The following is a 56,189-nucleotide window of genomic DNA, read 5'->3' as shown; positions in this document are numbered from 1 at the left end:
CCCAAGCTCGAACAGCGCATTGACATCGCCCGCTTCGGCATCGCGAAGCCGGCTCATCATCAGAAATTCCGCACCCTTTTGACCGATTGCCATTGCTCTTGTTTCCCCTGTCTCGTTGCAGGCAAGGTCCCCCGAGCGGCCTATCAAATGGTTAACGGCGTAATTACCGTCCTACCTGTTGCTCCAAAGTGACAGGGATATTGTCGATCAGGCGGACGCCGCCGATGCTGGCGGCGGCGATCAGGCGCATCGGTTCGCGCGGCTTTTCAAGCGGTTCGAGGCTGCGCGAATCGACCAAAGCGAGATAGTCCACTGTGGAGAAACCTCCGGACAACAATGCCGCTTTGGCGCGCTCCAGTGCCGGTCCGACCGCCCCGCCGGCGCCGATTTCCTTACCGGCGGCGTGCAATGCAGTGGGCAGGGCCACTGCTTTCGAGCGTTTCTCCGGCGACAGCAACGCATTGCGCGAGGACATGGCGAGACCGTCCGCTTCGCGCACCGTCGGGTGGCCGAGAATCTCGACGCCGATTCCGAGATCGGCCTCGACCCGGCGGATCACCGCCAGTTGCTGCCAGTCCTTTTCGCCGAAGAGGGCGTGGGTCGGCCGCACCGCCAGCAACAGCTTTGCCACCACTGTCGCCACGCCGTCGAAATGGCCCGGTCGATGCTCTCCCTCCCACCGTTCGCTCACCCCGCGCACCGAGATGTTGGTGGCGAAGCCGTCGGGATAGAGCTGGGCGGGCGTCGGCAGCCAGACTAGGTCGCAGCCAGCGGCTTCCAGCCTGGCGAGGTCCGCTTCTTCGGTCCGCGGGTAGCGGGCAAGGTCCTTGGGGTCGTTGAATTGCAGCGGATTGACGAAGATGGTCGCGGCGACCCTGGTGGCGACCGCCTTCGCCTCGGCGACCAGCGCGAGATGCCCGTCGTGCAGCGCGCCCATGGTCGGCACCAGCGCCAGCGTGTCCCCGCTGCCACGAAGCTGCGCCAGCGCCGGCTTGAGCGCATCGAGCGCACGGATGATTTGCACCGCCGAATCCCCCGGTTTACTTGGGTTGCAACAAGACGCGCCTCTGGCGCTACGCGGGGAAGAAACCAAGTGACGAGCCCACATTTCATCGTCTTCGCCAACGAAAAGGGCGGCACCGGCAAATCGACCACGGCGGTTCATACCGCCGTCGCGCTTGCCGCGGCCGGTCACCGGGTCGCGACGCTCGACCTCGACCAGCGGCAGCGGACGACCACCCGGTATCTCGAGAATCGCGCGGCGACCGTGCGGCGGCTCGGGGTCGAATTGCCGCAGCCGGTCTTTCGGGTGCTGGAGGATCAGACCGAAGAAGCGCTCGACGCCGCCATCGCCGACCTCGGGGCTGAGGCCGACGTCCTGGTGATCGATACGCCCGGCCGCGACGACAATGTCGCCCGCGCCGCGATCCTCAAGGCCGACACTTTGGTCACCCCGATGAACGACAGTTTCGTCGATCTCGACCTCATCGGGCAGGTCAATCCCGACACCTTCAAGGTGACCAAGCCCAGCTTCTATGCCGAGCTGATCTGGAACAGCCGCACCGCGCGGGCCAAGACCGCTGGCAAGAGCGTCGATTGGGTGGTGCTCCGCAACCGCCTGCAGCACATCGGCAGCCACAACCAGCAGCGCGTCGGCGCGGCGATGGACGAGCTGGCCCGCCGGGTCGGCTTTCGCGTCATTCCGGGCCTTTCGGAACGCGTCATTTACCGCGAACTCTTCCCCAAGGGCCTGACCTTGCTTGACCTCAAGCAGATAGGCGACGCCGGTATCGCCCATATCGCCGCGCGGCAGGAGCTGCGCGAAATGGTTGCTGGTCTCGGCCTGCCGGGCGCGGAAGCCGCCAAAGCAGCCTGATCTTTCGCGCGGACACCGCAACCTTCCTCACCACTCCTCGTTCGGGGGCGCAATGACCCACACTTTCGATCCCACCATTCTCCGCGAATATGACATCCGCGGCATCGTCGGCCGCACCCTCCACGAGGAGGACGCCTATGCGCTCGGCCGCACCTTCGCGGCGCAGGGCCAGGAGATGGGAGCGAAAACGCTCGCCGTCGGCCGCGACGGGCGCGAGCATTCGCCGCGGCTCGAAGAAGCACTGATCCGCGGGCTGACCGAAGGTGGGATGGACGTGGTCCGCGTCGGCCAGGGTCCCTCGCCGATGCTCTATTGGGCGGTGTCGGAGCTCGACGTCGACGGCGGCATCCAGATCACGGGCAGCCATAATCCGGCCGACTATAACGGCTTCAAGATGCTGCTTCCGGGCGGCAGCGTGTTCGGCGCCGCGATCAAGGCGCTGGGCGAACGCGCCGCCGAGGGCCGGTGGACGCAGGGCCAGGGCAAGGTCACCGACGAGGACGTGATGGACCGCTACGTCCACCGCTTGGTCGAGGACTTCAAGGGCGGCGACTATCGCATCGGCTGGGACGCCGGGAACGGCGCTGCGGGCCCGGCCCTCGAAAAGCTGATCAAGTTGCTGCCGGGCGAGCATCATACCCTGTTCACCGATGTCGACGGCCGCTTCCCCAACCACCATCCCGATCCGACGGTTGAGAAGAACCTGGAGCATCTGAAGGCGCTGGTCCGCGACAAGGGCCTCGACTTCGGCATCGCCTTCGACGGCGACGGCGACCGCATCGGCGCGGTCGATGGCGAAGGCCGGGTCATCTGGGGTGACCAGCTTCTCATGATCCTTGCCGGGCCGGTGCTCGACGAGCAGCCGGGCGCGACCATCATTGCCGACGTCAAGGCGAGCCAGACCCTGTTCGACCGGATCGGAGAGATGGGCGGCCAGCCGTTGATGTGGAAGACCGGCCACAGCCTGATCAAATCGAAGATGAAGGAAACCGGCGCGCCCCTGGCGGGCGAGATGAGCGGCCACATCTTCTTCAAGCACCGCTGGTATGGCTTCGACGACGCGCTCTACGCCTCGGTCCGCCTGATCGAGGCGGTCGCGGCGAGCGGCAAGAGTCTGACCCAGCTACGCACCGAAATGCCGACTTCGGTGTCGACGCCCGAGCTTCGCTTCCCGGTCGATGAAAGCCGCAAGTTCGCGGTGATCGAGGAAGTGCGCGATCGCCTGTCCTCCGATGGCGCCAGCGTCGATGCGACCGATGGTGTGCGGGTGAAGACCGCCGAGGGCTGGTGGCTGTTGCGGGCTTCCAATACGCAGGACGTGCTGGTCGCCCGTGCCGAAGCGACCGATCAGCGTGGTCTCGACCTGCTGGTGGCGGAGATCGATCAGCAGCTCGCGCTGTCCGAGATCGAGCGCACCGAAGGCGATCATTGACGCATCGGCGCTGTGGTATTTCCGTCACGTAAGCCAAGGAACGTCGGTTAACCGGTAACGGCGGGCTTCTCCCGCTGTCGCAAATCTGTCTCATTGCTGCACAGCAACAGGGGGGAGATTTGTCATGCGCCGTCACGTTTTGCTTCGCGCGGGAACCGCGTCGCTGGGATTGCTGGCCGCGTTGGTCGCGGCACCGGCAGGCGCCCAGACCGCCGCGCCGTCCGAGCCGGTGCAGACCCAGGCCGACGGCTCGCCGGTCGAAAACGCGCAGGACATCGTGGTCACCGGCTCGCGCATCCGCCGCAATCCGCTCGACCTCGATTCGCCGGTCACCTTTGTCGATGAAAGGACATCGCCCGGACCGGCCTGACGTCGATCAACGACGTTCTCCAGCGCCTGCCGAGTTCGGGCGGCGGTCTCAGCTCCAAGTTCAACAATTCGGGCAACCTCGGCAATCCGCCGGACGGCGGCGGCGTCGGTGCGGGCGCGGCGGAAATCGACCTGCGCTACCTCGGCTCACGCCGCGTGCTCGTGCTCGTCGACGGCCTGCGCTACGTCAATGGCGCCTCGGCCAGCGGCGTGCCCGGATCCACCGACCTGAATTCGATTCCCTCGAGCTCGATCGCCCGGGTCGAAGTGCTGCAGGACGGCGCCTCGGCGATCTACGGGTCGGACGCCATTGCCGGCGTGGTGAACATCATCACCAAATCGAGCCAGCAGGGCTTCAACGCCTCCGCGCAGGTCGGCGGTTATGCCGAGGAAGGCGACGGCCTCACCCAGGATTATCAGCTGAGCTGGGGTAACGGATCGACCTCGCCGCTCCGGATCGTGGTCGGCGCGAATTACACCAAGCAGGACGCGGTGTTCGCCGGCGATCGCGCCCTGTCCGCCTTCCCCGAACCCTATGACAATGCCTGCCGGGCGACCTGCTCGAGCTTCACGCCCAACGGGCGCTACACCGGCTCGATCTTCGTCGGTGGCAACGCCACGCTGATCGCGCCCGTGCTTGGTCGGACCGCGACCCCGGCCGACTTCCGCGCGTTCGTCAGCCCGGCCGACCGGTTCAACTTCCAGCCGTTCAACTATCTTCAGGTCCCGCTCGAGCGCTATGGCGCCTTCGCCAACATCGGCGCCGAGATCGCGCCCGACATCAACCTGTCGGTGCGTGGCACCTGGAACCGGCGCGAATCGAAGAATCAGGCCGCGCCGCTGCCGTTCGGCTTCGGCCCGACCTCGGGCCTGACGCCGACGCTGAGCAATCTCATCATCAGCCGGACCAATCCGTTCAATCCGTTCGGGGTCGACCTAGGCGGCGCGAACAACAATGTGTCGGCGGTCTTCCGCCGCTTCATCGAAGGCGGGCCGCGCCGGTTCAGCCAGCAGGTCGATACGGCCTATGGCGTCGCGACCCTCGACGGCAAGATCGGGTCCAATTGGTTCTGGGACGTCAACGTGTCCTACGGCCGGAACGAGGCCGAACAGACCATGCTCGGCAACATCGATTCCTCGAAGCTGGCGCGGGCTGTCGGGCCGATCGCCCAGTGCACCGCGCCTTGCGTGCCGTTCAACTTCTTCGGCGGGGCGGGTTCGATCACGCAGGCGATGCTGGACTATGTGACTTTCGAACAGAACGACAGCAGCCGGCAGACCCAGTTCAACACCACCGCCAACCTGTCGGGTTCGATGTTGCAGCTTCCGGGCGGGCCGCTCGGCCTCGCGCTCGGGCTCGAATATCGCAAGCTCACGGGGCGGTTCGATCCCGATCCGATCGTGGCGGCCGGCTTCAGCTCGGACATTCCGGCCCAGCCGACCCGCGGCGGCTACAACGTCCGCGAAGCCTTTGCCGAGCTGAATGCGCCGCTGCTGAGCGGCATCACCGGCATCGAACTGCTCGAACTGAACGGCGCGGTGCGCTTGTCCGATTATTCGACTTCGGGGTCCAACACGACCTTCAAGGCCGGGATCAACTGGAAGCCGTTCCGCGATCTGCGCCTGCGCGGCAGCTGGGCGCAGGGCTTTCGCGCGCCGCAGATCGGCGAATTGTTCGGCAGCCAGTCGCGCTTCGACGAGGTACTGGACGATCCCTGCTCGTCGCACGCCAGCAATGCCTCGCCGCGGCGCTTCGCCAACGATGCCACGATCCGCGCCGCCTGCATCGCGGCGGGCGTGCCCGCCAACGGCAGCTACCAGCAGGCGAACGCGCAGATCTCCGTGACCACCGGCGGCAACCAGGCGCTGCGTCCGGAAGAATCGGAAAGCCTCGTCTACGGTTTCGTCTACAGCCCCGCCTTTTCGCGCGGGCTGTCGATCGAGGCCAATTATTACAAGATCAAGGTGGATGGCGCGATCCAGGCGGTGCCGCGGTCAACCACCCTGCTCAATTGCCTGCTGACCGGCGATCCGGCTGTCTGCGGCCTGATCACCCGGGTCAACGGCCAGCTGACCGAGGTCGAGGGTCTCCTGCAGAACATCGCGGCGATCAAGACCAGCGGGCTCGACGTCAACATCTCGCATCGCGGGATCGACACCCGGGCCGGTCGCTTTGCGGCCAGCTGGAATGCGACGTTCCTCAGCAAGTATGACGTGTTCGTTCCCGGGCCGAGCGGCACGCAGCTGCTTCGCCGGGCTGGGCAGCAGGTCGGTTCGCCGGCGCAGGGCTTCCCCAAGGTCAAGTCGATCGCGGTGCTGGACTGGGATCTGGCGAATGTCGGCGCGTCGCTGACCGGCCGCTACGTCAGCAAGCTGCGCGAGCCGACGGGCATTCTGAAGTCGGTTTTCTATACCGATGTGCAGCTTCGCCTGAACGATCTCGATCTGCTTCGTGGGCTTGGCCTGGCGGTCGGCGTCAACAACCTCTTCAACGTCAAGACGCCGGGCTGCGTCAGCTGCGAAAGCAACAACTTCAGCCAGGCGATCCACGACATTCCCGGCCGTTATCTCTACGCCCGGGCGAGCTTCAGGATGTAACGCCCAAAGCGTCGAACGAAGGGGGCGCGTCCGGTTCAACCGGGCGCGCCTCTTTTTTAAGCAAAGGCGCGGGTGTTGCCGACGCCGTCGAACAGGGTGAGGTTCAAGGGATCCTTCGAGCCGTCGGGCATTTCCATCCCGGGCGACCCGCGCGGCATGCCGGGCGCGGCGATGCCTAGCACGCCCTTGGGCCGCCTGGCGAGCAGGCTGCGGATCGCGGCGGCAGGGACATGGCCTTCGACCACCAGTCCGCCGACCACGGTCGTATGGCAGCTTTGCAGGGCAGCGAGGACCTTCAGCCGGCTCTTCACCGTGGCCATGTCCCCCGTCTCGCGCATGGTCACCGCGAAGCCTGCCTTGCGCATCGCCTCCACCCACTTGGTGCAGCAGCCGCAGCCGGGATCGCGCCAGGTTATCATCGCGGGCGCGGCGGCGAGGGCGGGAACGGCGATGAGCGCCAGGCCGGTACCGGCAAGCCCGAGCATCTGACGGCGACTGAGCGTGGAGTGGATTTCGGTCATCGCGCTATCATGATCGAGGTCACCTCGACTGTCGATGAACGGCTCAGCCGTCGTCCTCATCGTCGTCATAGCCGACCATGTTCAACTCGCGCGCCTTGATCTGGCGGGTCATGCACCAGTGCATCAGCGCGTCTTCGCGGCCGTGGGTGATCCACACTTCCTTGGGTGCGATCTCGAGGATGGTGTCGGTGAGTTCACCCCAGTCGGCATGATCGGAGATGATCAGCGGCAGTTCGACATTCTTCTGCCGCGCGCGCTGACGGATGCGCATCCACCCGCTCGCCGCCGCGGTGATCGGATCGGGCAGCCGCCGGCTCCACCGGTCGTTGAGCGCGCCGGGCGGACACAGGACGAGATGCCCCATCATTTCCTTCTTGTCGGTGCCCGCGACCAGCCGCAGCTCGCCAAGGTCGATCCCCTGCTCGGCATACAGCGTGCACAGCCGCTCCAGTGCGCCGTGGAGATAGATCGGCTGGTGATGCCCGCGACGCCGCGCTTCGGCGATCACGCGCTGCGCCTTGCCCAGCGCATAGGCGCCGACCAGCACGCAGCGGTCGGGATTGTCGGCGAGCCGGGTCAGCAAGCGGTCGATCTCGCCGCCCGTTTCGGGATGGTGGAACACCGGCAGGCCGAAGGTCGCCTCGGTGATGAAGATGTCGCATTTGACCGGCAGGAACGGTTCGCAGGTCGGGTCGGGGCGGCGCTTGTAGTCGCCCGACACGACCACCCGTTCGCCCTTCCAGTCGAGGATGATCTGCGCCGACCCCAGCACATGGCCGGCGGGCACGAAGCTCACCTCCACCTCGCCGACCGTGACGCTCTGGCCGTAAGCGACTTCGCAGCCGTTCTGGTCGCCGTAGCGCACCCCCATGATCGCCAGCGTTTCGGGCGTCGCCCACACCGTGCCGTGCCCGCCGCGGGCGTGATCGGCGTGTCCGTGAGTGACCAGGGCGCGGGCTTGGGGCTGCGACGGATCGACCCACGCATCGGCGGGCCGCACGTATATCCCCGTCGGATGGGGCTCGATCCAGGAACCTAGGCGCGGCACGGCTCTTATACGGAGAGACAGGCGGACGGTTCCGCAAGCATAATAATAAGAGGAAGCCGATATGGGCGAAGGCAGCGACGTGAATTACTGGAGCATCGTGACGATCATCGGGCCGATCCTGCTGGTGGTGGTGATGGCCTGGGCGTTCCTCAAGAACAAGAAAAGCAAGGTCGATCCCGAAGTGACCGAGCGCGCCACCCGCGAAAATTATGCCGCCGAACAGCGCGAGCATGAGCGCGATGGCAACAGCGGCCTCTGACCGGGGCTGATCTCCCCCCGCAGGTTGCCGGCTGGTTCGAAGCCCGCGGCTGGCAACCGCGGCGGCATCAGCTGGAGATGCTGGAGCGGGCGCGGGCGGGTCGTCATGCGCTGCTGGTGGCCGCGACCGGCGCGGGCAAGACGCTGGCGGGATTCCTGCCGACCATCTGCGAGCTGGCCGAGACCCCGGCCGAGGGGCTCCACACGCTCTACATCTCGCCGCTGAAAGCGCTGGCGGTCGACGTTCAGCGCAATCTCCTCGATCCGATCGGGGAGATGGACCTGCCGATCCGGGTCGAGACGCGCACCGGCGACACGCCGTCGGACCGCAAGGCCCGCCAGCGCTCCAAACCGCCGCAGGTTCTGCTGACCACGCCCGAAAGCCTGTCGCTGCTGCTGTCCTATCCCGACAGCTTCACGATGTTCGCGGGCCTCAGGACCATCGTCCTCGACGAGATCCACGCCTTCGCCCGCGACAAGCGCGGCGACCTGCTCGCCTTGGCGCTGGCTCGGCTGCAGCGGATCGCGCCGGACCTGCGCCGCGTCGGCCTTTCCGCCACCGTCGCCGACCCCGACGCCTATCGCAGCTGGCTCGCGCCCGACGCCGACATGGACGAGGTCGACGTGGTGCTCGGGGCCGAAGGCGCCGACCCGGTGCTCGACATCCTGCTGCCCGAGAATCGCGTGCCCTGGTCGGGCCATTCGGGCCGCTACGCTGCCAAACAGGTCATGGCGGAGATCGAGAAGCACAAGACGACGCTTGTCTTCTGCAACACCCGGGGCCTGTGCGAACTTATTTTCCAGGACCTGTGGAAGGTGAACGAGGCGGGCCTGCCAATCGGGGTCCACCACGGTAGCCTCGCACTCGAAGCGCGGCGCAAGGTCGAAGCGGCGATGGCGGCGGGCAAGCTTCGGGCTTTGGTCTGCACTTCCAGCCTCGACCTCGGCATCGACTGGGGCGACGTCGATCTCGTCATTCAGATGGGCGCTCCCAAGGGCAGCTCGCGCCTGCTGCAGCGGATCGGCCGCGCCAATCACCGGCTGGACGAGCCGAGCCACGGCACCATCGTCCCCGGCAATCGCTTCGAATATCTCGAAGCCCGCGCCGCGCTTGATGCGGTGGAAGCGGGCGAGCTCGATCCCGAGATCTTCCGCCCCGGCACCCTCGACACGCTGGCCCAGCACATCCTCGCCTGCGCCTGCGCCGCGCCGTTCGAGGAAGCCGAACTGCTGGCCGAGCTCCGCTCCGCCGCGCCTTATGCGGGCCTCACTGACGAGATTTTCCGCATCGTCCTCAACTATATCGCCACCGGCGGCTACGCGCTGCGCGCTTACGACAAGTTCCGGCGGCTGGTGGAGGAGCCGGCAGGGTCGGGGCATTGGCGGATCACCAAGCCGACCGTGGCGGTGCAGCATCGTCTCAACGCCGGGATCATCGTCGACAATCCGATGCTCGACGTCCGCTTCAAGAACGGGCGGATGCTGGGCCGGGTCGAGGAAGGCTTTGCCTCGACCCTGACGGTCGGCGACCACGTGTTCTTCGCCGGCCTCAGCCTAGAAGTGCTGCAGTTCAAGGACAGCGATATCCTGGTGCAGGCCTCGACCAGGGAAGCGCGGCTGGTCACCTATGGCGGCCAGCGGATGAGCATGACCACCCATCTGGCCGACCGGGTCAAGGTGATGCTGTCCGACCCCTCCGACTGGCACCGCTTCCCGCCCGACGTCAGCGAATGGCTCGAAGTCCAGCAGCGCCGCTCGCGCCTGCCGCAGCCCGACGAATTGCTGGTCGAGACCTTCCCCCACGAAGGCCGCCATTACATGCTGATGTACAGCTTCGAAGGCTGGAACGCGCACCAGAGCCTCGGCATGCTGGTGACCAAGCGGATGGAGAAGATGGGGCTGAAGCCCTTGGGCTTCGTCGCCAACGATTATGCGTTGTCGGTCTATGGGCTCGAACCCATCACCGACCCCGCGCCGCTGCTGTCCCCCGACATCCTCGAAGGTGAGTTCGTCGAATGGGTCGAGCAATCGATGCTGCTGAAGCGCGCCTTTCGCGAGGTGGCGGTCATCGGGGGCCTGGTCGAGCGGCAGCACCCCGGCAAGCGCAAGACCGGCAAGCAAGTCAGCTTCTCGACCGACCTTATCTACGACGTGCTGCGCAAATATGAGCCCGAGCATCTGTTGATGCGCGCCGCGTGGGACGATGCGCGTGCGCGGATGACCGAGCTTGGCCGTCTCGCCCGGCTGGTCGAGCGGGCGGCGGCGCAGATGGTGCATGTCGATTTGCCGCGTGTGACGCCGATGGCGGTGCCGTTGATGGTGGTGATCGGCCGCGAAGCCCTGCCGAGCGGGGCGAGTGCCGACGAAGCGTTGCTGGTGGAAGCCGAAAGCGCGCTGGCCGAGCTGGCGATGCGGGAGGACTGAGGCGCCTCGATCTGCTACGCTGCGGTCATGCGCATCCTGCCTGTCCTGTTCCTCGCCCCCGCCCTTTCGGCCTGCAGCGTCGCCAGCACCGCGGTCGATGTCGTCACCTTGCCGGTGAAGGTCGTCTCCTCCGGCGTGGACGCCGTGACCACCAGCCAGTCGGAGGCCGACGAGAAGCGCGGCCGGGCGATCCGCAAGGAAGAAGAACGCCTCGGCCGCGAACGACGCGCGCTGGAAGATCGCTGCCGGAAGGGCCGCGCCCGGCCCGAAGACATCTGCCCGCAATGACGTCGTCCCGGCGAAGGCCGGGACCTCAGGCGGCGATTGCGCGATGCCGCCCGAGATCCCGGCCTGCGCCGGGATGACTGATCACTTCCGCCCGAGCTTCGCCACTTCGTAGAGATAATCGACGAACAGCATCGTCGCCTCGTCGATCCCCGCCACCTTGGGGTTGGCCGAGCGGATGACGAACCATTCGTTGGGCGCGTGGGCACCATTGCCGCGGCCGATGCCGAATTGGCCGGTCGGGAGATTAAGCGGCGCGCCGTTAAACACGACGCCCGGCCAGCTTCCGGCGTTGCGCGGACTCAGCGTGTACGGGATTGCCGCGCGATCAAGGACCTTCTTCTGGGCCTGAATGAACGGGCTGTTCTCGTCGGTCTGGTTGGGACCGTAGCCGCCGCTCACCACCACCTTCACATCGTCGAACCCGCGCTTCGCCAGGTGCGCCTTAAGCTTGGTCTCAACCTCCTGCCGGGTCATGTCGGGGACTAGCCGGAACTCGAGCTTGGCTTCGGCCCGGCCCGGCAGCACGGTCTTGCCCCCGACCCCGGTGTAGCCGCTGACCAGCCCCTGGATGTTGACCGTCGGCTGGCTGAGGAACCGTTCGGAACTGGTCTGGAAATCCTCGTTCCCGATCCACTTGCCTACGCCCAGAGATTTCTTCACGTCGGCCTCGTTCGTCACCGCCACCCGCTGCGCGATCAGCTCCTTCTGGCGGGCGGTGAGCGGCTTCACATTGTCCATGAAGCCGTCGATCGCGGGGGTGTGGCCATCGTCGGCGACCAGTGTGTCGAGCGCTTTCACCAGCCGCCACGCCGGGCTTTCGATCCGCGCGTGATTGCTCGAATGGACGTCGTTCTTGGGATATTTGTCGCTGGTCTCGCCGCCGACGATCAGCTGGAATTCGACCGCCCCCTTCGCGCCGAGCGTGATGCCCGCTTGTCCGGTCTGGTCCTGACCGGCGGCCGGGATGAACACGCCGACCGTTTTCTTGAGCGCGGCGGCGACTTGCGGATCGGCGACGATGGTCGGGAAATTGGGCGAAGCGATCTCCTCCTCACCCTCGGCCACCAGCACCAGATTGACCGGCAGCTTGCGCCCGCTCGCCTTGAAGGCATGCAGCGCGGCGAGGAAGGCCATTTCCGGACCCTTCTGGTTGACCGCGCCGCGGCCCATGATGACCTGGCCCTCGCCCGGGCGATCGACCAACCGCCCTTCAAGTGGCGGGCTCGACCATTCGGCGGGGTCGAACTGCTTGACGTCATACATGAAATAGATGCCGAGCGTGACCGGCGCGCCCGCGTCCAGCGTCGCGAACACACCCGGCACGCCGCCCGACTGCACCACCCGCGCCTGCTGGAAACCGGCGTCGAGCGCGAGGCGGCGCATATAGTCGGCGCCCTGTTCGACGTTACGCTTTTCCGCCGCGATGGTCGGCAGCGCGATCCAGTCCTGCAATGCCTTCACCGTCGTGTCGTGGCGGCTGGCGACCACCTTGGCGAGATCGGCCCGGCCCGGCGTCTGCGCGGCCAGCGGGGCGGTCAGCGCCGTTCCGAGGACCAGGCTCATCAAGAACAGGCGCATCGCAAAATCTCCCCCATCATGGTGTTCGCGCGGAGACTGGCGCGGACCGCCCCGCTCGTCCAGAGCATTGTCGATGCGCTACTTCCTCGACTGCGAATTCGACGGCTTCGGCGGTCCGCTGCTCAGCCTTGCTCTCGTGCCCGATGACGGCAGCGAGGAATTTTACGCGATCCTCAAGCATGAGCGCCCCTGCATCGATTGGGTCGAGCGGCACGTCGTCCCTTATCTCGGCACCGTGCCCCAGCACCTCCGCGCCGAGCCGCAACCCGCCGCCGACGTGGCGCGCGAGCTGTCGCGCTGGCTAACTCCGTTCGAGGAGGTCGAGATCGTCGCCGACTGGCCCGACGACATCGCTTATTTCTGCAAGGCGCTACTGACCGGGAACGGGCAGATGGTGACGGTGCCCGCGCTGACCTTTCGGCTGATGAACCTTGCCGGCTTTTCCACCGCCCGCAACAGCGCGGTGCCGCACAATGCGCTGCACGACGCCCGGGCGCTGCGCGATCATGTGGTGAACCGCGGCTACTAAGCCGTTGCCACGGAATCGAAAGTCGGGCTAAGCGGCGCCGCGATGGTTCCCCTTTCGTTCGCCGGACATGATTTTCTCGCCGATCCGCAGGGTGCGCTGTGGTGGCCAGCGCGGCGTGCGTTGCTGGTCGCCGACCTCCATCTCGAAAAAGCGAGCTGGTATGCCAAACTCGGCCAGTTCCTGCCTCCTTACGACAGCCAGGCGACGCTGGCCGCGCTGACCGAAGTGGTCGATCGAACCGGGGCGACGAGCCTTTACTGCCTTGGCGACAGTTTCCACGACAAGTTCGGCTGCGACCGCCTGCCCGAAGCCGCGCGGGCGATGCTGCTGGCGCTGACCGCCCGGCTCGACTGGACCTGGATCCTCGGCAACCACGATCCCGGCTTTGCCGATCATTGCGGCGGGACGCTGCGGGAAGAGGTCGAGGTCGATGGCCTGATGCTTCGCCACGAAGCCGACGTCCGCGATCCCCGGCCCGAACTGTCGGGCCATTATCACCCCAAGCTGCGCCTTCAGGTGCGGGGCCGCCGGGTCAGCCGCCGCTGTTTCGTCGCCAGCGGGGCGAAGCTGATTCTGCCCGCGTTCGGCGCGCTGACCGGCGGGCTGGATGCGAGCCACAAGGAGATTTTGCGCAAGGTCGGCACCCCCGCGACCGCGCTGATCCCGATCAAGGACCGGCTGCTGAGCTTCCCGCTCGCCGCTTAATCGACCAGCCGCGCCGGCACGAGGCCGCGCAGCATGTTGCCGACCAGGAACCCGCCTTCGAGGTCTTCGCGGCGCAAGTCGCCCTCGACCGCCTTGCCTTCGGCGACCAGCTTGGACCGCAGGATCCCCGGAATCAGGCCCCGCGACAGCGGCGGCGTCACCAGCATTCCATCCTCGCACTCCTTGAACAGCGAGGTGAAACTGCCTTCGGTCAGCCAGCCGTCGGTGTCAGCAAAGATGACCTCGTCGGCACCGCTCGCGATCCGCGCCTCGTCGTAGAAACCGCGGTCGGTGGTCTTGTAGCGCAGCCGATAGTCGTCGCTCGGCACCGGCAGCGGCACGATCCTGGCAGTGAGCGGCTCGGTCCGGGCGGCCGGCAAGGGCCGCACTTCGACCGCCATGGTGCCGGTCGGCGACAGCAGCAGCCGGGCCGTCGCGGGCGTCCGGCGGGCAAAGGTCGCGGCCTGCAATTCGTTGCGGGCGGCGTGGCGATTGAAGCGGAAGTCGAGCGCTTCGGCCGAAGCCGTCAACCGGCTTAGATGGCGGTCGAGTTCGATCACGCCGTCGCTGGGATCGAACCGCATGGTTTCGATCAGGTCGATCGCCGGTCGGTCACGCGTCAAAAAGGCCCCCTTGGACATGCATTCGGCCCATTCATCGGCCGCAACGGAGTCGACTACAAGCCCGGAACCGAGGCCAAGGGTCGCCGTGGCGCGATCAGCGGCCATCTCCAGCGTCCGGATCAGCACGTTGAAGGCCGCATCGCCGCCCGGCTCGATCCACCCGGCCGACCCGCAATAGGCCCCTCGCGGATGGGGCTCGAGCGCGCGCAGGGCCTTCATCGCGGCGACCTTGGGTGCGCCGGTGACCGAACCGCAGGGAAAGATGGTGCGCAGCACGTCGACCGCATCGAGCCCGGGCCGGAGCGTCGCGGTCACCCGGCTCACCATCTGGGTTACGGTCGGATAACGCTCGATGGCGAACAATTCGGGCACCGCAACACTGCCCGGCTCCGCCACCCGTGCGAGGTCGTTGCGGAGGAGATCGACGATCATGAGATTCTCGGCGCGGCTCTTGGCATCCTCCGTGAGCACTGCGTCGGGCGCATCGGGGGCGGCGGTGCCTTTCATCGGCCTGGCTTCGATCACACCGTCGCGGAGGGTAAAGAATTGTTCCGGACTTGAGCTCAGCAGCCAGCCGCCGGGATGACGGATCAGTGCCCCCCATCCGGCCTGCGAGGCTTTCCGGAACCGCGCATACAACGCCGCCGGATCGCCTTTCACCGCCACATCGCAAGGAAAGGTGAGATTGACCTGATAATGCTCGCCGGCGCGAAGCTGCTCGTGGACTAAAGCGACCGCCGCCAGATAATCCTTTTCCGCCACGCGCGGGTGAGGCTGCCCGTTCCACGCGCCATCCGGATCGGGCAGCACGGAGGCCGCGTCCACCTCCTCGAAGCCCTCGAACAAACCGAACCACAAAAGCAGCCCCTCGCCCTGCCGCGCCGCGTCCGACAGCGCGGGATCGAGCGCGTAACCGGCCTCGTAGGCGAGAAAGCCGGCGGCATGCGCGCCGCCCCGCACCGCCGCCTGCAACGCCTCGAGCGCGGGCAGCACATTCTCTAGCCGTTCGGCACGTACTTCGCCGATCGGCCGCCGATACAGCCGCGCCGGTCCGCCCTGCCGGGCATTGTCGAACAGGAGAAAGGGCGCATCCACGGCTTAAGCGTTTGCAAGCGGCGCGCCGGTTCGTAAAGTCGCGCCCATGCACAAGCTCTTCCTGCTCGCCGCCGCGAGCCTGCTCCCGGTGTCCGCCATGGCCCAGACCACCCCGATCGATCCCAAGGTCAGTCAGCGGATCGATCGAATCCTCAAGCGGACGCCGCTGATCGACGGGCACAACGACCTGCCGTGGGCGCTGCGCGGCGATTTCGGCAGCAAGGTCGAGGGCCTGGCCAGCGGCACCGACAGCTGGAAGCCGCCGCTGATGACCGACATGGCCCGGCTTCGTGCCGGCCGGGTCGGCGGGCAATTCTGGTCGGTCTATATCGACGGCACCACGCTCGGTGACGAAGCGATCCGGGTCACGCTGGAGCAGATCGACACCGCGCACCGGATCATCGACGCCTATCCCGAAACCTTGCGCTTCGCCCGCTCGGCCGACGAAATGGAAGCTGCGCACAAGGCGGGGCGGATAGGTTCGATGCTAGGGATCGAGGGCGGGCGGCAGATCGGCGGCTCGATGGCCGCGCTGCGCCGCTTCTACGATCTTGGCGCCCGCTACATGACGCTGACCCACAACCAGACCACCGAATGGGCCGATGCCGGGACCGATCAGCCCAAATATGACGGCCTGTCGCCGTTCGGGGTCGAGGTGGTGAAGGAAATGAACCGGCTCGGCATGCTAGTGGATTTGAGCCACGTCGCCCCCGCGACGATGCGAGATGCGATTGCGGCGTCCAAGGCGCCGGTGATCTTCTCCCACTCCAGCGCGGCAGGCATCAATCCGCACCCGCGCAACGTGCCCGACGATGTGCTGCGCATGATGCCGGCCAACGGCGGCGTGGTGATGGTGACCTGGGTCCCGAGCTTCCTTAGCGCCGCACAATGGAAATGGGACGGCGAACAGGCCGCGCAGGAGGCCCGACTCAAGACCTACAATCGCGCAGACGCCGCAGCGGTGACCAAAGGCATGGAAGCTTGGGTCGCCGCCAACCCGCGTCCGGTGGTCGGCATCAAGGACGTCGCCGATCACATCGACTATGTCGCGCGCGTTGCCGGGCACGATCATGTCGGCATCGGCGGCGATCTCGACGGCATTCCGCGCACGCCGGTCGGACTCGAAGGCGTCGAAGCCTATCCGCGCCTGTTCGCCGAACTGATCCGCCGCGGGTGGAGCGACGCCAATCTCGCCAAGCTCGCGGGCGGCAACGTGCTGCGAGCGCTGCGCGGGGCGGAAGCGACCGCGCGGTCGATGAAAGATGTGCCCCCATCGATGGCGACGCTGACGCCCGCCAAGCCTGCCAACTAGGAGCTCGACACCCATGCCGATCCGCATCTCGCTGGCCCTTGCCGCCCTGCTCGCCACCACGGCCAACGCCCAAACCAGCGCGCCCAAGCCCGCCGCGCTGACCGTGCAGGCCGTGCCGCCGGTCCCGGCCGAGCTTGCCGCCAGGACCCGCCCCTACATGGAACTGCGCAGCGCCTCCTTCGCCGGCTGGAACGCGCGCGACCGCTCGATGCTGATCCGCACCCGCTTCGGCAACGTGCCCCAGCTCCACCGCGTCGCGGCACCGATGATGGATCGCCAGCAGATCACCTTCGAGCCCGAGCCGGTGGGCGGCAGCTGGGCCCCATCGGGCGACGTGCTGGTCACGCAGATGGACCGGGGCGGCGCGGAATTCTTCCAGCTCTACCGCCTCGACGGCGGGCAGATGACGCTGCTGACCGACGGCAAGAGTCGCAACAGCCTCGGCGCGTGGAGCAAGGACGGCAAGCTCGTCGCCTACAGCTCGACCCGCCGCAACGGCGCCGACACCGATCTCTACGTCATGGACCCGCGCGATCCCAAGACCGACCGGCTGGTGGCCGAGGTCAAGGGCGGCGGCTGGGGAATCGCCGCCTTCGCGCCAGGCAATGCCAAGGCGCTGGTGCTGAACTACCAACAGGTCACCAATTCCGACCCGTACCTCCTCGACCTCGCGACCCGGCAGCTGACCCCGCTCGGCGATCTCAAAAAGGACATTGCCTACGGAGGCGCCGAATTCGCGCCCGATGGATCGCTGTGGGTGCTGTCGGACGAGGACAGCGACGTCCAGCGGCTCGGCCGGATGGACTTGGCGACCGGCCGTTTCACCCCCGTCGCCAACGCCGGCCGGTGGGATATCGACAGCTTCGACATCTCGGACGACGGTCGCACCATCGCCTATGTCACAAACGAGGCCGGGATCAGCCGCCTCTACCTGCTCGATGCCGCCAGCGGCCGCGCTCGGCAGGTGACCTCCCTCCCGGTCGGGGTCGCCGGCGGAATCGAATGGTCGCCGTGGGGCGAACTCGGCTTCACCTTCAACTCGGCGCAGGGCACCGCCGATGCCTGGTCACTGAACCCGGGGACCGGCAAGCTCACCCGCTGGACGCAGAGCGAGACGGGCGGCCTCGACTTCTCGCGCAATCCGTCGGCCCGGCTGATCGAGGTAAAGAGCTTCGACGGCGAGCGCGTGTCGGGCTTCCTGTATCGCCCCGACCCAGCCAAATTCCCCGGCAAGCGCCCGGTGGTGGTCGACATCCACGGCGGTCCCGAAGGCCAGGAGCGGCCCGGCTTCATGGGCCGCGACAATTACCTTATCAACGAGCTCGGCATCGCCATCTTTCTCCCCAACGTCCGCGGCTCGACCGGCTTCGGCAAGCGCTTCGTCAGCCTCGACAACGGGCCGTTCAAGCGCGAGGATTCGGTCAAGGACATCGGCGCTTTCCTGACCGCGCTCAAAGCCGATCCGGCGATCGACGCGGGTCGTATGGCGGTGACCGGCGGCAGCTATGGTGGCTACATGTGCTACGCCAGCGCCATCCGCTACGCCGCCGACTTCAAGGGCGCACTTTGCAACGTCGCCATCTCCGACTTCGTGACTTTCCTCGAAGGCACCCAGAGCTATCGCCGTGACCTCCGCCGCGTCGAATATGGCGACGAGCGCGATCCCAAGCAGCGGGCCAAGCTGCTGGAGATCAGCCCCCTACGCCGCATCGGCGAAATCAAGGCCCCGATGTTCGTGGTGCAGGGCGCCAACGATCCGCGCGTGCCCAAGTCCGAGGCCGATCAGGTCGTCGCCGCCCTGAACGCCCGCCCCGGCGCCGCGCCGACGTGGTACATGGTCGGCGAGAACGAAGGCCACGGCTTCGGCAAGAAGGAAAACCAGGACTATCTGTTCTGGTCGACCCTGCAATTCTGGCAGCAGACGCTGCTCAAGTAAGGAATATCGTGAGCTTCCAAGACAATCCGCCGCTGAAGGCGATGGTGATCCCGGTCACCCCGCTGCAGCAGAATTGCACCCTCCTGTGGTGCACCGCGACCAACAAGGCGGCGCTGTGCGATCCGGGTGGCGACCTGCCCAAGATCCGCGCCGCGATTCAGCAGGCTGGCGTGACCGTGGAAAAGATCATCCTCACCCACGGCCACATCGACCATTGCGGCCAGGCCGGGCAACTTGCCGCCGAGCTTGGCGTGCCGATCGAAGGCCCGCACCTCGACGACCTGTTCTGGATCGCTCGGCTGGCCGACGATGGCGCGGCCTACGGCATCGACGCCTCGCCCTTCGAGCCTAATCGCTGGCTGAGCGATGGCGAGCAGGTGACGGTCGGCGACCTCGTTCTCGACGTCTACGAAACGCCCGGCCACACGCCCGGCCACATCATCTTCCACCACCCGCCCTCGGCGCTGGCGCTGGTCGGCGACGTGCTGTTCGCGGGTTCCATCGGGCGGACCGACTTTCCCCTGTCGGACCATCAGGCCCTGCTCGATTCGGTCAAGAACAAGCTCTGGCCGCTCGGCGACGAGACCGTGTTCATCCCAGGCCACGGCCCCGCCAGCAGCTTCGAGCGCGAGCGGGCGAGCAATCCCTTTGTCGGAGACAAGGTGCTGGCCTGACCCGCTTGCCCTTGCTTCGGCGGCGCTTTGCGCTATAGGCCGCCCGTTCGCGACGATCCTTGTCGCCGCCCCGGGGCTTAACGCCTCGGTGAGCCGGTGGAGGAGCGTCGCCTTCTTTTTTGACCGCAACAGCTTAGAACAGGTGCCGCAATGGCCGTCCCCAAGAGAAAGACCTCGCCCTCGAAGCGCAACATGCGCCGCAGCCATCACGCGCTGACCCCGGCGAGCTTCCAGGAATGCCCCAACTGCGGCGAGCTCAAGCTCCCGCATAACCTTTGCTCGGCCTGCGGCCACTATAACGGCCGCGAGATCGTCTCGACCGAAGCCTGAAGAGCGTCGCTGACGTGACCGCCAGGTCGTCCAGCGCCAGCGCCATGGTCGCTCCGCGGATCGCCGTGGACGTGATGGGAGGCGATGGCGGCCCGGAGGCGGTTCTCGGCGGTGTCGAGCGCGCCCTCAAGGCCGACCGCTCGCTGCGCTTTCTGCTGGTCGGCGACGAAGCCGTCCTTGGTCCCGCGCTCGAAAAGCTGTCGCTGCCCGCCGGCAGCGCGACGATCCTTCACGCCCCCGACAGCATCGCCGGCGACGAAAAGCCGAGCCAGGCGCTGCGCCGTGCCCGCACGACGTCGATGGGCCTCGCCATCAATGCGGTAAAGGACGGCAGCGCCGACGCCGCTCTGTCCGCCGGCAACACCGGCGCACTGATGGCGATGAGCAAGCTTGCGCTGCGCACCATGCCGGGGATCGACCGCCCGGCGCTGACTGCGCTCCTCCCCACCCTCGGCAGCCACGATTGCGTGATGCTGGACCTCGGCGCCAACACCGAGTGCGACGCCCAGAACCTCGTCCAGTTCGCGGTGATGGGCGCGGCCTACGCCCGCACCGTGCTCGGCCTCAAGAAACCGCGGGTGAAGCTGCTCAACATCGGCACCGAGGAACTCAAGGGCACCGGCGAGCTCAAGGAAGCCGCCGCGCTGCTGCGCGAGGCGACCTATCTTCATCTGCAATTCGACGGCTTCACCGAAGGCGACCAACTGTCGCGCGGCAAGGTCGACGTGGTCGTGACCGACGGCTTTTCGGGCAACATCGCGCTGAAGACCGCCGAAGGCACGGCCCGCTTCGTCACCGACCTTCTGCGCCGCGCCTTCACCTCGTCGCTGCGCTCCAAGGCGGGGTTCGCGCTGTCGAAGCCCGCGCTGCACATGCTCAAGGTCCACCTCGACCCCAACAATCACAATGGCGCGGTCTTCTTGGGCCTTAATGGCCTGGTCGTGAAAAGCCACGGCGGGGCCAATGCCAAGGGCGTCGCCAACGCCATTGCCGTCGCCGCCCGAATGGTTCGCGGCGATATCGTCAATCAGGTGGTTAGCGATCTCGACGAGTTCCGCGCCCACGCCTTTGCCGCAAGCGAGTAATCCCAAGTGACCCTGCGTAGCGTTTTTCTGGGAGTGGGGTCGGCGCTTCCGGCCCGGCGCGTCGACAATGCCGAACTGGCGGCGCAGGTCGATACGTCGGACGAATGGATCGTCGAGCGCACCGGCATCCGCAGTCGCTATATCGCCGGTGAAGGCGAAACCACCGCCACTCTGGCGGCCGAAGCGTCGCGCAAGGCGCTTGAGCATGCCGGGATCGACGCGTCGGAGGTCGACATCATCGTCCTTGCGACCGCGACCCCAGACCAGACCTTTCCAAGCAGCGCGACCAAGGTCCAGCACCTGCTCGGCATCAAGGACGCGATCGCGTTCGACGTCCACGCGGTTTGCACCGGTTTCCTCTATGCCCTGACCACCGCCGATGCCATGCTGCGCGGCGGGAATGCCAAGACTGCGCTGGTGATCGGCGCCGAGACCTTCAGCCGCATTCTCGACTGGGAAGACCGCACCACCTGTGTCCTGTTCGGCGATGGCGCCGGCGCGGTCGTGCTGCGCGCCGAAGAGACCGACGGACGCGGCATCCTCGCGACCAAGCTCCACGCCGACGGCCAGTGGGGCGACATGCTTTATGTCGACGGCGGCCCGTCGACCACCGGCACCGTCGGCAAGCTGCGCATGAAGGGCCGCGAGGTGTTCCGCCACGCGGTCGTCAATCTCGCCAGCGTGCTCGGCGAAGTCTTGGAAGCCGCGGGCAAGACCCCGGCGGATGTCGATTGGGTGGTGCCGCACCAGGCCAACGCCCGGATCATCGACGCCACCGCCCGCAAGCTCGGCCTGTCGCCCGACAAGGTGGTGATGACGGTCGACCGCCACGCCAACACGTCCGCCGCCTCGGTCCCGCTGGCGCTCGACGTCGCGGTCAAGGACGGCCGGATCAAGCCCGGCGACCTCATCGTGCTGGAAGCAATGGGCGGCGGGTTCACCTGGGGTGCCGCGCTACTTTCCGTTTAACTATCGGACAATCATCGGCAACTTTGCGAGATTGTCTGTTTGCCGACCTAGGCTTTTACGTTATGCAAAGGCTCGGGGGCGCAATAACGGGGGCGCCGACAGGGCGGAGTAGGATAGAATGGCCGACGCTGGAATCCCGCGTGGCGGGCAGATGAGCGAGATGCATGCGGGAACGCTTACCCGCGCCGATCTGGGCGATGTGGTGCATCGCAAGCTCGGTCTCAGCCGCGCCGAATCGGCCTCGATGGTCGAACGGCTGCTGCATCACATGTGCGCCGCCTTGTCCGACGGGCAGAACGTCAAGATTTCGGGCTTCGGCAGCTTCATCCTGCGTGACAAGGGCCAAAGGGTCGGTCGCAACCCGAAGACGGGTGTTGAAGTGCCGATCGCGCCGCGCCGGGTGATGACCTTCCGCGCCAGCCAGACCATGCGCGACAAGATCGCGCGCGACTGATCGACGTGCCTGCCTCGCCCGGAGCCAAGGACCCTTCGGCATTCCGCACCATCGGCGAGGTTTCGGCAGAACTCGGGATCGCGCAGCATATCCTGCGCTATTGGGAAAGCCGCTTTACCCAGCTGAAGCCGCTGCAGCGCGCGGGCAATCGCCGTTATTACCGGCCCGAGGACGTCGATCTGGTCCGCCGGATCCATGCCTTGCTCACGCACCAGGGCTATACCGTGCGCGGTGTCCAGCAGTTGCTGAAGAGCAAGAAACCGTTGCCCGAGCCGGTCGCGCAGGATGAAGGTCTAGCCGACGCGCTGAAGCGGGTCCGGGCGGGCCTCGTCGCCGCGCTCGCCGATTGAGCCGCCCACCGGCCCGCGCGCCGCGGCCACTCGGGTCACCGCTTCTTCCAGAGTCACCCGGCTGACCTGCACGCCCGACGGAAAGGCGGTCAGAAGCCGCGACGGGCAGGCCGCCGACAGCATCACGAAGGTGCCTTTGTCGCCCTGCCGCCGGACCAGCCGCCCGAACGCCTGCGCCAGCCGCGCCTTCACCACCCGGTCATCATAGGCCGACCCGCCGCCCGCCAGCCGCCGCGCCGCATGCAAGACGGTCGGCCGCGGCCAGGGCACACGCTCCATCACCACCAGCCGCAGCGAATCGCCCGGCACGTCCACCCCGTCGCGCAGCGCATCGGTGCCGAGCAGGCTGGCGCGCGGATCGGCGCGGAACATGTCGACCAGGGTGCCCGTATCGATCGGATCGACATGCTGGGCGAGCAGCGGCAACTGCTCGCGCGCGAGCCGGTCGGCGATCCGCGCCTGCACCGCTTTCAGCCGGGCGATGGCGGTGAACAGGCCGAGCGTCCCGCCGCGCGCGGCGGTGATCAGCCGAGCATAAGCGTTGGCAAGCGCCGCCAGATCGCCCTGCTTGACGTCGGTCACCACCAGCACTTCAGCCGCCGACGCGTAGTCGAAGGGGCTGGCGGCGTGGAAGTGCGCGGGCGCCGCCGGCAAGTGCGCGGCGCCGGTGCGGGCGTCGGCGACCTCCCAATGCTCTTCGCCCCCGCGCAGGGTGGCGGAGGTGACGAGGACGCCGTGGGCGGGTTCGATCACCGCCTTGGCGAGCGGCCGGGTCGGATCGAGCCAGCGGCGTTGAAGCCCGATGTCGAGTTCACGCCCTTCGATCCGGTCGACATTCATCCAGTCGACGAAGTCCGGGTCCGCCGCGCCGCCGACCCGCGCCAGTAGCTGCGCCCAGGCGGCGACCGCGCCGCCGCGCCAGTTCAACCCCGCGATCGCCCCTTCGACCCGCGCGCGCGCCGCGGCGTCGAGCCAGTCGGGTCCATCTTCCAGCACCGCTTCCAGCCGCAACCGAAGCGCGGTCATCGGCCGTTGCAGCGATTCGAGCGCGACCAGCGCCGCTGCGGCGGCTTCGACCAGGGCGGCATCGGGCTCGGCCAGCTCGGTCTCGAGCCCATAGCCCGCATCTTCCGCCCGGGCCCGCGCCAGCACACTGCTCCGCACCGCCGCGAACAAGGCTTCGAGTGGCCCCAAGGGCAGGCCCTCGACCACCCGGCCGAGCCAGCCGTCGCCCGGCAGCAACCCCGCCGCCTGCACCGCCGCATCAAGCGCCAGCGCACCTTCCTCGTCATAGGAGCAGACGTCCATCAGCCGCGCGGCAAGGCCCCGTCGCCGCCCGCGGGTGCTGCGCTCGGGGCCGACGATCCAGCGCCTGAGCTCGATCGTCTCGGCGCCGGTCAGCGCCACCGCGAAGGTCGAATCGGCAGCGTCGAACAGATGGTGGCCCTCGTCGAACACGATCCGCTCAAGCCCGCCGCCCAATCGCCCGCGCGCGGCGGACACCATCACCAGCGCATGATTGGCGATCACCAGATCGGCTCCGCGACTCGCCCGCTCGGCCTTTTCGATGAAGCATTTCCGGTAGTGCGGGCAGCCCGCATAGACACATTCGCCGCGCCGGTCGGTCAGCGCGGTGGCCCCGGCGCGGCGGAACAGGCTCGGCAACCAGCCCGGCAGGTCGCCGCCCACCATGTCGCCGTCCTTGCTGTAGGCCGCCCAGCGCCCGACCAATTGCGCCAGCACCGCGGCGCGGCCCGAGAAACTCCCTTGAAGCGCGTCCTCGAGATTGAGCAGGCAGAGGTAATTCTCGCGTCCCTTGCGCACCACGATGCGTTTCTTGCGCTCGGACTCGTCGGGAACGATCCGCGCGCCCTCGGCGTCGAGCTGGCGCTGCAGCGCCTTGGTATAGGTCGACACCCACACCGCCCCGCCCGCCTTCTCCGCCCACAGCGAGGCGGGGGCGAGATAGCCGAGCGTCTTGCCGATGCCCGTGCCTGCCTCGGCCAGCAGCACGTTGGGCGCGTCGCGGCGGTCGCGTGGGGCAAAGGCGTGGGCGGCGGCGGCGGCAAAGGCGCGCTGGCCCTCACGCGTTTCCGATCCTGCGCCGGTCAGCTGCGCCAACCGCGCCTCGGCCTCCCCGTCGCCCAGCCGGATCACCCGCGCCGGGGGCCGCTCGGCCGTCTCCTCCCACGGCTCCAGCCGCGAGAAGAGCATTCGCTCGCCCCGCTCGGGCCGCGCCAGTCGCTGGCCGACCAGCCCGGCCCAGCCCCAGCCGATCCGGTGCAACGTCGCATTGATGGTCCACGCGCCCTCCCGCGCTGCCCAGCGTTCGTCGGCCAGCGTCGCCAGCAATCGCCCGGCAATCGCCGGCAACAGCCCTGCCGCCGCCGCTTCGTCGACCGGCGCTGCCAGCCCGACGAACGCCGCCAGTCCCGGCACGGTCGGAACCACGAAGCGCGCCGGGTGGACAAAGGCGAACAGCTCGAGAAGGTCGAGCCCGCTGACTTCAGGGTAGCCGAGGCGTTGCCCGGCGAGCGGGGCGTTAAGGAGGATATGCGGCGTGTCGGAGACCGCCCGGATCGCTTCGCCTCGCCCGGCTTCCCGCGCGCCCTCACGCCCGACCAACCAGATGCCGGCGTGCGATGCGTGAAGGGCGGGAAGAGCGAGAACGGACGTCACCGTTCTTCATGTGGCGACAGGGGAACGAAAGGGCAACGCCGAACTGTCAGCGCCGCAAAATTGCCGAGCGCTTAGCGGCGCTTGAAGGTCCGGCGCGCCATCGCGGGCGCCAACTTCCGCTCGCCCAGGACGCGGGCGAGGAGGTAGCGGGACTGGAACGCCAGCACCATCATCGCGACCAATGTGGTCCAGCCGATCAGACGGACCGACATGCCGAATTGTCCGGCGACGAGAGTCGCCATGATGGGGATGCCGAAGATAACGGCGACGATGCCCAGGGCGGCGAGGATGGTTCGAGTGGTCTGCACGTCGCTATATCGCTCCACCTGCCACTCAAGTTCCACATACCGCCCAAAGACCGGCTTCGTAAACGGCGCTTGCCTGCCCCTTGCCTTCGCACCTGCAACAACGCATTCGCTTGGACCATGACCGACGACGCGCTCGCCCAAGCTGCCCTCGCCAACAAGACCTGGGTGTTCGAGGAAGCCCGCAAGCTGCTCGCGCGCTATCCGGACGGCAAGCCGAACGGCGAGGCGATCGTCTTCGAGACCGGTTACGGCCCCTCGGGCCTGCCCCATATCGGGACATTTACCGAGGTCCTGCGGACGACCTGGGTCCGCCGCGCCTTCGAGACGCTGACCGGCGGCAAGGTGCCGACCCGGCTGGTGGCCTTCAGCGACGACATGGATGGCCTGCGCAAGGTGCCGGACAATGTGCCCAACGGCGAATTGCTGACGGCGGCGCTGGGCAAGCCGTTGACTGAGGTCCCCGATCCCTTCGGCTGCCACCCCAGCTTCGCGCATCACAACAATGCGCTGCTGCGGCAATTCCTCGACCGCTTCAGCTTCGACTATGAATTCGTCAGCGCGACAGACGCCTACACCTCGGGCCGGTTCGACGACGCGCTGCGGCAGGTACTGCGGCATTTCGACGCCATCATGGGCGTGATGCTACCGACCCTGCGCGAAGAGCGGCGCCAGACTTATTCACCGGTGCTGCCGATCTCGCCCACCACCGGCCGGGTGTTGCAGGTGCCGGTGAAGGTCGTCGACGCGGACGCCGGGACCATTGCCTTCACCGATGAGGATGGTCAGGAAGTTACGCAGTCGGCGCTCGGCGGCCTCAGCAAGCTGCAATGGAAGGTCGACTGGGCGATGCGCTGGGTCGCGCTCGGGGTCGATTACGAAATGGCGGGCAAGGACCTGATCGACTCGACCATCCAGTCGGGCAAGATCGCCCGTATTCTCGGCGCCCGACCGCCCGAGGGGTTCAATTACGAGATGTTCCTCGACGAAAAGGGCGAGAAGATCTCCAAGTCCAAGGGGAACGGCCTAACGCTGGACGATTGGCTCAAGTATGGCGGCGAGCGGAGCCTCGAATTCTATCTGTTCCGTGAGCCCAAGAAGGCCAAGAACCTCCACCTCGGCCTGATCCCGCGCGCGATCGACGACTATTGGCAGTTCCGCGGCCGCTGGCCCGAACAGCCGGTCGAGCAGCGCCTCGGCAATCCGGTGCATCACATTCACGGCGGCGCGGTGCCCGAGCCGACGGCGCTTCCGCTCGGGTTCGGGCTGCTGCTCAACCTCGCCAGCCTGCCCGGCGTCGCCGACAAGGACACCGCCTGGCGTTTCGTCCAGCGTTATGCGCCGGGCACCTCGCCCGAAACCGATCCGGAGCTCGACGAACTAATCGGGCTGGCGGTTACCTATGCCCGCGACTTCGTGGTGCCGGGCCTCCAGCGCCGCGCCCCGACCGAAGCCGAAGCCGCTGCCTTGCGTGACCTCGATGCGCTTCTCGCCGATTTCCCGGCCGACACGCCCGCCGACGAAATCCAAAACGCGGTGTTCAAGATCGGCAAGCGCCATTACGGCAAGGATCGCCTGCGCGAGTGGTTCCAGGCGGCCTATGAGACGCTGCTCGGCTCCAGCCAGGGCCCGCGCCTCGGCAGCTTCATCGCGCTCTACGGCATCGACAACAGCCGCCGCCTGATCGCCGAGGCGCTGGCGGATTAAGCCCCGCCGTTCGTCGAAGCGTGGGCCGAAGCCGGGTTGACCGATCGGTGACTGTCGGCTCCATTCCTCGGCAACGGGGGATACAAGAAGTGCAAACTGCCGACGCGTTGGTGCTCGACCGTGTCACCAAGAAATATGGCGATTTCACCGCGGTCGACGACCTGAGCTTCGCCGTCCATCCGGGCGAGGTGTTCGGCTTTCTCGGCGGCAATGGCGCGGGCAAGACGACCTCGCTGCGCATGGTGCTCGACATCATCCGCCCGACCAGCGGCAGCATATCGGTCCTCGGCCGCGCACCGGGCCGTGAAAATGCACCGTTCCTCGGCTTCCTCCCCGAAGAGCGCGGCCTCTACCGCACCATGTCGGCGATCGACACGATCGTCTATTTCGGCCGCCTCAAGGGCATGTCCCCGGGCGACGCGCGGACCGAGGGGCTGGCGCTGCTCGACCGCTTCGGCCTGTCCGCCAACACCAAGTCGACGGTCGGGCAACTGTCCAAGGGCATGGCGCAGAAGGTCCAGCTGGCGACCGCGGTGGTCAACAGCCCGCAACTGTTGATCCTCGACGAGCCTTTTTCCGGGCTTGATCCGGTCAACCAGGGCCTGCTCGAGGACGAAATCCGCCGCGCGTCGGACAAGGGCGCGACCGTGGTCTTCTCGACCCACGTCATGCAGCATGCCGAACGCCTGTGCGATCGGCTGCTGCTGCTCGACCGCGGCGCCAAGAAGTTCGAAGGCAACCTCGACGAAGCTCGCGCGCTGCTTCCCGCGCGGCTGGTCGTCACCGCGCGGCACTCGCTGGCGGGCGTGGCGGGCGTCGCCGACTGCCGCGCGCAAGGACAGCCGGTCGACGGCTGGCAGGATTATGCGGTGACACTCAAACCCGGAGCGTCTGCCGGCGACCTCCTCGAACATTGCTCGGCGGGCGGCATCGCGCTGCGCCGCTTCGAAGAACACCGCGCCAGCCTGCACGACGTTTTTCTGCACATGGTCGGGACCGAGGAGAGCGCAAAGTGAACAATATCCTCCTCGTCGCCCTGCGCGAATTCCGCCAGATCACCCGCATGCGCAGCTTCTGGCTGACGCTGCTGATCCTCCCCGTCGCCATCTCCATCGCGCCGTTGACCCAGCGGTTCATGGGCGAAAGCGAGGCCGACCGGGTGATGATCATCGATCAGGACGACGGCACCGCCGGGCGCGAGATCGCCGGCCGCCTCCGTCTCGAGGAGGACCGCCGCTCGCTCGATGCGCTCGCCCGTTACGTCCAGCGCCACAAGATCGCGGCGCCCGCCACAGCGCCGTGGGCGCGCAACGACCGCTATGTCACCGACGCCGAGGTCGCCCGGTTCGCGGCCGAGGGCGGCGCGACGGGCGCGCTCGAGCGACTGAAGCCGGCGATCCCCGCCGACGTGCCCGATTTCACGCCGCCCGAGCCCCGCTACGAACTGGTCACCGCGCCGCCTGCCCTTGCCGGTCTGACGGGAGCGGCGCTCGACCAGCGCCTGGAAACGCTGCTGCGCCCCGCTTCGGGCAGCAAAGCCGACCCGCTCGACGCCGCGATCATCATCCCCGCAGGGTTCCTGCGCACCGGCACCGCAAAATTCGCTTCCTCCGGCCGGCCCAACCCGCAGCTGGTCGGGACCGTCCAGGAAGTGCTGACCCGCGCGCTCCGCCAGGGGCTGCTGACGCAAAGCGGCGTCTCCGCGCCGGTCGCGACGGCGGTGGCGACCGTCACGCCCAATCTGATGATCGCCCAGCCCGCCCCCGGCAGCGGCGCCCGCGAAGCCCTGCTGGTCCGTTCGATCCTGCCGCTCGCCAGCTGCTATCTGCTGATGATGGCGCTGATGCTGTCGGGCAGCTGGATGCTCCAGGGCACTATCGAGGAGCGCTCGAACAAGCTGCTCGAAACCGTGCTTGCGACCATCAGCCCCGAGCAACTCATGTACGGCAAGCTGCTCGGCACCGTCGCCGTCGGCCTGACCATGATCGCGGTGTGGATCGGATGCGGCGTCTTTGCCGCCTTCGCGACCCAGGGCGCGATCGCCGACATGATCCGCCCGGCCCTCGCCCCGCTGACCTCGTGGACGACGATCCTGACGATGATCTATTTCTTCATCGCCGGCTACATCGCCATTTCGGTCTTTTTCCTGGCGGTCGGCGCGATCAGCGATTCGATGAACGACGCGCAGGGTTATCTGATGCCGATCATCCTGATGATCCTGCTGCCGATCACCATTCTCATCCAGGGTGTGATCGCCGGAGGCCAGGGGATCGGGATCACCGTCATGACCTGGGTCCCGATCTGGACGCCCTTCGCCGTGCTGGCGCGGCTCGGCACTGGCATTCCGGCGTGGGAAGTGGTCGGCTCGGGCCTGCTGCTGGCGGCGTTCCTCGCGCTGCAGTTGCTGCTGCTCGGCCGGCTCTACCGCGCCAGCCTCCTTGCGCAGGGCCAGAAGCCGACCCTCAAGGAACTCGCGGCACGGCTGCGCGGTCGATCGGTCGAAGCGGCGTAGCTGACCGGAATTCGGAGCCGGCCGCGGCGAAACTTATTCGCCGCGGCCGGTCGCAAGCTACTCAGCTCGCCTTAGTCGCCGCGATCCAGCGGTCGATCTTCTGCTCCAGCACCGCCAGCGGCAACGCGCCGGTGCCGAGCACCTGGTCGTGGAACGCCCGGATGTCGAACTTCGCACCCAGCTCGGTCTGCGCCTTGGTCCGCAGCCGCTGAATGGTCAGCGCCCCCAGCTTGTAGGCCAGCGCCTGGCTCGGAATGGCGATATAGCGCTCGACCTCGGCGGTAGCGTCGGTCCGGCCCATGTCGCTGTTCGACAGCATGTAGCTGATCGCCTGGTCGCGGGTCCAACCCTTGGAATGAATGCCGGTATCGACCACCAGCCGCATCGCGCGCAGCATTTCGTCCGACAGCGTGCCGAAGCGCTGATACGGGTCCTTGTAGAATCCCATGTCGTAGCCGAGCGTCTCGGCATACAGCGCCCAGCCCTCGACATAGGCCGTGTTCCCGCCGAACCGCATGAACGCCGGCAGCGCTTCGTTTTCCTGCGCCAAGCTGATCTGGAAGTGATGCCCCGGCGCCCCTTCGTGGAGATAAAGCGTGGTCATGCCGGGCGTCGTGCGGCTCGGCAGATCGTAGGCGTTGAAATAGAAGACGCCCGGACGTGTCCCGTCGGGGGTGCCGCTCTGGTAGGAGCCGCCGGCCTCGAACTTCTCGCGGAACGGCTCGTACGGGCGGATCTCCAACCGCGCCTTGGGCATGGTGGAGAAATAGCGCGGAAGCTCGGCATCGACCTTCTTGCCGATGTCGTAATAACCCTGCGTCAGCGCGTCGCGGCTCTTGGGCTTGAGCTTGGGATCGGTGCGCAGATTGTTGAAGAAAGCGGGGAGGTCGCGCTTGAAGCCGACTTCCTGGCGGACGTTGTCCATCTCGCCGCGGATACGGGCGACTTCGCTGAGGCCGAGCTGGTGAATCTCCTCCGGCGCCATGTCGAGCGTCGTCGTCGAGCGGACGAGGTGGCGGTAGAGCTCGGGCCCGCCCTTCATGTACATGAGGCCGACCCCATCGCGCGCGGCGGGGAGATACTCGCTGCGCAGGAAATCGCGCACGCGGGTCAGCGCCGGGCGGATCTCATCCTTGACCGACGCCTGATAGGCCGCGGTCAGGCGGGCGCGATCCTCGGCACCGATCGCGTCCGGCAATTTGCGGATCGGCCCCAGGTAATTGTCCTCCGCCGGGGTCTGCTTGAGCTGGCTGTTAAGCTGCTCGATCATGTTGCGGGTGGTGAGCTTGGTATCGACCACCCCGCTCGCCATCCCCTCGCGCCAGCGCTGAATCGCCCGGTCGAGATAGACCACGAAGTCCTTGTGGCGCTTCAGGTTGTTTTCGTAATCCTGGACCGTCTTGAACGGCGCCGCGCCCTGTCCGCTGGCAAAGGTCGGGTAGAAAGTGTGGATGCCGAAGAAGTGGTTCATCGGCCGCACCTTGGTCAGGCTCAGCAGATTGTCCTGATAGCCGGCGAGTTGATCCTCGGTCGCTACCTTGAACACGTCGTAGGCGATGGCGTCGGTCGGGTTGAGCTTCGCCCGGTCGATCGCGGCCAACGCGGCGAGCTCCTGCTCGGCGGCCTGCTTCTCGCCCGCGTAATAGGCATCGCTGATATTGTCGCCCAGCCGGTCGGCGTAGCGCATGTCGCCGCGGAACAGCGCGCTCAGCGGATTGCGGCGGAGGCTGTCCTCGTCGCTCTTGGCGAACAGGGCGAACAGCCGGTCATGCTCCGATTGCGCGGTGGCGACCGGGGCCGGCTCGGCCGCGGCGGTTGCGGGCGGCGGCGGTGCGGCCGCCATCTCCTCCCGCGTGGCGCAGGCACCGAGGGTGAGCAGGCTCGCGCCAAGCAGCAGGAGGCGATGGGTCATGAAGGCAGCGCTTTCGAAAGAGGGCAGGTCAGGGCCTGAGAAAAGTCCCGGTTCCCGCGCTGCCTAGCATCCTTCGACCAACCGCCGCGAGCGCTCTACCAGAAGAAGCGCTGAATCCGGTCGAGCACGCGCCCGTTCCTGACATCCACCAGCAGCACGTCATTGTAATAGCGGACCCAGCGGTAATAGCCACCGACCGGAGGCAGGCGATAGGACCACGGGTCCTGCAGCCAGTAGCGCGCGCTGTAATAGCGCGAGGGCAGGCGCCATCCGATGTCGTAATCGCGATACTGCCAGCCGAACGGATCGAAATAGACCGACAGGTGGAAGCGATTGCGGTCGCGGTCGCGGTGTCGGCGCCAGTCGTAGCGGCGGTCCCGGCGCCATTCCTGCCGCCATTCGGCACGTTCGATCCGGTCGCGGCGAAGCCCTTCGGCGGCGACACGGTCGCGCAGGTCACGATCGGTAACGCTGCCCGGCGACACGTCGCGCGGGGGCCGGCCGACGCTTTCGGGACCCGGAATGGCCGAGCCGAAGACGGGCGAACCGGCCGAGGGCGGAACCTCGCCCCGCCGGCTGCGGCGTTCGACCCGGCCGTCCTGCCAGCCACGGGCGCGTTCGCCGCGATCCTGCCGCGTGCCGCCGTCATCCGCGGGCGCCGAACGAGACCAGCGCTCCTGGCGCCGCTCGGCCATGTCCGCTGCGGCGGTGTCACGGGCGGGCTCGGCGAAAGCGGCGGGCCGCTCGCGCTCGACTCGCGGCGAGGGCGTGAAATCGCGATCCACTCGCTGCGGGCGTGCCGGCCGATCGACATCCGCAACACGGCTTTGGCGCCGTTCCTCGCGCTGCACGCGCGCCGGAGGCTCGGCCTGCACGGCCTCGATCCGCTCGGCGGGTTCGCCGGGGATGGGATCGGCAAACGCCGGGGCAGCGGTGGAAAGGAGCAACAGCGAGAACAAGGACAGCCGCATGTTCGTGACCTCAAGAGAGCCGATACACGCGATCTTCTCCCCTTTCGGCTGAGCGCAAGATTAACGCGGCCGCGTAACGATCTCGGGTGATGTTTGCGGTGCAGGTTCCGGAGGCTGCGACGGCTGACCGCTCGCCGCCATGGTGCTCGCGGCCCGGCCGATCGCACGTCTCAGACGCGGCTGAAGGCCGCAGGCGCAGCGGGTCGGCAAGGCGTCCAGCTGCTCGGCCGCCGGACGCGCATTCTGCTGCAGGAGGGCGGCCGCCGCGCAAACGAACCCGGGCAGGCAGAAGCCGCAGCCGATCGCATCTTCGGCGACCAGCGCCAAGGTCAGCGGATGCCCGGCAAGGCCCTCGACGGTGGTGACGTCGGCGCCTTCGAGACTGCCGATCGTGACCGCGCAGCTTTGCACCGCGCCGCCATCGACGATCACCGTGCAGGTCCCGCATTGCCCGGTCCCGCCGCAGCCTTGCTTGGTGCCGGTGAGATTGGCCGCGTCGCGCAGCGCCCACAGCAAGGGCGTCGCGGGATCGAGCGCGAATTCCAAAGCCTGACCGTTGACCCGCATCCGCGCCATCGGTGCATCTAGCCGCGCGCCGCGGATGCTGCCAAGCCGGGCGCGTGGAAAGACAAAGCATCGAAACAATATGGGGCCGGGTCGGCTGCACCATCCGGGGATCGGGCGGCGTGCCGCTGTTGTTCCTGCACGGGGTCGGTTCAGACCGGACTGCGTGGGACGGTCAGGTCGAGCGGTTCGGCGCCGAGCGCATGGCGATCGCGATCGATATGCCGGGTTACGGCGACAGCGACACCGGCAGCGGCGACCCGCGCGGCGATTTCGCCTCCGCCGCGCTGGCGGTGCTCGACGCGCTGGACGTCCCCCGGGCCCACATCTGCGGCCTCAGCCTCGGTGGGGTGATCGCGCTCGCCATGCACGCCCGCGCGCCGGAGCGGATCGCGAGCCTGGTGCTGGCCGATAGCTTTGCCTGCCATCCTGAAGGACGCGCCATCTACGATCGATCGCTGGCGGCCTCCGCCGAACTCGGCATGGCGGGCCTCGCCGACAGCCGCGCCGACGCCCTGCTTTCTCAGCCCGCGACGCCTGAGGTTCGCGAAGCCGTGGTCGCAACCATGAGCCGCATCGATTCCGCCGCTTACGCCCGGGCCGCCGACGCGGTATGGCTCGCCGACCAGCGCCGCGAGGCCGAGGCGGTCAAGTGCCCTACCCTCGTCCTCTACGGCAGCGAGGATCGCATAACCCCGCCCGCGCTGTCCGAAGAATTGAAGACCCTGATCCCCCATGCCGGGCTGATCGAGATCAGCGGCGCCGGGCATCTTCCCAACCTCGAACAGCCGGCGATCTTCGACCGTGTGCTGGCGGGCTTCCTCGCCGGGATCGAGGGCTAGGGAGCGGCTCGGCCCCGGCGGCGTTTTCTTGTCATGCCGTGGCAGCCGCAAGGACAGGGACGCGACCGGACCAAGGCGCTCGCGCTGGTCGCCGTGCTGCATCTCGCGCTCGGCGCGGCGCTGATCACCGGGCTCGCCGGCGAACCGCTGCGGCGGAGCGTCGAGGCACTGACCACCTTCGACGTGCCGCTGCCCAAACCCCCGCCACCACCGCCCCCGTCGATCTCGCAGCAGGAGGCCGCCGCCGAGCGCGAGGTCGGTGCGCCCGATCTCGACGCGCGCCCGGCCCCGGTAGTGCAACCCAAGCCCGAAGTGCGCCTGCCAGTGCCCCCCACCCTGCCCACCGCCGACGAAACCGCGCCCGTCACCGCCGCCGCCCCGAGCGCCGGGGCAGGCCGCGAAGCCGGGCCGGGCCGCGGCGCGAACGGAAGCGGGGATGGCACCGGTGGCGGCGGACCGGGCGGATCAGGCATGGGCGGCGGTTTAGGCAGCGGGGCGCGGCTGCTGTCGGGCAATCTGTCGCGCGGCGATTATCGGCGAATCCGCGGCTATGGCGCGCCGCGCGGATCGGCGGTGCTCGCGCTCGACATCAGCGCCGAGGGACGGCTGACGCGCTGCCTGCCTTTCTCTTCCTCGGGTAATCCGGCGCTCGACGACGAGCTATGCCGCCTGCTCGCCCGCACCCGCTGGGAGCCGGCGCGCGACCGGTCGGGCAATGCCGTGCCGGTCGCGCTTCGCTACGTCGCGACCTGGGACCGAAACTAGCGGGTCGCCATCCGCCTCGACGGCACCGCCGGGGCATCCTTCTTGTAGATGTCCTCATAGATGGCGAGCTCGGTCCCGCTCGGCACCGCCGTCAGATAAGTCAGATAGACCGGCACGGGCTTCGCCATCGGCACCTTCTGTTCGGGCGCGGCGCCCTTGGCGCGGAGCGGCTTGCCGTACAGCCACGCCGCCAGCCGATGCGCCGCCTCGAGCCGCACGCAACCGCCCGAGAACAACCGCGCCGCCTCGCCGAACAATTCGTCCTGCGGCGTGTCGTGAAGATAGATGCCCTGCGCATTGGGGAACATGAACTTCATGTCGCCCATGCTGTTGGCCGGCCCCGGAAGCTGGCGCAGCCGCACTTCCTTCTTGCCGGCGGCCACTGCCTTCCAATCGACGCTGGCCGGGCTCACGATCCTGGGCTTGTCCGACCAGTCAGACAGCACCTGATATCCCTTGGCGCGGAGATAAGGCGCGCCGCCCTTGATGACGTTGGGCACGATCCGCTCGGCCGCCAGATCGCTCGGCACGTTCCAGTAAGGGCGAAGCGAAGTGTAGCGGATATTGGCCGCCATCATGGGCGTCGGATAGACGGGCTTTCCGACCACCACGCGCATCATGTCGACCGTCTGGTTGTTGTCGATCATAAACAGGCGCTGCGCGGCGACATTGACCATCACATAGCGGCCGCCGGCCGGAAGGCTGCGGACCCGCGCCAGGTTGCTCTGGACCAGCCGCCGCGTCGCGGGGTCGAGCCGGTTGTCGGTCAACTGCCGGCGGAGCTGCGCATAATAAGGATGCATCCACCCCATGTCGCGCATGTAGGCGGCGACGTTGGGCGAAGCGGAGGCGGCGGCGAGCAGCGCCGCGGCGCTCGGCGCCTGCGGGCGAAGATCGCCGTCGACATAGATGATGCCGACGTTGGGCGCACGGCGAAGGTCCTGCGCGTAGCGGATGAACAGGTCGCTCAGCGCTCGGTCGGCGCGCGCGATCGCTTGCGGATCGCCGCTTTCGGCGGCGCGCACCAGGCGCGGCAGGTCGCGGGTGCGATAGCGCCGGGGGTCGAGCCCGTCGGCCTGCGCCGTCGCGGCCAGCCGCAGCAACTCGGCCGCGGCACCTTGGGCACCGGAGCGAAAGAAAAGAGACGAGGCGGCGGGCCGTGCCACACTGGCCTGGGCGGCCGCCGGCGAAGCGGCCAACGCGGGCGCGACAAGCAGGCCCGCACAAACAAGTGCCGGGCGCACGAGGCGCCCGGCACACAAGCCGTTTCTGTTACGCGAAAGGCTCATTCGTTCTCCTTAGCCGCGCTCGCCGCTGCGGCTCGGGGCGGGGGCCGGCTGCTGATAGCTGCTGCCCGTGTTGGTCTGGGCGGGGGCGCCCGGATAATATTGACCGTTCTGGACATAGCCGTCCACACGGCCGTCACGGTCGTTGTCGGCCCAGATCGCGCCGGCGAGGCCGCCGACCACGGCACCGGCGACGGCGCCTTCGAGCAGGCTGACGCCCGGGATCAGCGCACCGGCGGCGACACCGGCCACGGCGCCGATGCCGGCACCCGTGGCAACGCGGCCGAGGGTCGAATCATAACCGCTCGGCGTGCCCTGATAATATTGGCCGTTCTGGACATAGCCGTCGGCATAACCGTCGTTGTTGTTGTCGGCCCACACCGCGCCGGTCAGGCCGCCGATGGCAGCGCCAACGGCCGCGCCGGTGATCGGGCTGACACCCGGAACGACGGCGCCGACAGCGGCACCACCGACGGCACCCACGGCTGCGCCGGTCGCGGCGTCGGCGAGGGTGTCGTTATTGTTCATGGTCGAGCAGGCGCCCAGCGACAGCGAGCTGGCGGCGGCCAAGGCGATCAAGGTCTTCTTCATATGCTTTCCTCCGATATGTTCCGGTAACCTCGATCGGCGCCTTCCGTGTCGAACAGGAAGACAGGCCCGGATCCCAGGCCAGCACCGATCAAAGTCAGCGCCACCCCAACGAAAGGCCGCCCAATCAGGTTCCGGATGCGCAACAAGCAGCGGAAAACCAAGGCTTTAGCCTTTCTGCCATGGCAGCGCTGAGCGCGCCATGAACGAACTGAACCGGGCCCGATACTCGCCCGTGAGCGCAAGTTTGCCGGTTAACGACAGGAGGTTGGCAGGGCCCTCCACGCCGATTGCGGGTTGCGAAGATCGATCGGTCATGGAAACGCGTGTCGTCCTCGCAACCACGGGAAGCTGCCGCGCACGATGAACAGGAATGAGGAAGGTGCCTCGGGCGCCGGAATGAACCTCGGCACGCTGGCGGGCGTCGTCGCCGCGCTGCTCTTCTTTCTGGCATCGGGCACCATCTCCGCCCTGACCATCAAGGCCGTTCGGGAAGAGACCGAGCAGGTCACCGCCACCCACGAGGTGATCGTCGGCCTGGCCGACCTGCTGTCCGCGATGCAGGACGCCGAAACCGGCCAGCGCGGTTTCCTGTTGACCGGCAATCCCTCCTACCTCGAACCCTATCGCGACGCCCAGACACGCAGCGAAGCGACGCTTCGGACGCTCGATCGGCTGACCCGCGATGACCCCCCGCAGCAGGCCAGCCTGCAAGCCCTCCGCCCGCAGGTCGCAAGCAAGTTCGCCACACTGCAACGCTCCATCGCCCTTCGCCAGCAGCAGGGCCTCACGGCGACCCTGGCGGCGATCGATCAGGATCGCGACAAGGCCGAGATGGACGCCGTGCGCGCGCGGATCGGCGAGCTGCGCAATGAAGAGCGGCGAAACCGTGAGGCCCGCGTCGAGCAGCGCACCAGGGCGTTCCAGACCGCCACGATGAGCGCCGTCATCGCCGCCCTGGTCGGCATGGTGCTGGCGATCGCGATCGGCCTGCTCAACCATCGCGCCATGCTCGTCCGCCGCCGCCAGTTGTGGCTGAGCGCGGGCGAAGCGGGACTCGGCCAGGCGATGCTCGGCGACAAGACCGTGCGCGAACTGTCGGGCGATATCGTCGACTTCCTCACCGCTTATACCGGCGCGCAGGCCAGCGTCCTGTTCAAGGGCGAGCATGGCGTGTTCCAGCGCATGGCGACGCTCGGCGTGCCCGAAGATGCCAAGGTGCCCGAGCGTTTCGCGCTACGCGAAGGGCTGCTCGGCCGGGTCGCCGCCGACGGCGCGCCGATGGTCCTCGACGAGGTGCCCGAAGGCTACCTCACCATCGGCTCCGCCCTCGGCCGCGACGTGCCGCGCCACCTGGTCATCGCGCCGCTTCGGGCGGAGGGGATCGTCAACGGGGTGGTCGAACTCGGCTTCCTCAAGGCGGTGGACGACCGCGTGCTCGAACTTCTCGGCCACATCGCCCAGCCGGCCGGCACCGCGCTCCGCTCCGCCAAATATCGCACCGAACTCCAGACCTTGCTGGAGGAAACCCAGCGCCAGTCGGAAGAGCTTCAGGTCCAGAGCGAAGAGCTCAAGGTCTCGAACGAGGAGCTGGAAGAACAAGGCCGCGCCTTGAAGGAATCGGCGGTCCGGCTGGAGCAGCAGCAGGTCGAATTGGAACAAACCAATTCGCAGCTGGAAGAACAGGCGCAGCTGCTGGAAAGCCAGAAGAACGACCTCACCCGCTCGAGCGCGGCGGTCGAGCTCAAGGCCCGCGAGCTCGAGCAGGCGAGCCAGTACAAGTCCGACTTCCTCGCCAACATGAGCCACGAATTGCGCACACCGCTCAATTCGCTGCTGATCCTGTCCAAGCTGCTGGGCGATAATCCGACCGGCAACCTGACCGACGAACAAGCGCAATATGCCCGCACCATCCAGGCATCGGGCAACGACCTTCTCAACCTCATCAATGACATTCTCGACCTGTCCAAGATCGAGGCCGGCCATGTCGAGGTCCGTGCCGACGAGCTTCCTGTGACGCGGCTGGTCAAGGATCTGCAGCGCACCTTCGATCCCATCGCGAGGGAGCGCGGCCTGTCGTTCGAGCTTGCGATCGACGAGGACGCGCCCGCCAGCATCGTGTCGGACCGTCAGCGGCTCGAGCAGATCCTCAAGAACCTACTCGCCAATGCCTTCAAGTTCACCGAGGCGGGATCGGTTACGCTGGCCATCGCCAGGGTCGGCAGCGACCGCCTGGCGCTGAGCGTCACCGACACCGGCATCGGCATCGCGCCCGAGCAGCAGCAGGCGATCTTCGACGCGTTCCAGCAGGCCGACGGGTCGATCAGCCGCAAGTTCGGCGGTACCGGCCTTGGCCTTTCCATCTCGCGTGAGCTGGCGCGGCTGCTCGGGGGCACGATTTCGCTCAAGAGCGAGCCCGGTCGGGGCAGCAGCTTCACCGTCGACATCCCGGTCGAATACGACCCCTCGCTGGTCGCCGCGCGGACCGAGCCCAAGGCCGCCGCAAATGCAGCCCGTTCGCCGTCCGCGTCCACGCCGCCGCCGGCGATGCCCTCGCGCAAGCCGGCGGTGCGCTCCGCCCCGCTTGATGACGATCGCGACGACCTTGGCGACGGGCGCCGTGTGCTCCTGATCGTGGAGGACGACCGCACCTTCGCCGGCATCGTCCGCGACATCGCGCGCGAAGCCTCCTTCCAGACGCTCGTCGCCGGCACCGCCGAAGAAGCGCTCGAACTGGCGCGCGAGCATAAGCCGAGTGGCATCGTGCTCGACCTCGGCCTTCCCGATCAGTCGGGGCTCGCCGTGCTCGACCGGCTGAAGCGCGAGGACGAAACGCGCCACATTCCGATCCACGTCATCTCCGCGAGCGACCAGACCCAAACCGCCTTTTCGCTCGGCGCGATGGGTTATCTAGTGAAACCGGTGAAGCGCGAGGAGCTCGCCCATGCGCTCGAATCGCTCGAAGCGCAGCTCACCCGCACCATGCGCCGCGTGCTGATCGTCGAGGATGACGACCGGCAGCGTGACGCGGTCGCCAAGCTGCTCGCCGGGCCGGAAATCGAAACCGTCGGCGCCGGCACCGCGGCCGAGTGCCTCGAGCTGCTCAGCGAAGAAACCTTCGACTGCATGGTGCTCGACCTGTCGCTCCCAGACGCCTCGGGCTTCTCGCTGCTCGAAACGCTCAGCAAGGACGGCGAGCACAGCTTCCCGCCGGTGATCGTCTACACCGGCCACGATCTCAGCCAGGACGACGAACAGCGACTGCGGCGTTATTCCAGTTCGATCATCATCAAGGGCGCCAAATCGCCCGAACGCCTGCTCGACGAGGTGACCCTGTTCCTTCACCAGGTCGTGTCCGAACTGCCGCCCGAGCAGCAGAAGATGATCGCGCAGGCCCGCCACCGCGACGCGCTGCTGGAAGGCCGCACCATCCTGGTGGTCGAGGACGACGTCCGCAACGTCTACTCGCTGACCAACATCCTCGAACCGCGCGGCGCCAAGGTGGCGATCGCCCGCAACGGGCAGGAAGCGCTCGACGCGCTGGCCCGGGCCAACGCGGGCGGCGACCCGGTCGATCTCGTCCTGATGGACGTCATGATGCCGGTGATGGACGGGCTGGAAGCGACCCGCCGGATTCGCGGCGACATGAACTGGAACAAGCTGCCGATCATCATGCTGACCGCCAAGGCGATGCCCGACGACCAGGAGAAATGCCTGGCGGCCGGGGCCAGCGACTACATGGCCAAGCCGCTCGACGTCGACAAACTGCTCTCGCTGGTCCGGGTGTGGATGCCGCGGTGAACCACCAGCCTGCCGAACCGGTCGAGGATATCGAGATACAGCTGCTGCTGGAGGCGCTGTACCTACGCTATCATTACGACTTCCGCCATTATGCCCGCGCCTCGATCAAGCGCCGCCTGCGCCAGGCCCGCGACCAGCTCGGCTTTGCCACCTTTTCGGCAATGCAGGAGCAATTGCTGCACAGCGAGGCAATGGTCGGCCGCCTGCTCGACTATCTGACGGTGCAGGTGAGCGAGATGTTTCGCGATCCGACCTACTTCAAGGCGCTGCGCGACAAGGTCGTGCCGCACCTGCGCACCTATCCCTCGCTCAAGATCTGGATCGCCGGGTGCAGCCACGGCGAGGAAGTCCATTCCTTCGCCATCATGCTGCACGAAGAAGGCCTGCTCGACCGCACCCTGATCTATGCCACCGACATCAACCCCGCCGCGCTCGAGATCGCGCGTAGCGGCGTCTACTCGCTCGACCGCCTCGCCACCTTCACCCGCAACCACCAGCAGGCCGGGGGCAAGACTTCGCTCGCCGATTATTACACCACCGCCTATGGCCGCGCGGTGTTCGACAAGAAACTGCGCGCGCAGGTCGTCTTTTCCGACCACAGCCTGGTGTCGGACGAGGTGTTTACCGAATGCCAGCTCGTGTCGTGCCGCAACGTCATGATCTATTTCGACCGGCCGCTGCAGGACCGCGCCATCGGCCTGTTTCGCGACAGCCTGACCCGGCGCGGCTTTCTCGGCCTCGGCTCCAAGGAAACCTTACGTTTTTCGAGCCACGCCGACGCCTTCACCAGCTTCGTGCGCGAAGAAAAGATCTATCAGCGGAGCGAGGGATGAGCGCCGACACGCCCGCCGCCATCGTCATCGGCAGTTCGGCCGGCGCGGTGCAGGCGCTGTCTGAACTCCTGCCGCGCCTGCCCGCCGACTATCCGGTGCCGATCCTGATCGTGGTTCATGTGCCGGCCACGCCATCAGGCCTGACAACGCTTTTTTCAGCCAAATGCGCGATGAAGGTGGTTGAGCCCGACGACAAGGAAGCGATCGTTCCCGCCACCATCTATTTCGCGCCGCCCGGCTACCATCTGCTGGTCGAGCCGGGGGCCAGCATCGCCCTGTCGGCGGACGAGCCCGTGTTGTTTTCGCGCCCGTCGATCGACGTCCTGTTCGAAAGCGCCACCGACGTCTTCGGCGCCGGGCTTCTCGCACTGGTGCTGACCGGCGCCAACGAGGATGGTGCGCGCGGGTCGGCTGCGATCGAGGCGCGCGGGGGAAGCGTGCTGGTCGAGGACCCCGCGACCGCCTATGCCGCTGCCATGCCCGCCGCCGCCCTCGCCCGATGCTCGTCCGCGAGAGCCCTGTCGCTGGACGCCATCGCCGATCATCTGCTGCGCTTAGGGGCCCCGTGACCGCTACCACCAACCTGCTGATCGTCGACGACCTCGACGAAAATCTGCTCGCGCTGGAAGCCTTGCTGCGGGCCGACCACCTGACCTTCCTGCGCGCGCGGTCGGGCGAGGAAGCGCTCGAACTGTTGCTCCAGCACGATGTCGCGTTGGCCCTGCTCGACGTCCAGATGCCGGGCATGGACGGGTTCGAGCTCGCAGAATTCATGCGCGGCAACGAACGCTCGCGCCGGGTGCCGATCATCTTCGTCACCGCCGGCAGCGGCGATACCCATCGCCGGTTCCGCGGCTATGAAGCGGGCGCGGTGGACTTCATCCAGAAGCCGATCGAAGCCGACATTCTGCGCAGCAAGGTCGGCGTGTTCGTCGACCTCCACCAGCAGCGCCTCGCCCTCGCCAGCGCCGCCGATCAGCTCGAAGCGCAGGTCCGCGAACGCACCGCCGAACTCGAACTCGCGTTGAGCCGCCTCAAGGAGGAAGTCGCCGAACGCGAGCGCGCCGAAGCCTCGCTCAGGCAAAGCCAGAAGATGGAAGCGGTCGGCCAGCTGACCGGCGGCATCGCGCACGACTTCAACAACATGCTGACCGGGATCATCGGCTCGATCGACATGATGCGGCGGCGGATCGCCGACGAGCGCTACGACGGCCTGCAGCGTTATCTCGACACCGCGCTGGGTTCGGCCGAGCGGGCCGCCGCCCTGACCCACCGCCTGCTCGCCTTCGCCCGCCGCCAGCCGCTCGACGCCCAGCCGCTCGACGTCGCCGCCGTGCTCGGCGCCGCGGCGCAGCTTGTCACCCATGCGCTGCCCGAAACGGTGACGCTGCGGCCCGACATCGCCCGCGACTTGCCGCCGGTGTTGGCCGACGGCAACCAGCTCGAAAATGCCGTCCTCAACCTCGCGGTGAACGCGCGCGACGCCATGCCCGACGGGGGCAGCCTGGTGATCTCCGCGATGACCGCGCAAGGCGGCGACATTCCCGCGGGCGCGGCCCACGGCGACTTCGTCCTGATCAAGGTCGCCGACACCGGCGAAGGCATGCCGCCCGACATGCTCGACAAGGTGTTCGAGCCCTTTTTCACCACCAAACCGCTCGGGCAGGGGACCGGCCTTGGCCTGTCGATGGTCTATGGCTTCGCCGAGCAGAGCGGCGGCAGCGTCCGCATCCACAGCGCGCCGGGCGCCGGCACCAGCATCTGCCTGTACCTTCCGACCAGTCCCACCGCGGTCGACGCCAAAGTCGACACGGCCGTCCAGACCGCGCGCGGCGCGGGCGAGCGGGTGCTGGTGGTCGAGGACGAAGATGCCGTGCGCATGCTGATCCGCGAGGCCTTGGAGGAGCTTCACTACACGCCGATCGAGATCGCCGACCCGGCCGACGCGCTTCCCTGCCTCCAGTCGGACGAGACGATCGATCTCATGATCTCGGACATCGGCATGCCCGGCATCAACGGGCGCGAACTCGCCGACCAGGCCCGCCGCCTGCGCCCCGGACTGCCGATCCTGTTCATCACCGGCTATGCCGAGCACGCCACCGCGCTGACTGACTTTCTCGATCCCGGCATGGCGCTCATCACCAAGCCCTTCACGCTGGAAAAACTGGCGGCCAGCATCGGCGCCCTGATCGGCTCGCGCGCAGCGGGCTGAGGGTCCGGCGGGCCGCCGCAGCGGCTGGTTCGCAATCTCAAAGGAATGGCGGAGACGGAGGGATTCGAACCCTCGGTAAGGGAATTCCCCCTACGGCGGTTTAGCAAACCGCTGGTTTCAGCCACTCACCCACGTCTCCGGATGCCTCGGCTGCGGTGCGCTTAGCGGACAGTGGTGCGCTGTTCAACCGCTCACCGCACAAACCGCGATCTCGCCGTTAACCCACGGAAAACGAAGTGCTTGCCGACTGTCGGTTAGCCGACACAAAAGTAGCCCTAAGTCCTTATATTTTAAGGTATTGCTTCCCATCGGAACACTAGCGTAATGCTTTCCCTCGACAGGTCGTCCGCGGTCTGAGTGGGGAGTTACCGGGGCTTATGGATCAACTTCGCGATCTGCTCGCAGAGTCGAGCCTCGATGCCGCGTTCGCCGGCAATCGCTTGCTTGCCACCCTCTCGCCCATCGAGCGCGCCCTGTTTGCCGAAGAAATGGAGATCGCGACGTTCGGCGGCGGTGAGATCGTTCTGGCCGAAGGCGAAGTCACCAAGCACTGCCTGTTTCCGTTCGACGGCCTGATGGTCTCGATGCGGCGTGAGCTGACCGGCGGACGCTCGGTTGAGGTCGCCTCGATCGGCCGCGAAGGCGCGGTGGGCGGGATCATCAGTTGCGGCGAGGCGCCGGCCTTTACCCAGGCGGTCGTCCAGTTGCCCGGCTCGGCCGCCTTGGTCCCGATGGACGTGCTGGAAAAAGCCAAGGAAACCAGTGCGCACCTGCGCAATCTGTTCTGCCGCTACGCCGATGCCCTTCTGGCGCAGGTCATGCAGTCGGTGGCCTGCAACGCCTTTCACCCGATCGAAGCCCGCGCCGCGCGCTGGCTTCTACACGCGCAGGACCGAGCCGGCAGCGACCGGCTCGAACTGACGCAGGAAAGCCTGGCGGGATTGCTCGGCGTGCAGCGCACCACGGTCAATGCAGTCGCCCGCGTGCTTCAGGAACAGGGGCTGATCTCCTACCGCCGCGGCGCGATCCAGGTGATCGACCGGCGCGGGCTGCAGAAGGTCAGCTGCGACTGCTACACGGCGGTTGAAAAGCATTTCCAACTGGTGCTGGGATCGACCGGCCGCGGGACCAAGGTTTCCGAGGGCTACTAAGTCCGCAAGGTCCAGCCGAGCGTCTGCCCGGCGTGGAACGGCACCAGCGACGATCCCGCAGCTTCCATCCGCTCCGGCACGACCGTTTCAGTCCTTTCCAGAGTCACCGTGCCCTCGTTGAGTGGCAGCCCGTAGAAGCGCGGGCCATGCTCCGACGCGAAGCCCTCGAATCGGTCGAGCGCCCCTTCCTCGTCGAACACCGTGGCATAGCTTTCCAGCGCATGGGGCGCGTTCCAGATGCCGGCACAGCCGCAGCCCGATTCCTTGGCTTCCTTGAGATGCGGGGCGCTGTCGGTGCCGAGGAAGAATTGGGCGCTGCCCGACACCGCCGCCGCGCGGACCGCGAGCCGGTGCTTCTCGCGCTTCACCACCGGCAGGCAATACGCATGCGGCCGCAGCCCGCCCTCGAACAGCGCATTGCGGTTGAGATGAAGGTGCTGCGGCGTGATCGTCGCGGCAACGTTCGGCCCCGCTTCGCGGACGAAGTCGGCGCTGTCGGCGGTGGTGATATGCTCGAGCACCACCTTGAGGCCCGGAAAGTCGCGCAGCACCGGGGTCAGTACGCGCTCGAGGAACACCGCCTCGCGGTCGAAGATGTCGATCGCCGGGTCGGTCACCTCGCCGTGGACGCACAGCACCATGCCGATCTTTTCCATCCGCTCCAGCGCGGCGTGAATATGGCGAACGTCGGTCACGCCGCTGTGGCTGTTGGTGGTGGCGCCCGCGGGATACATCTTGGCGGCGGCCCACACCCCGTCGCGGTGACCGCGCTCCAATTCGTCGGGATCGGTGCTGTCGGTCAGATAGCAGGTCATCAGCGGCTCGAAACCGGGACCGGCGGCAGCGCGAATGCGATTCCGGTAAGCGCTCGCCGCCTCGACCGTGGTCACCGGCGGCACGAGATTGGGCATGATGATCGCCCGCGCGAACTGCCGCGCGCTGTAGGGCGCGACCGCCTTCAGCATCGCGCCGTCGCGCAGGTGGAGGTGCCAGTCGTCGGGGCGGCGGATGGTCAGGCTTTGCGTTTGCACGGTCGGCTTCCTAGCTAAAGGCCATGCCCGCCACCACCCTCGCCGACCGCGCCGTGATCCGCCTGTCCGGAGAGGATGTCCGCGGCTTCCTCCAGGGGCTCGTCACCAACGACGTCACCGGCGCGTTGCCGGTTTGGACCGGCCTCCTCTCCGCGCAGGGCAAATGCCTGTTCGATTTCCTGGTCTGGGCTGAGGGGGACGACCTGCTGATCGACTGCGAGGCGGACGCGGCGGAGGAGCTTGCCAAGCGGCTGCGCATGTATCGCCTGCGCCGCCCGATCGAGATCGCGCTCGAGCATGCCCTCGCCGTTCACTGGTCGGCGGAGGGTGACGACGGCGTAGCCGATCCGCGCCTCCCCGATCTCGGCCGCCGCTGGATCGCGCCTGCCGACGCACCGGCGACCGGCTGGCTTCGTCACCGCCTCAGCCTCGGCGTGTGCGAAGACCGCGCCGAACTAGGCGATCTGCTCTGGCTCGAATGCAATGCGGCCGAGCTCAACGGCGTCAGCTTCACCAAGGGCTGTTACGTCGGCCAGGAAAATACCGCGCGGATGAATTGGCGGCAAAAGGTCAATCGGCGGCTGGTGGTCGTCCCCGCGACCGAGCCCGGCCCGCGGACTAAGGCCTACTATCCCGACCTCGGCCTCGCAGTCGAACATCGCCGGGTCGACGATCTGGCGGGCGTGACACTCCCGTCGTGGCTCAGCGCCGCGACGGCCGAGGCCTAGGCTTCCGCCTTCTTCCGGTTCGTCGCGATGCGGATCAGCGCGACGATCCCGATCCCGGCCCAGATCACGTTCAGCACCGCCGACGGCCACGCCTTAAAGTAGCCCGAGTTGATGATAAAGCCGATCGCGCCCAGCACGTTCATCGCCTGATACAGCGGCGATTTCGCATCGACCTTGTCCGCCGTCAGCAGCGCATAGGCGCCAAGGATCAGCAGGGCGGCGGCCCACCCTGCGATATCCACGAACAGGCGCTCCATCAGGCGGCGAGCTTGCGCAGCACGTACGGCAGGATCCCGCCGGCGTGGAAATATTCGAGCTCGTTGAAGGTATCGATCCGGCACCGCGCGACGATGGTGCGGGTGTGGCCATCGGCCTCGGTCACTTCGACCTCGACGTCCTGGCGCGGCTGGATGCCGGCGACATTGCGGATGGTGAAGCTCTCGCTTCCGTCCAGCCCAAGCGATGCGGCGCTGTCCCCTTCCGCGAACTGCAGCGGCAACACGCCCATGCCGACCAGGTTCGAACGGTGGATACGCTCGAAGCTTTCGGCGATCACTGCGCGGACGCCCAGCAACACGGTGCCCTTGGCCGCCCAGTCGCGCGACGAGCCGGTGCCATACTCCTTGCCCGCCAGGATCACCAGCGGCACGCCCGCATCCTTGTAGGCCATGGCCGCGTCGTAGATCGCTTCCTGCTCGCCGGTCAGAAGGTTGCGGGTGTAGCCGCCCTCGACCCCGGTCAGCATCTTGTTGCGGATACGGATGTTGGCAAAGGTGCCGCGCATCATCACGTCGTGGTTGCCGCGCCGCGCGCCGTAGCTGTTGAACTCGTTCTTCGGCACCTGGCGTTCCATCAGCCACTTGCCCGCCGGGCTCTCGGCCTTGATCGAGCCGGCCGGGCTGATGTGATCGGTGGTGATCGAATCGCCGAACACCGCCAGCGTACGGGCGTTCGAGATATCCTCGATACCCTTGGCCTGCATGCTCATGCCTTCGAAATAAGGCGGGTTGGCGATGTAGGTCGACGCCGCCGGCCAGGCATAGGTGTCGCCGCCGGTGACCGAAATGCCCTTCCAATGCTCGTCGCCGCGATAGACGTCGGCATAGCGCTTGCGGAACAGGTCCGAGTGGACGTGCCGGTCGATGAGATCGCGGATCTCGTCGTTGGTCGGCCAGATGTCCTTCAGATAGACCTTTTCGCCATTCTGCGCGGTGCCGATCGGCTCGGCCGTGATGTCGCTGCGAACGGTACCGGCTAGCGCATAGGCGACCACCAGCGGCGGGCTGGCGAGATAGTTGGCGCGGCAGTCGGGGCTGACGCGGCCTTCGAAATTGCGATTGCCCGACAGGACCGACACGGCGACCAAGTCGTTGCCGTTGATCGCCGCGCTGATCGGGGCGGCGAGCGGGCCCGAATTACCGATGCAGGTGGTGCAGCCGTAGCCGACGGTGTTGAAACCGATCGAATCGAGATCGTCCTGCAGCCCCGCGGCGGCGAGATAATCGCTCACCACCTGGCTTCCCGGCGCCAGGCTGGTCTTTACCCACGGCTTGCGGGTGAGGCCAAGCGCACGCGCTTTGCGGGCGACCAGGCCCGCGGCGACCAGCACGCTCGGGTTCGAGGTATTGGTGCAGCTGGTGATGGCGGCGATCACCACGTCGCCGTTGCCAAGGTCGTGATCCAGTCCTTCGACCTCGACCCGCGGGTCGTTTGCCTTCTTGTAGGTGTCGGCCAGCTCGGCGTTGAACTGGTCGTCGACCTCGCTCAGGATCACGCGGTCCTGCGGGCGCTTGGGACCGGCGAGGCTCGGCACCACGCTGCCGAGGTTGAGCTCGAGCGTGTCGGTGAACAAGGGCTCTGGCGCATCGGCGTCGCGCCACATGCCCTGCGCCTTGGCATAAGCCTCGACCAGCGCGATCCGGTCGTCGTCGCGGCCCGACAGGCGCAGATAATCGAGCGTGCGGGTGTCGATCGGGAAGAAGCCGCAGGTCGCGCCATATTCGGGCGCCATGTTGGCGATGGTGGCGCGATCGGCAAGCGTCATCGCGTCGAGGCCCGGGCCGAAGAATTCGACAAAGCGGCCGACCACGCCCTTGGCGCGAAGCATCTGGGTGACGGTCAGCACCAGGTCGGTGGCGGTGATGCCTTCCTTGAGGCTGCCGGTGACGCGGAAGCCGACCACTTCGGGGATCAGCATCGAGACCGGCTGACCGAGCATCGCGGCTTCCGCCTCGATCCCGCCGACGCCCCAGCCGAGCACGCCAAGGCCGTTGACCATCGTCGTGTGGCTGTCGGTGCCGACCAACGTGTCGGGATAAGCCACTTCGTCGCCCGACTGGTCGGCCGAGGTCCACACCGTCTGGCAGATATATTCGAGGTTCACCTGGTGGCAGATGCCGGTGCCCGGCGGCACGACCTTGAAGTTGTCGAACGCCTGGCTGCCCCATTTCAGGAACTCGTAGCGCTCGCGGTTGCGGGCATATTCGTAATCGACGTTCTGGCTGGCGGCCTGCGGGGTGCCGAACTCATCGACCATCACCGAGTGGTCGATGACGAGATGCACCGGGACCAACGGATTGATCTTCTGCGGGTCGCCGCCGAGCTGCTTCATCGCGTCGCGCATCGCGGCGAGGTCGACCACCGCGGGAACGCCGGTGAAATCCTGCATCAGGACGCGGGCCGGGCGATACTGGATTTCGCGGCTGATCCTTTTTTCCTTTTGCCAGTCGACCATCGCCTGCAGATCGTCGCGGGTGACCGTGACGCCGTCTTCGAAGCGCAGCAGATTCTCGAGCAGCACCTTCATCGAGAAGGGCAGCCGGCTGACATCGCCCAGCGCCGAGCCCGCCTTGTTGAGGTCGTAATAAGCGTAGCTCTTGCCGCCGACGGTGAGGGTCGAGCGGGTGCCGAGGCTGTCCTGGCCGGTCGGGATCATGGCGTTCTCTTCTGTAGCGGAAAAAAGGATTGCCGTGGCCCTTAGCAAGCCTTGCCCGCACCGGCAAAGGGGCTGGCCGCGCTCACCGCTGCGCCTGCTGCACCACGCTTCAAATCGCCCAAAAAGAATCATCTTGGACGGGAACCACGGGCTCCGCCGGCGGTTGATGCGCGGTCGCCGGTGGTTTTTGCCGCGCGCCTCGCGGGGAAAAGCCATGCCCTTTACCAGCCCGGATTTCGACCGCCGTCTCGCCGCTTTCGAGCGGGCCGAAGCCGGTCGCTCGGGCCGCCCGCTTGGCGATCTCAGCCTTGCCCGTGTCGCCCTCGCCCGCCGCCTCGCTACGGCCGGCAAGCCGGCCAGTGCAGAGCCCGCCGCGATGTCGGCCGGCTCGACCTTTCTGCTCCAGGCCTAGATCCAGCCCTTCCGCTTCAGGATCCACAGCGGCACGACCGCGCTGACCAGCATCAGCGCCAGGCTCGCCGGATAACCCCAGGGCTGCTCGAGTTCGGGCATATATTTGAAATTCATTCCAAAAATGCCCGCGATCAGGGTCGGCGGCAGGAACACCACCGCCATCCAGCTGAACAATTTCATCGCCGCATTCTGCTCGATGCTGATGAGCCCGAGGCTGGCGTCGAGCAGAAAGGTCAGCTGGCCCGACAGAAACGCACTATGATCGATCAGCGCCGCCACATCGGTGCTGAGGCTGGAAATGAGATCACGAGTCCGCTCGCAGCCTTCGGCATGAAGCCGGTCGGACGCCGCGAGGAAACTCAGCGCCCGCGCGGTGCTGACCGCGGTGATGCGGATCTTGGCGATCAGTGTCTGCACATAACCGATCCGCCGCAGCACAGCTTCGAGCTGCTTGGTCGAGATCCGCTCGTAATCGTTGCCCCGAAAGGTGTCGGAGGAAAGATTCTCGATCTCGGTGGCCGCGGCTTCGAGCTCGTCGGCAAGCCGGTCGACGATCGCATCGAGCAACCGGGTCATCGCGGTGGTCGCGTCCTTCACCAGCGCGATTTCGCTCCGCGCCTCGCGGCTGAAGGCCAGCCAGGGCTTGGGCGTCACGTAGCGCACGGTCACCAGCTTGCCCTGCTTCAACAGGAAACTGATCGGTTCGCTTTGCGGATTTCCTTCCTGCACCCCGAACAGCACGCTCACCGTCATCACCAGTGCCCCGTCGCGCTCGTACAGGCGGCTGGACGGCTCGATCTCGACCATGTCGTCGCGGGTCGGAACGGCGAAGCCCAGCGAGCGCTCGACCTGCTGCTCCTCGGCGCGGGTCGGTTCTTCGAGGTCGATCCAGGTCGCGGAGGCAGGAATGCTGCCCTCGGCCGCAATGACCGAACCGTCGCAATCGGGACCATAAGCGCGCAGCATGGATGCTTCTTGGGACCGACATCTCCTCCTTGGCAAGAGTCGGGCGCTGCCCTAGCCAGAAAGGCGATGGCTACCCACGCCCACGATTTCCTCGGCGACGCCCACGATTCCAACGCCCGGCGTACCCGCTGGGTAGTGGTGCTTACCGCGATCACCACGGTCGCGGAAATCAGCTTCGGCACGATCACCGGATCGATGGCGCTGGTCGCCGACGGCTGGCACATGGCCACCGACAGCCTGTCGCTGATCCTCTCGCTGTTCGCTTATTCCTATGCGCGCAAACGCTCGACCGATCCGCGCTTCAGCTGGGGTACCGGCAAGGTCGGGACTCTGGCCGCCTTCGCCTCGGCCCTGATCCTGTTCGCAGTCGCCGCGGGCATTCTCTACGAAAGTGTCGCCCGGCTGCTGGACCCCGTCACCGTCGAATATCGCGAGGCGCTGCTGGTCGCCTGCATCGGGCTCGTCATCAATCTCATCTGCGCGGTCATCCTCGGACACGGCCATGCCGGGCACGGACATTCCCATGGCGAACATGACCATGAGAGCGATCATGACCACGGCGTCGATCTCAACCTGCGCTCGGCCTACCTCCACGTCCTTGCCGATGCGGTGACCAGCCTCACTGCCATCGTCGCGCTGGCGCTGGCCTGGCAATTCGGCCTGTCCTGGCTCGATGCCGCAGTCGGTATCCTCGGCGCGGCGCTGATCATGCGGTGGAGCGTGCAGCTGCTCGGCCAGTCGTCGCGCATCCTCACCGACCAGGTGCCCGACCGCCGCTTGTGCGACGAACTCAAAGCCCGGATCGAAGGCAGCGGCGACGTCACCGTCCACGACTGGCACCTGTGGGCGGTCGGGCCCGGCCGCTATGCCGCCATCGTCTCGGCGACCGGCGCGCCCGCCAGCGAAATCCGCCGCCGCCTCGGCGACGACAAGCGTATCGCGCACCTCACGGTGGAATGCGCATGAGCAAAACCGCCCGGCCGTGGGTCGCCACCCTCCTCGTCGTCCTCGCCGCCGCGGCGATCCTGTGGCTGATGGGCCGTCCGCTCACCTACAAGGGTGGCCTTATCGAACTGTGGGGCCCTGTCGGCGCCAAGCAGAGCCAGATGCTGCTCGACTGGTACAGCGCCAGCCACGTCGTCCACGGCTTCCTGTTCTACGGCCTGCTGCATCTCGTCGCGAAACGCCGCAAACCGGGAGACAGGCTGCTCGCCGCGACCCTGGTCGAAGCCGCGTGGGAAATCGTCGAAAACTCGCCCGTCATCATCAACCGCTACCGCGAGGCGACCATCGCGCTCGGCTATCGCGGCGACAGCGTGCTGAATTCGGTCAGCGACATCGCGATGATGATCGTCGGCTTCTTCCTCGCCGGCCGGCTCCCGGTATGGGCCAGCGTGATGATCGTGCTGGTGCTGGAGCTGATCCCGCTCGCCATCATCCGCGACAATCTGACGCTGAACGTTTGGATGCTGCTCAGCCCCGATCCGTCGATCCGCGCCTGGCAAGCGGGCGCCTGACCCTTCAGATCCGCAGGCTGTGATCGAGGTGCCCGCGGATCACCGGCACCGCGGCAGCCGCCACCCCGCGCAACTGCGGCACGTCACCGCGCCGCGCATAGCGATCCATCAGCGTCAGCGCCTGGCGGTGGCTGGTGACCTGCTGGCTGCGATACGTGGCATCGAAGTTCGGCGATCTCGCCAGCTCGTCCAGCATCGCCGCATGCATCGGCAGCATCTGCGTCGGCACCCCAATCCCCACGCCGGCCGCCGCCGCACTTAGCTGCGCGCCGAGATTTGTGTGATCGCGGATCATCATCTCGGCATGCATCCGCAGCATCGGCGACTGGCTGCGCTGCAGCGCCAGCCGGCTGCTCTCGATCTCGAACAGATCGCTCGACGCCGCGGTCGCGACGAACGCCGAGGCGGCGCTCGATGCCATGGCCGTGCCGGGCGTGGTGGCGCAGCCGGCAAGGCTGACGCCGCCCAAGGCCATCACCATCGCAAGGGGAACAAGGCGACGCATCGAAGCACTCCATGACGGGCTGTTTTGGACCTGCTTACCCAAAGCCGCGACCGGCACGGGGGTTCCGTTCATCGCCCGCTCAAGCGCTTGGCGACAATCGGCTTTCCCATCTATGCTGGAGCCACGATGAGAAACTGTGTTCTGCTTGCCGCCTTGCTCGCCCTGCCCACCGCGGCCAACGCGACTGAAGTCTTCGCCGGCCTCCACGCGCATGGCGTCAAGACGCCGCTCAGCCTCAATTCCGACCGCGAAGGCGGCGCGGACGTGAGCGTCGGCATCCGCGGCAACCCGGTTTTCTGGAAGCTCCAGCCTTATGCCTTTGGCCAGCTCAACACCGATGGCGGCACCAATTTCCTTGCCGCCGGCGTGTCGGCGCGCTTCGGCGAGAGGCTCTACGTCCGCCCGGGCGTCGGCCTTGCCATTCACGACGGCTCGGCCTCCAAGGTCGACCTGCCCGATCGCCTCGCGCTCGGCAGCCGCATCCTGTTCGCGCCCGAAATCGCGGTCGGCGCGCAGGTGACCGAGCGGATCGGAGTCGAAGCAAGCTGGGTCCACTTCAGCCACGCGCAGCTGGCGGGCAGGCAGAATCCCGGCATCGACAATGTCGGCGTGCGGCTGAACGTCCGGCTTTAACGCGCCAGCGTCAGGCCGATCGCCAGCCCGGCGAGCGAGCCGGCGATGGTCAGCCCGGCATAGGCCAGCGCCGTCAGCGGCGCGCGCGACCACAGGGTCACCGTGTCCAGCGCGAACGCGCTCATGGTGGTGAAGCCGCCCAGCAGCCCGACACCGAGCAGCAGGCGCGCCTGCTCAGGCCCGCCGCTGCGGCCGAGCCAGCCCGCGAGCAGCCCCATGCCGAGGCAGCCGAGGATGTTGACCGCCAGGATGCCCCACGGGGTCGGTACCAGCCCGCCCAAGAGCCAGCGCAGCAGCGCCCCGCTGCCGCCCCCGACGAAGACCAGCAATCCGCTCAGTGCGCCGCGGCCTCGGCGTCTGCCGCCTTGCGGCTCGGCAACAGGCCAAGCAGCGCGACGATGATTCCGCCGACCACGATTCCCGCCACCGCGCCGCCAAGGGCGTTCAGGAGCCACTCCCAGACAGGCACCCAAACTCCGATCTGCTCGGCCAGGTGATGCGAGGTGTCGTGAACGAAATGGGGAATCGCCGCGGCGAGGTTCAATTCTTCCATGCCGTGAAGCAGGATCTGCCCGCCGACCCACAGCATCGCCGCGGTGCCGATCACTGCCAACGCCGCCAAGAGTTTGGGCACGAACGTAACCAGCGCGCGGCCAAAGCTCTGCGCGAAACTCGGGCCGCGTTCGGCGAGATGAAGCCCGATATCGTCCAGCTTCACGATCAATCCGACCACGCCGTACACGCCGATGGTGATGGCGATCGCCACCACCGCGAGAATGCCGGCCTGCGTCGCCAGGCTGTTCGCTTCCACTTCCGCCAGTGCGATCGCCATGATCTCGGCCGACAGGATGAAATCGGTCCTGACCGCGCCCTTGACCTGCCGATCTTCGAGCTCGCCCGGATCGGCAACCTCGACCAGTTCCTCGGCCGTATGGCTGTGGCCGCTCACCTTTTCCCAGATCTTGTGGGTCGCCTCGTAGGCCAGGAATGCGCCGCCGATCATCAGCAGGGGCGTGATCGCCCACGGCGCGAACGCCGCCAGCAGCAGCGCGGCGGGAAGCAGGATCACCAATTTGTTGAACAGGGAGCCGCGCGCGATCTTGAAGATGATCGGCAGTTCGCGCGCGGGGCTGAGCCCGGTGACATAGCGTGGAGTGACGGCGGTATCGTCGATCACCACGCCCGCGGCTTTCATCCCCGCACGCCCGGCGGCGGCACCCACGTCGTCGACGCTGGCCGCGGCGAGCTTGGCAATGGTCGCCACATCGTCGAGCAGCGCGGCAAGTCCTGAAGGCATGGTTCCCCCTGTTGTCCTCCCGCCTGAAAAGAAGAAGGTCGCGGCGGGGTCAAGTGCCGGGCCGTGCGAAAGGTTGCGTCCGAAGGCGCAATCGCGCATCCCGCCGCCCCATGCTGGACCTCGCCTTTCTCCGCCAGAACCGTGACCTCGTCGCCCGCGCGGCGGAGCAGAAGAATGTCGCGATCGACCTCGACGCGATCCTTGCGCTCGAAACCGAGGTGCGCGCCAACAAGACCGAGGTCGACCGCCTGCGGGCCGAGCGCAACGCCATCTCGGCCGGCTTCAAGACCGCCGCGCCGGAAGAAAAGGCCGAACTCGGCCGCCGCGCCAAGGAAGCCGGCGCCAAGGCCTCCGAATTCGAAGCCGGAATCGCCGACAAGGAGACCGCGCTCAAGGACGCGCTCCTCCGCCTCCCCAACATCCCGTGGGACGGCGCGCCGATCGGTCCGGACGAAAACAGCAACGTCGTCATCCGCATCGAAGGCACGCTGCCCGAGTTCGGCTTCACCCCGCGCGACCATGTCGAACTGTGCGAACGGAACGACTGGGCCGATCTCGGCCGTATCGTCCAGGTGTCGGGCAGCCGCCAATATTGCCTCAAGGGCCGCCTCGCCCTGCTCGAGACCGTGCTGATGAGCTGGGCGCTGACCAAGATCGCGGGCGCGGGCTTCACCCCGATCACCGTGCCCGCGCTGGTCCGCGAGGAAGCGTTTGTGCGCCAAGGCCAATTCCCCGGCCACAAGGAAGAAACCTACCAGCTCCCCAACGACGATTTGTGGCTCGCCGGCACCGCCGAAGTCGCGCTGACCTCGCTTCATTCGGGCGAGATCCTCGACCTGTCCAAGGGCCCCGTGCTCTACGCCGGCTACTCGCCCTGCTTCCGCCGCGAAGCCGGCAGCGCGGGCCGCGACGTGCGCGGCCTCTTGCGCGTCCACCAGTTCGCCAAGGTCGAACAGTTCGTCATCTGCGAAGCCGACGAGGCGACCTCCGCCGAGTGGCACGCCAAGCTACTCGGCCTCGCCGAAGAACTGCTGACCGACCTTGAAATCCCCTATCAGGTGATCGAAACCTCGACCGGCGACATGGGCCTGGGCAAATTTCGCATGAACGATATCGAGAGCTGGGTGCCTTCGCTCGGCAAATATCGCGAGACCCACAGCTGCTCGACCCTGCACGACTGGCAGGCCCGCCGCGCCAACCTTCGCTACCGCGATGCGGACGGCAAGGTGCGCTACGCCCACACCCTCAACAACACCGCGCTGGCCAGCCCCCGCATCCTCGTGCCCCTGCTGGAAAATCACCAGACCGAAGACGGCCGCGTGCGCCTGCCCAAGGCGCTGCAAGGGCTGATGGGCGGCGAATATCTCTAACTCCGTCACCCCGGGCTTGACCCGGGGTCCCGCTTCTTTCTTCTACGCGGAATGAAACACAGAAGCGGGATGCCGGATCAGGTCCGGCATGACGATGGAAGAGCTCCGCCGGGCTATCGCCGCCTGACCGAAGCGCTGAGCCTCGCGCCGCGCATCCTCAACAGCTTCGGTCATCTCGGCCCCCGCGGACCGGTCGACGGCCCGCCCGCGC

54 protein-coding genes and 1 tRNA gene (2 of these 55 only partly in view) are annotated in these 56,189 nt (G+C 67.2%); 34 read left to right on the top strand and 21 right to left on the bottom strand.

The features are described from left to right. Together V6R86_RS04900 and panC are read right to left on the bottom strand one after the other, a co-directional pair. On the bottom strand, positions 1 to 93 hold the 5' portion of the coding sequence (locus V6R86_RS04900; protein ID WP_338502636.1) for an SEL1-like repeat protein. The gene continues 216 nt to the left of window position 1, outside the view; the window shows 93 of its 309 coding nt (coding positions 1–93); it begins with the start codon at positions 91 to 93; its stop codon lies off the left edge, out of view. 70 nt (positions 94 to 163) lie between these two features. Beyond that, on the bottom strand, positions 164 to 1,024 hold the full coding sequence (gene panC / locus V6R86_RS04895; RefSeq protein WP_338502634.1) for a pantoate--beta-alanine ligase: 861 nt from the start codon (positions 1,022 to 1,024) through the stop codon (positions 164 to 166). A 69-nt stretch (positions 1,025 to 1,093) separates the two neighbouring features. On the opposite strand from panC, the gene V6R86_RS04890 reads away from it, so the two are divergent. The 4 genes from V6R86_RS04890 to V6R86_RS04875 all read left to right on the top strand — a co-directional run bounded on the left by V6R86_RS04890 (position 1,094) and on the right by V6R86_RS04875 (position 6,275). Then, on the top strand, positions 1,094 to 1,876 hold the full coding sequence (locus tag V6R86_RS04890) for a division plane positioning ATPase MipZ (protein ID WP_338502632.1): 783 nt from the start codon (positions 1,094 to 1,096) through the stop codon (positions 1,874 to 1,876). 52 nt (positions 1,877 to 1,928) lie between these two features. Further along, the gene (gene pgmG / locus V6R86_RS04885) at positions 1,929 to 3,308 is read left to right on the top strand and encodes a phosphoglucomutase/phosphomannomutase PgmG (RefSeq protein ID WP_338502630.1); all 1,380 of its coding nucleotides are present in this window, start codon (positions 1,929 to 1,931) and stop codon (positions 3,306 to 3,308) included. 124 nt (positions 3,309 to 3,432) lie between these two features. Beyond that, positions 3,433 to 3,678: a hypothetical protein gene (locus tag V6R86_RS04880; RefSeq protein WP_338502628.1), complete on the top strand. Its 246-nt coding sequence runs from the start codon at positions 3,433 to 3,435 to the stop codon at positions 3,676 to 3,678. Beyond that, a complete protein-coding gene (locus tag V6R86_RS04875; RefSeq protein WP_338505411.1) occupies positions 3,660 to 6,275 on the top strand; it encodes a TonB-dependent receptor domain-containing protein in 2,616 nt (871 codons plus the stop codon). The genes V6R86_RS04880 and V6R86_RS04875 overlap by 19 nt, the downstream gene beginning before the upstream one ends. Positions 6,276 to 6,331: 56 nt before the next feature. Here V6R86_RS04875 and V6R86_RS04870 read toward each other — a convergent pair whose 3' ends face one another. Together V6R86_RS04870 and V6R86_RS04865 are read right to left on the bottom strand one after the other, a co-directional pair. Continuing rightward, positions 6,332 to 6,796 (bottom strand): DUF411 domain-containing protein, encoded by a 465-nt coding sequence (locus tag V6R86_RS04870; protein WP_338502626.1) that lies wholly within the window; start codon positions 6,794 to 6,796, stop codon positions 6,332 to 6,334. Positions 6,797 to 6,839: 43 nt separating this feature from the next. Continuing rightward, on the bottom strand, positions 6,840 to 7,844 hold the full coding sequence (locus tag V6R86_RS04865; protein ID WP_338502623.1) for a ligase-associated DNA damage response exonuclease: 1,005 nt from the start codon (positions 7,842 to 7,844) through the stop codon (positions 6,840 to 6,842). A gap of 61 nt (positions 7,845 to 7,905) precedes the next feature. Between V6R86_RS04865 and V6R86_RS04860 the strand changes: the two genes are divergently transcribed. The 3 genes from V6R86_RS04860 to V6R86_RS04850 are packed head-to-tail and all read left to right on the top strand — an operon-like array spanning position 7,906 to position 10,814. Further along, positions 7,906 to 8,103, top strand: coding sequence for a hypothetical protein (locus tag V6R86_RS04860; protein ID WP_338502621.1), 198 nt, complete (start codon positions 7,906 to 7,908; stop codon positions 8,101 to 8,103). Continuing rightward, a complete protein-coding gene (locus tag V6R86_RS04855) occupies positions 8,100 to 10,526 on the top strand; it encodes a ligase-associated DNA damage response DEXH box helicase (RefSeq protein ID WP_338505410.1) in 2,427 nt (808 codons plus the stop codon). Before V6R86_RS04860 ends, V6R86_RS04855 begins: the two co-directional genes overlap by 4 nt. Before the next feature lie 27 nt (positions 10,527 to 10,553). After that, a complete protein-coding gene (locus V6R86_RS04850; RefSeq protein ID WP_338502619.1) occupies positions 10,554 to 10,814 on the top strand; it encodes a hypothetical protein in 261 nt (86 codons plus the stop codon). Positions 10,815 to 10,895: 81 nt separating this feature from the next. Here V6R86_RS04850 and V6R86_RS04845 read toward each other — a convergent pair whose 3' ends face one another. Then, positions 10,896 to 12,392, bottom strand: a complete 1,497-nt coding sequence (locus V6R86_RS04845) for a M20/M25/M40 family metallo-hydrolase (RefSeq protein ID WP_338502616.1) — start codon at positions 12,390 to 12,392, stop codon at positions 10,896 to 10,898. Positions 12,393 to 12,465: 73 nt separating this feature from the next. On the opposite strand from V6R86_RS04845, the gene V6R86_RS04840 reads away from it, so the two are divergent. Together V6R86_RS04840 and pdeM are read left to right on the top strand one after the other, a co-directional pair. Continuing rightward, the gene (locus V6R86_RS04840; RefSeq protein WP_338502614.1) at positions 12,466 to 12,921 is read left to right on the top strand and encodes a hypothetical protein; all 456 of its coding nucleotides are present in this window, start codon (positions 12,466 to 12,468) and stop codon (positions 12,919 to 12,921) included. Positions 12,922 to 12,963: 42 nt separating this feature from the next. Next, positions 12,964 to 13,626 (top strand): ligase-associated DNA damage response endonuclease PdeM, encoded by a 663-nt coding sequence (gene pdeM / locus V6R86_RS04835; protein WP_338502611.1) that lies wholly within the window; start codon positions 12,964 to 12,966, stop codon positions 13,624 to 13,626. Here pdeM and pabB read toward each other — a convergent pair. After that, complete coding sequence (gene pabB, locus V6R86_RS04830; RefSeq protein WP_338502610.1) at positions 13,623 to 15,344, bottom strand: aminodeoxychorismate synthase component I; 1,722 nt, start codon at positions 15,342 to 15,344, stop codon at positions 13,623 to 13,625. The genes pdeM and pabB overlap by 4 nt on opposite strands. 46 nt (positions 15,345 to 15,390) lie before the next feature. Here pabB and V6R86_RS04825 point away from each other — a divergent pair, with 46 nt between their 5' ends. From V6R86_RS04825 to V6R86_RS04790, 8 genes are all read left to right on the top strand, one after another. Next, positions 15,391 to 16,656 (top strand): dipeptidase, encoded by a 1,266-nt coding sequence (locus V6R86_RS04825; protein ID WP_338502607.1) that lies wholly within the window; start codon positions 15,391 to 15,393, stop codon positions 16,654 to 16,656. Between the two features lie 13 nt (positions 16,657 to 16,669). After that, positions 16,670 to 18,592, top strand: a complete 1,923-nt coding sequence (locus tag V6R86_RS04820; protein ID WP_338502605.1) for a S9 family peptidase — start codon at positions 16,670 to 16,672, stop codon at positions 18,590 to 18,592. Between the two features lie 41 nt (positions 18,593 to 18,633). Beyond that, positions 18,634 to 19,266 carry an MBL fold metallo-hydrolase gene (locus tag V6R86_RS04815; protein WP_338505408.1) on the top strand — a complete coding sequence of 211 codons (633 nt, stop codon included), beginning with the start codon at positions 18,634 to 18,636 and terminating at the stop codon, positions 19,264 to 19,266. A 150-nt stretch (positions 19,267 to 19,416) separates the two neighbouring features. Continuing rightward, positions 19,417 to 19,596 carry a 50S ribosomal protein L32 gene (gene rpmF, locus V6R86_RS04810; protein ID WP_294005306.1) on the top strand — a complete coding sequence of 60 codons (180 nt, stop codon included), beginning with the start codon at positions 19,417 to 19,419 and terminating at the stop codon, positions 19,594 to 19,596. A gap of 44 nt (positions 19,597 to 19,640) precedes the next feature. Continuing rightward, positions 19,641 to 20,681: a phosphate acyltransferase PlsX gene (plsX, locus tag V6R86_RS04805; protein ID WP_338505407.1), complete on the top strand. Its 1,041-nt coding sequence runs from the start codon at positions 19,641 to 19,643 to the stop codon at positions 20,679 to 20,681. 6 nt (positions 20,682 to 20,687) lie between these two features. Further along, positions 20,688 to 21,650, top strand: coding sequence for a beta-ketoacyl-ACP synthase III (locus tag V6R86_RS04800; protein WP_338502600.1), 963 nt, complete (start codon positions 20,688 to 20,690; stop codon positions 21,648 to 21,650). Positions 21,651 to 21,768: 118 nt separating this feature from the next. Continuing rightward, complete coding sequence (locus V6R86_RS04795; RefSeq protein WP_425335941.1) at positions 21,769 to 22,104, top strand: integration host factor subunit alpha; 336 nt, start codon at positions 21,769 to 21,771, stop codon at positions 22,102 to 22,104. Between the two features lie 5 nt (positions 22,105 to 22,109). Next, on the top strand, positions 22,110 to 22,454 hold the full coding sequence (locus V6R86_RS04790) for a MerR family transcriptional regulator (RefSeq protein ID WP_338502598.1): 345 nt from the start codon (positions 22,110 to 22,112) through the stop codon (positions 22,452 to 22,454). Here the strand turns inward: V6R86_RS04790 and V6R86_RS04785 are convergent. Then, the gene (locus V6R86_RS04785; RefSeq protein ID WP_338502596.1) at positions 22,398 to 25,133 is read right to left on the bottom strand and encodes an ATP-dependent DNA helicase; all 2,736 of its coding nucleotides are present in this window, start codon (positions 25,131 to 25,133) and stop codon (positions 22,398 to 22,400) included. The genes V6R86_RS04790 and V6R86_RS04785 overlap by 57 nt on opposite strands. Before the next feature lie 71 nt (positions 25,134 to 25,204). Then, positions 25,205 to 25,477: a hypothetical protein gene (locus V6R86_RS04780; RefSeq protein WP_338502594.1), complete on the bottom strand. Its 273-nt coding sequence runs from the start codon at positions 25,475 to 25,477 to the stop codon at positions 25,205 to 25,207. 81 nt (positions 25,478 to 25,558) lie between these two features. Between V6R86_RS04780 and V6R86_RS04775 the strand changes: the two genes are divergently transcribed. The 3 genes from V6R86_RS04775 (at position 25,559) to V6R86_RS04765 (ending at position 29,657) form a co-directional block, all read left to right on the top strand. Next, a complete protein-coding gene (locus V6R86_RS04775; protein ID WP_338502592.1) occupies positions 25,559 to 27,145 on the top strand; it encodes a lysine--tRNA ligase in 1,587 nt (528 codons plus the stop codon). An 89-nt stretch (positions 27,146 to 27,234) separates the two neighbouring features. After that, the gene (locus V6R86_RS04770; protein ID WP_338502588.1) at positions 27,235 to 28,161 is read left to right on the top strand and encodes an ABC transporter ATP-binding protein; all 927 of its coding nucleotides are present in this window, start codon (positions 27,235 to 27,237) and stop codon (positions 28,159 to 28,161) included. Further along, positions 28,158 to 29,657 carry an ABC transporter permease gene (locus tag V6R86_RS04765; protein ID WP_338502585.1) on the top strand — a complete coding sequence of 500 codons (1,500 nt, stop codon included), beginning with the start codon at positions 28,158 to 28,160 and terminating at the stop codon, positions 29,655 to 29,657. The genes V6R86_RS04770 and V6R86_RS04765 overlap by 4 nt, the downstream gene beginning before the upstream one ends. Positions 29,658 to 29,718: 61 nt before the next feature. Here V6R86_RS04765 and V6R86_RS04760 read toward each other — a convergent pair whose 3' ends face one another. From V6R86_RS04760 to V6R86_RS04750, 3 genes are all read right to left on the bottom strand, one after another. Continuing rightward, on the bottom strand, positions 29,719 to 31,569 hold the full coding sequence (locus V6R86_RS04760) for a DUF885 domain-containing protein (protein WP_338502583.1): 1,851 nt from the start codon (positions 31,567 to 31,569) through the stop codon (positions 29,719 to 29,721). 95 nt (positions 31,570 to 31,664) lie between these two features. Beyond that, a complete protein-coding gene (locus tag V6R86_RS04755; protein WP_338502582.1) occupies positions 31,665 to 32,540 on the bottom strand; it encodes an RcnB family protein in 876 nt (291 codons plus the stop codon). A gap of 60 nt (positions 32,541 to 32,600) precedes the next feature. After that, positions 32,601 to 33,116, bottom strand: coding sequence for a (2Fe-2S)-binding protein (locus V6R86_RS04750; RefSeq protein WP_338502580.1), 516 nt, complete (start codon positions 33,114 to 33,116; stop codon positions 32,601 to 32,603). A 44-nt stretch (positions 33,117 to 33,160) separates the two neighbouring features. On the opposite strand from V6R86_RS04750, the gene V6R86_RS04745 reads away from it, so the two are divergent. Continuing rightward, the gene (locus tag V6R86_RS04745) at positions 33,161 to 33,946 is read left to right on the top strand and encodes an alpha/beta fold hydrolase (protein ID WP_338502578.1); all 786 of its coding nucleotides are present in this window, start codon (positions 33,161 to 33,163) and stop codon (positions 33,944 to 33,946) included. Between the two features lie 33 nt (positions 33,947 to 33,979). Beyond that, entirely contained in the window at positions 33,980 to 34,711 is a 732-nt protein-coding gene (locus V6R86_RS04740; RefSeq protein WP_338502576.1) for a hypothetical protein, read from the top strand. Here V6R86_RS04740 and V6R86_RS04735 read toward each other — a convergent pair. After that, positions 34,708 to 36,000, bottom strand: coding sequence for a L,D-transpeptidase family protein (locus V6R86_RS04735; RefSeq protein ID WP_338502574.1), 1,293 nt, complete (start codon positions 35,998 to 36,000; stop codon positions 34,708 to 34,710). The two genes, V6R86_RS04740 and V6R86_RS04735, sit on opposite strands and share 4 nt — an antisense overlap. Positions 36,001 to 36,009: 9 nt before the next feature. Continuing rightward, on the bottom strand, positions 36,010 to 36,588 hold the full coding sequence (locus V6R86_RS04730) for a YMGG-like glycine zipper-containing protein (protein ID WP_338502573.1): 579 nt from the start codon (positions 36,586 to 36,588) through the stop codon (positions 36,010 to 36,012). 360 nt (positions 36,589 to 36,948) lie between these two features. Between V6R86_RS04730 and V6R86_RS04725 the strand changes: the two genes are divergently transcribed. Genes V6R86_RS04725 through V6R86_RS04710 form a run of 4 tightly spaced genes read left to right on the top strand, consistent with a single transcriptional unit; the run spans position 36,949 to position 43,431 of the window. Next, complete coding sequence (locus V6R86_RS04725; RefSeq protein ID WP_338502572.1) at positions 36,949 to 40,386, top strand: response regulator; 3,438 nt, start codon at positions 36,949 to 36,951, stop codon at positions 40,384 to 40,386. Next, complete coding sequence (locus V6R86_RS04720) at positions 40,383 to 41,219, top strand: CheR family methyltransferase (protein ID WP_338502570.1); 837 nt, start codon at positions 40,383 to 40,385, stop codon at positions 41,217 to 41,219. Before V6R86_RS04725 ends, V6R86_RS04720 begins: the two co-directional genes overlap by 4 nt. Further along, positions 41,216 to 41,788: a chemotaxis protein CheB gene (locus V6R86_RS04715; protein ID WP_338502568.1), complete on the top strand. Its 573-nt coding sequence runs from the start codon at positions 41,216 to 41,218 to the stop codon at positions 41,786 to 41,788. Before V6R86_RS04720 ends, V6R86_RS04715 begins: the two co-directional genes overlap by 4 nt. After that, positions 41,785 to 43,431, top strand: coding sequence for a response regulator (locus V6R86_RS04710; protein WP_338502566.1), 1,647 nt, complete (start codon positions 41,785 to 41,787; stop codon positions 43,429 to 43,431). Before V6R86_RS04715 ends, V6R86_RS04710 begins: the two co-directional genes overlap by 4 nt. 46 nt (positions 43,432 to 43,477) lie before the next feature. Here the strand turns inward: V6R86_RS04710 and V6R86_RS04705 are convergent. Then, positions 43,478 to 43,570, bottom strand: a tRNA-Ser gene (locus tag V6R86_RS04705). A 238-nt stretch (positions 43,571 to 43,808) separates the two neighbouring features. Here V6R86_RS04705 and V6R86_RS04700 point away from each other — a divergent pair. Further along, positions 43,809 to 44,582 (top strand): Crp/Fnr family transcriptional regulator, encoded by a 774-nt coding sequence (locus tag V6R86_RS04700; protein WP_338502565.1) that lies wholly within the window; start codon positions 43,809 to 43,811, stop codon positions 44,580 to 44,582. Here V6R86_RS04700 and pyrC read toward each other — a convergent pair. Further along, entirely contained in the window at positions 44,579 to 45,613 is a 1,035-nt protein-coding gene (pyrC, locus tag V6R86_RS04695) for a dihydroorotase (protein ID WP_338502563.1), read from the bottom strand. The genes V6R86_RS04700 and pyrC overlap by 4 nt on opposite strands. Positions 45,614 to 45,636: 23 nt before the next feature. Between pyrC and V6R86_RS04690 the strand changes: the two genes are divergently transcribed. Then, a complete protein-coding gene (locus V6R86_RS04690) occupies positions 45,637 to 46,341 on the top strand; it encodes a folate-binding protein (RefSeq protein WP_338502561.1) in 705 nt (234 codons plus the stop codon). On the opposite strand, the gene V6R86_RS04685 is transcribed toward V6R86_RS04690, so the two are convergent. Next, the gene (locus V6R86_RS04685) at positions 46,338 to 46,598 is read right to left on the bottom strand and encodes a CBU_0592 family membrane protein (RefSeq protein WP_338502559.1); all 261 of its coding nucleotides are present in this window, start codon (positions 46,596 to 46,598) and stop codon (positions 46,338 to 46,340) included. The genes V6R86_RS04690 and V6R86_RS04685 overlap by 4 nt on opposite strands. Then, a complete protein-coding gene (gene acnA / locus V6R86_RS04680) occupies positions 46,598 to 49,276 on the bottom strand; it encodes an aconitate hydratase AcnA (RefSeq protein ID WP_338502558.1) in 2,679 nt (892 codons plus the stop codon). Before acnA ends, V6R86_RS04685 begins: the two co-directional genes overlap by 1 nt. A 214-nt stretch (positions 49,277 to 49,490) precedes the next feature. Between acnA and V6R86_RS04675 the strand changes: the two genes are divergently transcribed. Beyond that, positions 49,491 to 49,688, top strand: a complete 198-nt coding sequence (locus V6R86_RS04675) for a hypothetical protein (RefSeq protein WP_338502556.1) — start codon at positions 49,491 to 49,493, stop codon at positions 49,686 to 49,688. Here V6R86_RS04675 and V6R86_RS04670 read toward each other — a convergent pair. After that, positions 49,685 to 50,656: a magnesium transporter CorA family protein gene (locus tag V6R86_RS04670; protein WP_338502554.1), complete on the bottom strand. Its 972-nt coding sequence runs from the start codon at positions 50,654 to 50,656 to the stop codon at positions 49,685 to 49,687. The two genes, V6R86_RS04675 and V6R86_RS04670, sit on opposite strands and share 4 nt — an antisense overlap. Positions 50,657 to 50,722: 66 nt before the next feature. Between V6R86_RS04670 and dmeF the strand changes: the two genes are divergently transcribed. Both dmeF and V6R86_RS04660 read left to right on the top strand, forming a co-directional pair. Then, the gene (gene dmeF / locus V6R86_RS04665) at positions 50,723 to 51,622 is read left to right on the top strand and encodes a CDF family Co(II)/Ni(II) efflux transporter DmeF (protein ID WP_338502552.1); all 900 of its coding nucleotides are present in this window, start codon (positions 50,723 to 50,725) and stop codon (positions 51,620 to 51,622) included. Further along, complete coding sequence (locus V6R86_RS04660) at positions 51,619 to 52,173, top strand: DUF2585 family protein (protein ID WP_338502550.1); 555 nt, start codon at positions 51,619 to 51,621, stop codon at positions 52,171 to 52,173. Before dmeF ends, V6R86_RS04660 begins: the two co-directional genes overlap by 4 nt. 4 nt (positions 52,174 to 52,177) lie before the next feature. Here V6R86_RS04660 and V6R86_RS04655 read toward each other — a convergent pair whose 3' ends face one another. Then, complete coding sequence (locus tag V6R86_RS04655; RefSeq protein WP_338502548.1) at positions 52,178 to 52,678, bottom strand: DUF4142 domain-containing protein; 501 nt, start codon at positions 52,676 to 52,678, stop codon at positions 52,178 to 52,180. A gap of 126 nt (positions 52,679 to 52,804) precedes the next feature. On the opposite strand from V6R86_RS04655, the gene V6R86_RS04650 reads away from it, so the two are divergent. Beyond that, positions 52,805 to 53,311, top strand: coding sequence for an acyloxyacyl hydrolase (locus V6R86_RS04650; protein ID WP_338502547.1), 507 nt, complete (start codon positions 52,805 to 52,807; stop codon positions 53,309 to 53,311). Here V6R86_RS04650 and V6R86_RS04645 read toward each other — a convergent pair. Both V6R86_RS04645 and V6R86_RS04640 read right to left on the bottom strand, forming a co-directional pair. Continuing rightward, a complete protein-coding gene (locus V6R86_RS04645) occupies positions 53,308 to 53,640 on the bottom strand; it encodes a CrcB family protein (RefSeq protein WP_338502545.1) in 333 nt (110 codons plus the stop codon). The genes V6R86_RS04650 and V6R86_RS04645 overlap by 4 nt on opposite strands. A 5-nt stretch (positions 53,641 to 53,645) precedes the next feature. Beyond that, positions 53,646 to 54,608 carry a DUF808 domain-containing protein gene (locus tag V6R86_RS04640; protein ID WP_338502543.1) on the bottom strand — a complete coding sequence of 321 codons (963 nt, stop codon included), beginning with the start codon at positions 54,606 to 54,608 and terminating at the stop codon, positions 53,646 to 53,648. Between the two features lie 110 nt (positions 54,609 to 54,718). On the opposite strand from V6R86_RS04640, the gene serS reads away from it, so the two are divergent. Together serS and V6R86_RS04630 are read left to right on the top strand one after the other, a co-directional pair. Then, positions 54,719 to 55,978: a serine--tRNA ligase gene (serS, locus tag V6R86_RS04635; protein WP_338502541.1), complete on the top strand. Its 1,260-nt coding sequence runs from the start codon at positions 54,719 to 54,721 to the stop codon at positions 55,976 to 55,978. Between the two features lie 69 nt (positions 55,979 to 56,047). After that, positions 56,048 to 56,189: the 5' portion of an alpha/beta hydrolase family protein gene (locus V6R86_RS04630; RefSeq protein WP_338502539.1), read on the top strand. It continues 575 nt past the right edge of the window; 142 of the gene's 717 nt are visible here — the first part of the coding sequence; the start codon lies at positions 56,048 to 56,050; its stop codon lies beyond the right edge, outside the window.

It is taken from the genome of Sphingomonas kaistensis (assembly GCF_036884275.1).
GTDB classification, from domain to species: domain Bacteria; phylum Pseudomonadota; class Alphaproteobacteria; order Sphingomonadales; family Sphingomonadaceae; genus Sphingomicrobium; species Sphingomicrobium kaistense_A.
This window is presented reverse-complemented; position numbering and strand designations above follow the sequence as displayed.

Coding starts and splice junctions, on each gene's coding strand:
- pgmG (WP_338502630.1), top strand. CDS start 1,929: ATGACCCACACTTTCGATCCCACCATTCTCCGCGAATATGACATCCGC.
- V6R86_RS04880 (WP_338502628.1), top strand. CDS start 3,433: ATGCGCCGTCACGTTTTGCTTCGCGCGGGAACCGCGTCGCTGGGATTG.
- V6R86_RS04870 (WP_338502626.1), bottom strand. CDS start 6,796: ATGACCGAAATCCACTCCACGCTCAGTCGCCGTCAGATGCTCGGGCTT.
- V6R86_RS04860 (WP_338502621.1), top strand. CDS start 7,906: ATGGGCGAAGGCAGCGACGTGAATTACTGGAGCATCGTGACGATCATC.
- V6R86_RS04850 (WP_338502619.1), top strand. CDS start 10,554: ATGCGCATCCTGCCTGTCCTGTTCCTCGCCCCCGCCCTTTCGGCCTGC.
- V6R86_RS04845 (WP_338502616.1), bottom strand. CDS start 12,392: ATGCGCCTGTTCTTGATGAGCCTGGTCCTCGGAACGGCGCTGACCGCC.
- V6R86_RS04840 (WP_338502614.1), top strand. CDS start 12,466: ATGCGCTACTTCCTCGACTGCGAATTCGACGGCTTCGGCGGTCCGCTG.
- pdeM (WP_338502611.1), top strand. CDS start 12,964: ATGGTTCCCCTTTCGTTCGCCGGACATGATTTTCTCGCCGATCCGCAG.
- V6R86_RS04825 (WP_338502607.1), top strand. CDS start 15,391: ATGCACAAGCTCTTCCTGCTCGCCGCCGCGAGCCTGCTCCCGGTGTCC.
- V6R86_RS04820 (WP_338502605.1), top strand. CDS start 16,670: ATGCCGATCCGCATCTCGCTGGCCCTTGCCGCCCTGCTCGCCACCACG.
- V6R86_RS04815 (WP_338505408.1), top strand. CDS start 18,634: ATGGTGATCCCGGTCACCCCGCTGCAGCAGAATTGCACCCTCCTGTGG.
- rpmF (WP_294005306.1), top strand. CDS start 19,417: ATGGCCGTCCCCAAGAGAAAGACCTCGCCCTCGAAGCGCAACATGCGC.
- plsX (WP_338505407.1), top strand. CDS start 19,641: ATGGTCGCTCCGCGGATCGCCGTGGACGTGATGGGAGGCGATGGCGGC.
- V6R86_RS04795 (WP_425335941.1), top strand. CDS start 21,769: ATGGCCGACGCTGGAATCCCGCGTGGCGGGCAGATGAGCGAGATGCAT.
- V6R86_RS04775 (WP_338502592.1), top strand. CDS start 25,559: ATGACCGACGACGCGCTCGCCCAAGCTGCCCTCGCCAACAAGACCTGG.
- V6R86_RS04760 (WP_338502583.1), bottom strand. CDS start 31,569: ATGACCCATCGCCTCCTGCTGCTTGGCGCGAGCCTGCTCACCCTCGGT.
- V6R86_RS04755 (WP_338502582.1), bottom strand. CDS start 32,540: ATGCGGCTGTCCTTGTTCTCGCTGTTGCTCCTTTCCACCGCTGCCCCG.
- V6R86_RS04750 (WP_338502580.1), bottom strand. CDS start 33,116: ATGGCGCGGATGCGGGTCAACGGTCAGGCTTTGGAATTCGCGCTCGAT.
- V6R86_RS04740 (WP_338502576.1), top strand. CDS start 33,980: ATGCCGTGGCAGCCGCAAGGACAGGGACGCGACCGGACCAAGGCGCTC.
- V6R86_RS04735 (WP_338502574.1), bottom strand. CDS start 36,000: ATGAGCCTTTCGCGTAACAGAAACGGCTTGTGTGCCGGGCGCCTCGTG.
- V6R86_RS04730 (WP_338502573.1), bottom strand. CDS start 36,588: ATGAAGAAGACCTTGATCGCCTTGGCCGCCGCCAGCTCGCTGTCGCTG.
- V6R86_RS04725 (WP_338502572.1), top strand. CDS start 36,949: ATGAACAGGAATGAGGAAGGTGCCTCGGGCGCCGGAATGAACCTCGGC.
- V6R86_RS04715 (WP_338502568.1), top strand. CDS start 41,216: ATGAGCGCCGACACGCCCGCCGCCATCGTCATCGGCAGTTCGGCCGGC.
- V6R86_RS04700 (WP_338502565.1), top strand. CDS start 43,809: ATGGATCAACTTCGCGATCTGCTCGCAGAGTCGAGCCTCGATGCCGCG.
- V6R86_RS04690 (WP_338502561.1), top strand. CDS start 45,637: ATGCCCGCCACCACCCTCGCCGACCGCGCCGTGATCCGCCTGTCCGGA.
- V6R86_RS04685 (WP_338502559.1), bottom strand. CDS start 46,598: ATGGAGCGCCTGTTCGTGGATATCGCAGGGTGGGCCGCCGCCCTGCTG.
- acnA (WP_338502558.1), bottom strand. CDS start 49,276: ATGATCCCGACCGGCCAGGACAGCCTCGGCACCCGCTCGACCCTCACC.
- V6R86_RS04675 (WP_338502556.1), top strand. CDS start 49,491: ATGCCCTTTACCAGCCCGGATTTCGACCGCCGTCTCGCCGCTTTCGAG.
- V6R86_RS04670 (WP_338502554.1), bottom strand. CDS start 50,656: ATGCTGCGCGCTTATGGTCCCGATTGCGACGGTTCGGTCATTGCGGCC.
- dmeF (WP_338502552.1), top strand. CDS start 50,723: ATGGCTACCCACGCCCACGATTTCCTCGGCGACGCCCACGATTCCAAC.
- V6R86_RS04660 (WP_338502550.1), top strand. CDS start 51,619: ATGAGCAAAACCGCCCGGCCGTGGGTCGCCACCCTCCTCGTCGTCCTC.
- V6R86_RS04655 (WP_338502548.1), bottom strand. CDS start 52,678: ATGCGTCGCCTTGTTCCCCTTGCGATGGTGATGGCCTTGGGCGGCGTC.
- V6R86_RS04650 (WP_338502547.1), top strand. CDS start 52,805: ATGAGAAACTGTGTTCTGCTTGCCGCCTTGCTCGCCCTGCCCACCGCG.
- V6R86_RS04640 (WP_338502543.1), bottom strand. CDS start 54,608: ATGCCTTCAGGACTTGCCGCGCTGCTCGACGATGTGGCGACCATTGCC.
- serS (WP_338502541.1), top strand. CDS start 54,719: ATGCTGGACCTCGCCTTTCTCCGCCAGAACCGTGACCTCGTCGCCCGC.